Source organism: Kitasatospora sp. NPDC101235 (assembly GCF_044767505.1).
GTDB lineage: Bacteria > Actinomycetota > Actinomycetes > Streptomycetales > Streptomycetaceae > Kitasatospora.
This window is the reverse complement of the sequence record NZ_JBIWNZ010000003.1, coordinates 478,927-536,163: the sequence shown is the minus strand read 5'-3', so window position 1 is coordinate 536,163 and position 57,237 is coordinate 478,927. Positions and strand designations below refer to the sequence as shown.

Annotated in this window: 46 protein-coding genes and 1 tRNA gene; 32 read left to right on the top strand and 15 right to left on the bottom strand. The window is 74.5% G+C overall.

What is annotated here, in order from left to right; translation table 11 throughout:
- Positions 1-100: 100 nt before the first annotated feature.
- The 4 genes from nhaA to ACIRRH_RS08575 form a co-directional block, all read right to left on the bottom strand.
- On the bottom strand, positions 101-1,537 hold the full coding sequence (nhaA, locus tag ACIRRH_RS08590) for a Na+/H+ antiporter NhaA (protein WP_403063571.1): 1,437 nt from the start codon (positions 1,535-1,537) through the stop codon (positions 101-103).
- A gap of 356 nt (positions 1,538-1,893) precedes the next feature.
- Positions 1,894-3,852 carry an acetate--CoA ligase gene (acs, locus tag ACIRRH_RS08585; RefSeq protein ID WP_403063568.1) on the bottom strand — a complete coding sequence of 653 codons (1,959 nt, stop codon included), beginning with the start codon at positions 3,850-3,852 and terminating at the stop codon, positions 1,894-1,896.
- A gap of 242 nt (positions 3,853-4,094) precedes the next feature.
- The gene (locus ACIRRH_RS08580; protein WP_403063566.1) at positions 4,095-6,527 is read right to left on the bottom strand and encodes a SulP family inorganic anion transporter; all 2,433 of its coding nucleotides are present in this window, start codon (positions 6,525-6,527) and stop codon (positions 4,095-4,097) included.
- Between the two features lie 460 nt (positions 6,528-6,987).
- Positions 6,988-7,995 carry an ATP-binding protein gene (locus ACIRRH_RS08575; RefSeq protein WP_403063564.1) on the bottom strand — a complete coding sequence of 336 codons (1,008 nt, stop codon included), beginning with the start codon at positions 7,993-7,995 and terminating at the stop codon, positions 6,988-6,990.
- A 218-nt stretch (positions 7,996-8,213) separates the two neighbouring features.
- Between ACIRRH_RS08575 and ACIRRH_RS08570 the strand changes: the two genes are divergently transcribed.
- Positions 8,214-9,104, top strand: coding sequence for an oxidoreductase (locus ACIRRH_RS08570; RefSeq protein WP_403063561.1), 891 nt, complete (start codon positions 8,214-8,216; stop codon positions 9,102-9,104).
- A 359-nt stretch (positions 9,105-9,463) separates the two neighbouring features.
- Here ACIRRH_RS08570 and ACIRRH_RS08565 read toward each other — a convergent pair whose 3' ends face one another.
- A complete protein-coding gene (locus tag ACIRRH_RS08565; RefSeq protein ID WP_224283934.1) occupies positions 9,464-10,261 on the bottom strand; it encodes an HAD family phosphatase in 798 nt (265 codons plus the stop codon).
- 841 nt (positions 10,262-11,102) lie between these two features.
- On the opposite strand from ACIRRH_RS08565, the gene ssd reads away from it, so the two are divergent.
- The 7 genes from ssd to ACIRRH_RS08530 all read left to right on the top strand — a co-directional run bounded on the left by ssd (position 11,103) and on the right by ACIRRH_RS08530 (position 16,991).
- The gene (gene ssd, locus ACIRRH_RS08560) at positions 11,103-12,230 is read left to right on the top strand and encodes a septum site-determining protein Ssd (RefSeq protein ID WP_403063558.1); all 1,128 of its coding nucleotides are present in this window, start codon (positions 11,103-11,105) and stop codon (positions 12,228-12,230) included.
- A complete protein-coding gene (locus tag ACIRRH_RS08555; protein ID WP_403063555.1) occupies positions 12,230-13,567 on the top strand; it encodes a TadA family conjugal transfer-associated ATPase in 1,338 nt (445 codons plus the stop codon). Before ssd ends, ACIRRH_RS08555 begins: the two co-directional genes overlap by 1 nt.
- Before the next feature lie 148 nt (positions 13,568-13,715).
- Positions 13,716-14,747, top strand: a complete 1,032-nt coding sequence (locus ACIRRH_RS08550) for a type II secretion system F family protein (protein ID WP_403063552.1) — start codon at positions 13,716-13,718, stop codon at positions 14,745-14,747.
- A 182-nt stretch (positions 14,748-14,929) separates the two neighbouring features.
- Positions 14,930-15,526 (top strand): hypothetical protein, encoded by a 597-nt coding sequence (locus ACIRRH_RS08545; protein WP_403063549.1) that lies wholly within the window; start codon positions 14,930-14,932, stop codon positions 15,524-15,526.
- Between the two features lie 52 nt (positions 15,527-15,578).
- Positions 15,579-15,851, top strand: a complete 273-nt coding sequence (locus ACIRRH_RS08540) for a DUF4244 domain-containing protein (RefSeq protein ID WP_403063546.1) — start codon at positions 15,579-15,581, stop codon at positions 15,849-15,851.
- A gap of 277 nt (positions 15,852-16,128) precedes the next feature.
- Complete coding sequence (locus ACIRRH_RS08535) at positions 16,129-16,491, top strand: TadE family type IV pilus minor pilin (RefSeq protein WP_403063543.1); 363 nt, start codon at positions 16,129-16,131, stop codon at positions 16,489-16,491.
- Positions 16,479-16,991 (top strand): Rv3654c family TadE-like protein, encoded by a 513-nt coding sequence (locus ACIRRH_RS08530; RefSeq protein ID WP_403063540.1) that lies wholly within the window; start codon positions 16,479-16,481, stop codon positions 16,989-16,991. The genes ACIRRH_RS08535 and ACIRRH_RS08530 overlap by 13 nt, the downstream gene beginning before the upstream one ends.
- On the opposite strand, the gene ACIRRH_RS08525 is transcribed toward ACIRRH_RS08530, so the two are convergent.
- Positions 16,986-19,508 (bottom strand): DEAD/DEAH box helicase, encoded by a 2,523-nt coding sequence (locus ACIRRH_RS08525; RefSeq protein ID WP_403063537.1) that lies wholly within the window; start codon positions 19,506-19,508, stop codon positions 16,986-16,988. The genes ACIRRH_RS08530 and ACIRRH_RS08525 overlap by 6 nt on opposite strands.
- A gap of 223 nt (positions 19,509-19,731) precedes the next feature.
- Between ACIRRH_RS08525 and bldG the strand changes: the two genes are divergently transcribed.
- The 13 genes from bldG (at position 19,732) to ACIRRH_RS08460 (ending at position 37,211) form a co-directional block, all read left to right on the top strand.
- Entirely contained in the window at positions 19,732-20,073 is a 342-nt protein-coding gene (gene bldG / locus ACIRRH_RS08520) for an anti-sigma factor antagonist BldG (protein ID WP_049659132.1), read from the top strand.
- Positions 20,074-20,232: 159 nt separating this feature from the next.
- Complete coding sequence (locus ACIRRH_RS08515) at positions 20,233-20,652, top strand: ATP-binding protein (protein ID WP_403063534.1); 420 nt, start codon at positions 20,233-20,235, stop codon at positions 20,650-20,652.
- 69 nt (positions 20,653-20,721) lie between these two features.
- Positions 20,722-21,129 (top strand): cyclophilin-like family protein, encoded by a 408-nt coding sequence (locus tag ACIRRH_RS08510; protein WP_403063531.1) that lies wholly within the window; start codon positions 20,722-20,724, stop codon positions 21,127-21,129.
- Between the two features lie 147 nt (positions 21,130-21,276).
- The gene (locus ACIRRH_RS08505) at positions 21,277-22,086 is read left to right on the top strand and encodes a hypothetical protein (protein ID WP_403063528.1); all 810 of its coding nucleotides are present in this window, start codon (positions 21,277-21,279) and stop codon (positions 22,084-22,086) included.
- Between the two features lie 324 nt (positions 22,087-22,410).
- Positions 22,411-23,943 (top strand): methyltransferase, encoded by a 1,533-nt coding sequence (locus tag ACIRRH_RS08500; protein WP_403063525.1) that lies wholly within the window; start codon positions 22,411-22,413, stop codon positions 23,941-23,943.
- Positions 23,944-24,206: 263 nt separating this feature from the next.
- Positions 24,207-24,665: a DUF3592 domain-containing protein gene (locus tag ACIRRH_RS08495; protein WP_403063522.1), complete on the top strand. Its 459-nt coding sequence runs from the start codon at positions 24,207-24,209 to the stop codon at positions 24,663-24,665.
- A 421-nt stretch (positions 24,666-25,086) separates the two neighbouring features.
- Entirely contained in the window at positions 25,087-27,969 is a 2,883-nt protein-coding gene (topA, locus tag ACIRRH_RS08490; protein WP_403063519.1) for a type I DNA topoisomerase, read from the top strand.
- A 158-nt stretch (positions 27,970-28,127) separates the two neighbouring features.
- Entirely contained in the window at positions 28,128-31,604 is a 3,477-nt protein-coding gene (gene tmk, locus ACIRRH_RS08485; protein WP_403063516.1) for a dTMP kinase, read from the top strand.
- Positions 31,605-31,842: 238 nt separating this feature from the next.
- Entirely contained in the window at positions 31,843-33,054 is a 1,212-nt protein-coding gene (locus tag ACIRRH_RS08480) for a DNA polymerase III subunit delta' (protein ID WP_403063712.1), read from the top strand.
- A 255-nt stretch (positions 33,055-33,309) separates the two neighbouring features.
- Positions 33,310-34,497, top strand: coding sequence for a hypothetical protein (locus ACIRRH_RS08475; protein ID WP_403063513.1), 1,188 nt, complete (start codon positions 33,310-33,312; stop codon positions 34,495-34,497).
- Between the two features lie 155 nt (positions 34,498-34,652).
- The gene (locus ACIRRH_RS08470) at positions 34,653-36,296 is read left to right on the top strand and encodes an alpha/beta hydrolase (RefSeq protein WP_403063511.1); all 1,644 of its coding nucleotides are present in this window, start codon (positions 34,653-34,655) and stop codon (positions 36,294-36,296) included.
- 109 nt (positions 36,297-36,405) lie between these two features.
- On the top strand, positions 36,406-37,056 hold the full coding sequence (gene leuE / locus ACIRRH_RS08465) for a leucine efflux protein LeuE (protein ID WP_403063508.1): 651 nt from the start codon (positions 36,406-36,408) through the stop codon (positions 37,054-37,056).
- An 81-nt stretch (positions 37,057-37,137) separates the two neighbouring features.
- Positions 37,138-37,211: transfer RNA gene (locus ACIRRH_RS08460), tRNA-Thr, on the top strand.
- A 64-nt stretch (positions 37,212-37,275) separates the two neighbouring features.
- On the opposite strand, the gene ACIRRH_RS08455 is transcribed toward ACIRRH_RS08460, so the two are convergent.
- On the bottom strand, positions 37,276-37,920 hold the full coding sequence (locus ACIRRH_RS08455) for a LuxR C-terminal-related transcriptional regulator (protein WP_403063505.1): 645 nt from the start codon (positions 37,918-37,920) through the stop codon (positions 37,276-37,278).
- Positions 37,884-39,203: a histidine kinase gene (locus ACIRRH_RS08450; RefSeq protein WP_403063502.1), complete on the bottom strand. Its 1,320-nt coding sequence runs from the start codon at positions 39,201-39,203 to the stop codon at positions 37,884-37,886. Before ACIRRH_RS08450 ends, ACIRRH_RS08455 begins: the two co-directional genes overlap by 37 nt.
- Positions 39,204-39,442: 239 nt before the next feature.
- Between ACIRRH_RS08450 and ACIRRH_RS08445 the strand changes: the two genes are divergently transcribed.
- From ACIRRH_RS08445 to ACIRRH_RS08435, 3 genes are all read left to right on the top strand, one after another.
- Positions 39,443-39,826 carry a hypothetical protein gene (locus ACIRRH_RS08445; protein ID WP_403063499.1) on the top strand — a complete coding sequence of 128 codons (384 nt, stop codon included), beginning with the start codon at positions 39,443-39,445 and terminating at the stop codon, positions 39,824-39,826.
- A gap of 86 nt (positions 39,827-39,912) precedes the next feature.
- Positions 39,913-40,815: an ATP-binding cassette domain-containing protein gene (locus ACIRRH_RS08440; protein ID WP_403063496.1), complete on the top strand. Its 903-nt coding sequence runs from the start codon at positions 39,913-39,915 to the stop codon at positions 40,813-40,815.
- On the top strand, positions 40,812-42,428 hold the full coding sequence (locus ACIRRH_RS08435; RefSeq protein WP_403063493.1) for a hypothetical protein: 1,617 nt from the start codon (positions 40,812-40,814) through the stop codon (positions 42,426-42,428). The genes ACIRRH_RS08440 and ACIRRH_RS08435 overlap by 4 nt, the downstream gene beginning before the upstream one ends.
- A gap of 92 nt (positions 42,429-42,520) precedes the next feature.
- Here ACIRRH_RS08435 and ACIRRH_RS08430 read toward each other — a convergent pair whose 3' ends face one another.
- The 3 genes from ACIRRH_RS08430 to ACIRRH_RS08420 form a co-directional block, all read right to left on the bottom strand.
- Positions 42,521-43,093, bottom strand: a complete 573-nt coding sequence (locus tag ACIRRH_RS08430) for a TrmH family RNA methyltransferase (RefSeq protein WP_224278372.1) — start codon at positions 43,091-43,093, stop codon at positions 42,521-42,523.
- Positions 43,090-43,737: a class I SAM-dependent methyltransferase gene (locus tag ACIRRH_RS08425; protein WP_224278374.1), complete on the bottom strand. Its 648-nt coding sequence runs from the start codon at positions 43,735-43,737 to the stop codon at positions 43,090-43,092. Before ACIRRH_RS08425 ends, ACIRRH_RS08430 begins: the two co-directional genes overlap by 4 nt.
- Positions 43,738-43,925: 188 nt before the next feature.
- Complete coding sequence (locus tag ACIRRH_RS08420) at positions 43,926-44,411, bottom strand: carboxymuconolactone decarboxylase family protein (RefSeq protein WP_403063489.1); 486 nt, start codon at positions 44,409-44,411, stop codon at positions 43,926-43,928.
- A gap of 225 nt (positions 44,412-44,636) precedes the next feature.
- Between ACIRRH_RS08420 and ACIRRH_RS08415 the strand changes: the two genes are divergently transcribed.
- On the top strand, positions 44,637-44,843 hold the full coding sequence (locus ACIRRH_RS08415) for a hypothetical protein (protein WP_224278377.1): 207 nt from the start codon (positions 44,637-44,639) through the stop codon (positions 44,841-44,843).
- Positions 44,844-44,906: 63 nt separating this feature from the next.
- On the opposite strand, the gene ACIRRH_RS08410 is transcribed toward ACIRRH_RS08415, so the two are convergent.
- On the bottom strand, positions 44,907-47,519 hold the full coding sequence (locus tag ACIRRH_RS08410; RefSeq protein WP_403063486.1) for a lysylphosphatidylglycerol synthase domain-containing protein: 2,613 nt from the start codon (positions 47,517-47,519) through the stop codon (positions 44,907-44,909).
- Positions 47,520-47,723: 204 nt separating this feature from the next.
- On the opposite strand from ACIRRH_RS08410, the gene ACIRRH_RS08405 reads away from it, so the two are divergent.
- The 5 genes from ACIRRH_RS08405 (at position 47,724) to ACIRRH_RS08385 (ending at position 51,886) form a co-directional block, all read left to right on the top strand.
- Positions 47,724-47,990, top strand: coding sequence for a UBP-type zinc finger domain-containing protein (locus ACIRRH_RS08405; protein ID WP_403063483.1), 267 nt, complete (start codon positions 47,724-47,726; stop codon positions 47,988-47,990).
- 202 nt (positions 47,991-48,192) lie between these two features.
- On the top strand, positions 48,193-48,465 hold the full coding sequence (locus ACIRRH_RS08400; protein ID WP_403063480.1) for a hypothetical protein: 273 nt from the start codon (positions 48,193-48,195) through the stop codon (positions 48,463-48,465).
- Positions 48,466-48,683: 218 nt separating this feature from the next.
- The gene (locus tag ACIRRH_RS08395) at positions 48,684-49,952 is read left to right on the top strand and encodes a serine hydrolase domain-containing protein (protein WP_403063477.1); all 1,269 of its coding nucleotides are present in this window, start codon (positions 48,684-48,686) and stop codon (positions 49,950-49,952) included.
- Between the two features lie 108 nt (positions 49,953-50,060).
- Positions 50,061-51,068 (top strand): sigma-70 family RNA polymerase sigma factor, encoded by a 1,008-nt coding sequence (locus ACIRRH_RS08390; RefSeq protein WP_403063474.1) that lies wholly within the window; start codon positions 50,061-50,063, stop codon positions 51,066-51,068.
- Positions 51,069-51,394: 326 nt separating this feature from the next.
- Entirely contained in the window at positions 51,395-51,886 is a 492-nt protein-coding gene (locus tag ACIRRH_RS08385) for an NUDIX domain-containing protein (RefSeq protein ID WP_403063471.1), read from the top strand.
- 54 nt (positions 51,887-51,940) lie between these two features.
- On the opposite strand, the gene ACIRRH_RS08380 is transcribed toward ACIRRH_RS08385, so the two are convergent.
- From ACIRRH_RS08380 to ACIRRH_RS08370, 3 genes are all read right to left on the bottom strand, one after another.
- Positions 51,941-52,699, bottom strand: a complete 759-nt coding sequence (locus ACIRRH_RS08380) for a Clp protease N-terminal domain-containing protein (RefSeq protein WP_403063468.1) — start codon at positions 52,697-52,699, stop codon at positions 51,941-51,943.
- A gap of 76 nt (positions 52,700-52,775) precedes the next feature.
- Complete coding sequence (locus ACIRRH_RS08375) at positions 52,776-53,519, bottom strand: tyrosine-protein phosphatase (RefSeq protein WP_403063465.1); 744 nt, start codon at positions 53,517-53,519, stop codon at positions 52,776-52,778.
- Positions 53,520-53,665: 146 nt separating this feature from the next.
- Positions 53,666-54,442, bottom strand: coding sequence for a VC0807 family protein (locus ACIRRH_RS08370; protein ID WP_403063462.1), 777 nt, complete (start codon positions 54,440-54,442; stop codon positions 53,666-53,668).
- A gap of 432 nt (positions 54,443-54,874) precedes the next feature.
- Here ACIRRH_RS08370 and ACIRRH_RS08365 point away from each other — a divergent pair, with 432 nt between their 5' ends.
- Together ACIRRH_RS08365 and ACIRRH_RS08360 are read left to right on the top strand one after the other, a co-directional pair.
- Positions 54,875-55,750 carry an RNA polymerase sigma factor gene (locus ACIRRH_RS08365; protein WP_403063459.1) on the top strand — a complete coding sequence of 292 codons (876 nt, stop codon included), beginning with the start codon at positions 54,875-54,877 and terminating at the stop codon, positions 55,748-55,750.
- Complete coding sequence (locus ACIRRH_RS08360; RefSeq protein WP_403063456.1) at positions 55,747-56,877, top strand: hypothetical protein; 1,131 nt, start codon at positions 55,747-55,749, stop codon at positions 56,875-56,877. Before ACIRRH_RS08365 ends, ACIRRH_RS08360 begins: the two co-directional genes overlap by 4 nt.
- Positions 56,878-57,237 lie beyond the last annotated feature (360 nt).

Here is a 57,237-nt window from a genome sequence, read left to right as displayed (position 1 = left end):
GTGTCCCGGTGGCCGGAGCCCTCCGGGCGCCTCCGCCGGGGCCCGCCGGGCGTCACTGCCGGGGCCCTTCGGCGCCTCCCGGGGGGCGTTCCGGGGCGCCTCAGCCGGGTTGTCCCGACCGGCCCTGGTGACCGGAGCCGGAGCCGGGGTTGGGGTCGGGGTCGAGGTCGGGGTCGTGTTCCCCGCCGGCCGTCGGGCGGGCCGGCTCGCCGACCCTCGCCCGCCAGGCCGGATCGTCCTCCTGGTAGACGTCCGGGATGCCGTCCCCGTCCACGTCCCGGTCCTCTTCCTCGCACAGCTCGCGGTAGTGCCGGTTGCGCAGCTTCAGCAGGACCGTGGCGACCGCCGCGGCGAGCACCGAACCGACCAGTACGGCCGTCTTGGCCCGGGCGGCGAGCGCCGGGTCGTTCGGGAAGGCCAGTTCACTGATCAGCAGCGAGACGGTGAAACCTATGCCCGCGAGCACCGAGACCGCGACCATGTCGGCCCACTTGAGCCGCGGGTTCAGCTCGGCCCTGGTGAACCGGGCGGTCAGCCAGGCGCCGCCGAACACGCCCACCGACTTGCCGACCAGCAGGCCGATCACGATGCCGATCGGGGCGGCCTGGGTGAACACCTCGCGCAGCTTCGGACCGGAGATCGCCACCCCGGCCGAGAACAGCGCGAACAGCGGGACGGCCAGGCCGGCCGAGAACGGGCGGACCAGGTGCTCGATGTGCTCGCCGGGGGAGTGCTGCTCGTCGCCCTCCCGGTGGCAGCGCAGCATCAGGCCCATCGCGACGCCCGCCACCGTGGCGTGGATGCCGCTCTCGTGCATCAGCGCCCAGGTCACGACGGCCAGCGGGACGAAGAGGTACCAGCCGTGGATGCCGCGCCGGTGCAGGAACCAGAACAGCACCAGCCCGGCGAAGGCGAGGCCGAGCGCCCAGAACTTGATGCCGTGGCTGTAGAAGATCGCGATGATCAGGATCGCGATCAGGTCGTCGACCACCGCCAGGGTGAGCAGGAAGGCACGCAGCGGGGACGGCAGGTGGCTGCCGACCACGGCCAGCACACCGAGCGCGAAGGCGATGTCGGTGGCGGTCGGGATCGCCCAGCCACCGAGGTGCCCGCCGCTGCCCGAGTTCACCAGGGCGAAGAGGATCGCGGGCAGCGCCACCCCGCAGACGGCGGCGACCACGGGCAGCAACGCGGCACTGGGCGTGCGCAGCTCACCCGCGACGAACTCGCGCTTGAGCTCGATCCCGGCGACGAAGAAGAAGACCGTCAGCAGGCCGTCCTTGGCCCAGGTGGCCAGGGAGAGGTCGAGGTGGAGCGGGGTGGAGGGGCCGATGGTGTAGTCGAGCACGCTCTGGTAGGCGTGCGGCCAGACATTGGCCCAGATCAGCGCGATGACGGCGGCGCCCAGCAGCAGCATGCCGCCGACCGTCTCGGTACGCAGGGCGTCGGTGATGAAGGTGCGCTCGGGCAGTGACAGCCGGCCGAGGAGTTGCCGGCGGCGGGTCGTCGGCTCGTGGACGGGCGGCTGATCGGTCACGTGGGACCTCCTGGGGCTGGGAGCGGCAACGGATGCACGGGTGGTGCAGTTGCCGACCAGACTTCCCGGCGCGCCCTGTGACGCCCACGATTCCCGTCAAGGGCCTTGATGCGTCCTTAATAGTCTAGCGGGACGTTCGGGTGACATCCGGATTGTCTTATCCAAGGACTTAAGCCCTGCAGGCTGGTTCTGCACTCCGGAGGAGCAGAGCGAGGCACCCGAGCGGCGGCCCGGCACTCGAGCGGCGGCCCGGAACCCGGATGGTGCTGACGAGACGGCTGTGCCCCGGGCGGTGGTCGCCGCCCGGGGCACAGCCGTCGTCTCAGTGGGGCTCAGCCGTCACCGGCTCGGTGGTTTCAGCCGTTGCCGTTGTCCGAGGACGGCAGCTGGGCCTGGATCTGGCTCATCACCGTGCTGTCGGCCAGGGTGGTGGTGTCGCCGACCTCGCGGCCCTCGGCGATGTCGCGCAGCAGGCGGCGCATGATCTTGCCGGAGCGGGTCTTCGGCAGCTCGCCGACCACCTTGATCTGCTTCGGCTTGGCGATCGGGCCGAGCGTGCGGCCGACGTGCGCCCGCAGCTCCTCGACCAGCTCGGGGCTCTCGGTGACGCCGCCGCGCAGGATCACGAAGGCGACGATGGCCTGGCCGGTGGTGGCGTCGGTTGCGCCGACCACGGCGGACTCGGCCACGGACGGGTGGCTGACCAGGGCCGACTCGACCTCGGTGGTGGAGATGTTGTGGCCCGAGACGAGCATGACGTCGTCCACCCGGCCGAGCAGCCAGATGTCCCCGTCCTCGTCCTTCTTGGCGCCGTCACCGGCGAAGTAGCGGCCCTCGAAGCGCGACCAGTAGGTGTCGACGTAACGCTGGTCGTCGCCCCAGATGGTGCGGAGCATGGACGGCCACGGCTCGGTGAGCACCAGGTAGCCGCCGGAGCCGTTCGGCACCTCGACGGCGTTGTCGTCCACCACGGTGGCCGCGATGCCCGGCAGGGCGCGCTGGGCCGAGCCCGGCTTGGTCTCGGTGACGCCCGGCAGCGGGCTGATCATGATGGCGCCGGTCTCGGTCTGCCACCAGGTGTCCACGATCGGGGCCTTGCCGGCGCCGATGTGCTCGCGGTACCAGATCCAGGCCTCGGGGTTGATCGGCTCGCCGACGCTGCCCAGCACCCGCAGCGAGGACAGGTCGAACTTCGCGGGGATGTCGCCGCCCCACTTCATGAAGGTGCGGATCGCGGTCGGCGCGGTGTAGAGGATGGTCACGCCGTACTTCTGGACGATCTCCCAGAACCGGCCCTGGTGCGGGGTGTCCGGGGTGCCTTCGTAGATGACCTGGGTGGCGCCGTTGGAGAGCGGGCCGTAGACGATGTACGAGTGGCCGGTGACCCAGCCGATGTCGGCGGTGCACCAGTAGACGTCGGTCTCCGGCTTGAGGTCGAAGACCGCGTGGTGGGTGTAGCTGACCTGGGTGAGGTAGCCGCCCGAGGTGTGCAGGATGCCCTTGGGCTTACCGGTGGTGCCCGAGGTGTAGAGGATGAACAGCGGGTGCTCGGCGTCGTGCGCCTCGGGGGTGTGCTCGGTGGACTGGCGCGCGGTGATCTCGTGCCACCAGACGTCGCGGCCCTCGGTCCACGGGATGTCCTGCCCGGTGCGGCGGACCACCAGGACGTGCTCGACGCCGTCGACCTTGGTGAGCGCCTCGTCGATGGCCGGCTTGAGGGCGGAGGGCTTGCCGCGGCGGTAGCCGCCGTCGGCGGTGATGACGAGCTTGGCCTGGGCGTCCTGGATGCGGGAGGCGACGGCGTCGGAGGAGAAGCCGCCGAAGACCACCGAGTGGGTGGCGCCGATCCGGGCGCAGGCGAGCATCGCGACGACCGCCTCGGCGATCATCGGCAGGTAGACGGCGACCCGGTCGCCCTTGCGGACACCGAGCTCCAGCAGCGCGTTGGCGGCCTGCGAGACCTCGTCCTTGAGCTGGGCGTAGGTGATCGAGCGGCCGTCGCCGGGCTCGCCCTCGAAGTGGATGGCGACCCGGTCGCCCAGGCCGTTCTCCACGTGGCGGTCGACGCAGTTGTACGCGACATTGAGCTTGCCGTCGGCGAACCACTTGGCGAAGGGAGGGTTGGACCAGTCGAGGGTCTCGGTCGGCTCGACGGCCCAGGTGAGGCGACGGGCCTGCTCGGCCCAGAATCCCAGACGGTCCTCGGAGGCCTGCGCGTACGCGGCCGCGGTGACGTTGGCGGCTGCGGCGAGCTCTGCCGGCGGGGCGAAGCGCCGCTCCTCCTTGAGCAGGTTGGCCAGGCTCTCGTTGCTCAACGCGCACTCCTCATCGAGTCATGATCGGGGGCGATCCCGTGCGTGGGGATTGTCCCGTGTGTCCCAGCGCACAGCTCACCAGGCGAACGGGGCAGTTGACAAGAGGCTCCTGGGAATTGGTGTAGACCTTTGACCGGCAGTCGTCCTGCCTCGCGCATGGTTCGCCGCGGAGGACCGCAAGACCGTGCGAGGGTCGGTGGGCCCGCGCCCCGGCCCGCCCGGCGGGGACGCGGGCCCGGCTCTCAGGCGGCCAGCCCGGGGCCCTCCTCGCCGCCCTCGACCGGAACGCGATCATCCACATTCACCCGTTCGGCCGATGCTGTGTTCGGTCGGACATCGGGGCCGGTTCCGATGGGGTCCTCGGTGTGGCGTTCGATTCCGGTCGTGCGCTTCCCGGCGCGGGCCTCGACCGGGCTGAACGTCCCGGCGGCCCGGTCCAGGACGTAGGCCTGGGCCGTCGCGAAGTCGAAGTACATCCCGACCAGCCGCAGGGTGCCCTCCTCGACGCGGCGTTCCACCGCCGGGTTCGCCATCAACTGGTCCAGCTGCTGGACCACGTTGGTGATGCAGAGCTGCTCCACGACGTCCACCGCGGGCCGGGCGGCGAACTCCGCCGGGACCCGCCGGAGCCGGTCCAGCGAGCCGCGGCCGTTGCGCAGCCAGCGGGCCAGTGGGGTCGGCGGCCCGGGGTGCTCGTGCACGCCGTCCAGCAGGGCCTTCATCGCGCCGCAGCCGGAGTGGCCGCAGACCGTGATCGAGCGCACCTCCAGCACCTCGACCGCGTACTGCACCGCGGCGGCCACCGAGTCGTCCGCCGCTCCGGGTTCGTGCGGGGCCGGCACCAGGTTGCCCACGTTGCGCACGGTGAACAGGTCGCCTGGACCGCTGTTGGTGATCATGCTGGTGACCATCCGGGAGTCCGCGCAGGTCAGGAAGAGCTGGGAGGGCGTCTGTCCCTCCCGTGCCAGCCGGGCGAGCTCCGGCCGGATCAGCGGGGCGGTGTGCAGCTGGAACACCCGGACGCCGTCCAGCAGCCGGCCGTGCGGGTCCTCCTGCTGCTCGATGCAGTGGTGGCCGACCCAGGGCGTCCAGGCCCGGCAGCGGTGCGGGCCCGGTGAACTGCCCGCGCGCACGGTGCCGTCCGGGTCGAGCACCTCGTCGTCCTGTCGCCGCGTCACCATCGAGACCCGGCCGCCCGCGTTCTGGTGCCCTGCCCGCCAGGTGTGCAGCGTCTCGTACGCGGCGTGGTCCAGGAAGGAACCGTCGTGGATCATGGTGACCTCGGCCCCGGCCGGGATGCCGGCCAGCGCCCGGCTGAGCCGGGGCACGGTGGTGAAGGTGAGCGGGCCGTGCGTCTGGACGGTGACCGTGCCGTCGGGGCCGGTCCCGACGTCCACGTGGGCGCGGGTCAGCCGGTAGAGGGCGAGCAGTATGGCGGTGCCGGCGCCGATCGCGACGCCCCACAGCACGCCGCCGGCCACCACGCCGAGCACGGTGATCAGGTAGACGGGGAACTCGCGGTGCCGGTGCACCTTGCGGATGTGCGCGAAGCTCACCATCTGCAGTCCGACCACCAGCACCAGCGCGGCGAGCGCGGCCAGCGGGATCCGGCGCAGCCCGCCGGTCAGCGCCAGTGCGGCGGTCAGCACCCAGACGCCGTGCAGCACCGAGGCCCACCTGGTCCGGCCGCCGGCCCGAACGTTGGCGGTGCTGCGGACCGCGCCCCCGGCGACCGGCAGCCCGCCAACCAGTCCGCTCACCAGGTTGGCGAGGCCCTGGCCGCGCAGTTCGCGGTCGAGGTCGCCGGTGCGGCGGGACATCCGGTCGATCGCGACGGCGGACAGCAGCGACTCCACGCTGGCGACGGCGGTGACGGTGAGGACGGCGGCGAGCAGTCCGAGGACCGGGCCGTGCGGCAGCGCGGGCAGGAGCGTCTGCGGCCGCCAGACGGGCAGTTCGATGTGGGCGAGCCGCAGGTCCAGGGCGAACACGAGGGCGGTGGCCAGCGCGACACCGGCCAGAGGGCCGGGCACCTTGGCCAGCCGGGCGCCGAACTCGCCCGCGCGGCACGGCAGTCGGCCGAGCCGGGGCCAGCCGACCAGGACGGCCACGGTCACCGCGCCGGCCAGCAGCGCGGGTGGGTGCGCGCCGGCCAACTGCCCCGGCAGGGTGAGGACGTCGGCGATCGCGGAGCTCTGCGGCGAGCCGCCGAGGACGACGTGCAGCTGTGCGATGGCGATGGTGATTCCGACTCCGGCCAGCATGCCGTGCACGATCGCGGGCGAGACGGCGAGTGCGGTGCGGGCCACCCGGCGTGCGCCGAGCAGGAGTTGGATCAGGCCGGCGGCGACGGTGATGGCACAGGTGGCCTGCCAGCCGTACTGGGCGATCAGTCCGGCGGTGATCACCGTCAGCGCCGCCGAGGGGCCGCTGACCTGGAGCGGTGTGCCGCCGAACAGCCCGACCACAATCCCGCCCACGGCCGCGGCGGCCAGACCGGCGGTGAGTGGGGCGCCGGTGGCGAGAGCGATGCCGAGGGAGAACGGCACGGCGATCAGGGAGACCACGAGGGACGCGGAGAGGTCGTGCGCCCACCGGGTCCGGGGGCCCGGGCCCGGCGGCGCGTGGTCGGTGGTGTCGGAGGCGGTGGGGGCGCTGGAGATGTCGAGGGTCATGGTCTTCCCGTCTGTCCGGGGGAACGAACGCAGTCAGGTCCGGCGGTGAATCCGGGGTGGGGCTCCGGGGCGGATCGGCTGTCGTGGGTCGCGACGGTGTGGCGGGATGGCGTGGGCGCGGCGGGGGAGTGCGGGTGTCACCGGCCGGCGTTGACCATCAGGCCCGCCAGGGCTCCGGGCGAGGTGCGGGACGTCTCACCGGGGGCCGCCGAGCGAACCATCAAGACTCGGTAAACCGAGGGTAATGAAAGCTTTGCACAGCGTGGTTCCGGGAGGGAAGCGGAAAACTCCCTGATTCACCCCATTGGGTGGTGGTCGAACGGTCGGGAATCTGCTGGTCGCAGCGGCTGGGGCGGGGCCGGCGGCCGGGGTGGTCCGGCCGGGGGGTGGAACGCCGAACGGGCCGCGGCCTCCCCGGGGTGGGGGGAGGCCGCGGCCCGTTCGGCTGCGGTGGTGCGGGTCAGACGTGGGCGCCCGCCGGGGCCGTGCGCTCGCCGTCGTCCGCGAACCTGCCCAGGACGAAGTCCTCGTCCACCTGGGTCGCGAGGTCGATGCCGACCTTGGCGTTGGCCCAGCTCTCCGCGTTGCGGCGGTGGAAGAGCGCCGCCTGCTCGGTGTAGCGGCGCGCGTCCCGCCGCCCGTACGCCGCGTCGGCCTCGATCCGCAGCTCCTCCAGCACCGCCCGGTTGGCCGGCTCCAGGGACTTCAGCGGCGGTTCGGCGCCCTGCTCCAGGCGGCGCACCCAGTCCGACTGCCCGAAGGTGATGAGCAGGTCGTCGCCGACCTCGCGGCGCAGGAAGGCCAGGTCGTCCGGGCCCTGCACCTTGTTGCCGACCACCCGCAGCTGCACGCCGAAGTCGCGGGCGTAGTCCCGGTACTGGCGGTAGACGGAGACGCCCTTGCGGGTCGGCTCGGCGACCAGGAAGGTCAGGTCGAAGCGGGTGAACAGACCGGAGGCGAAGGAGTCCGAGCCGGCGGTCATGTCGGTCACCAGGTACTCGCCCGGCCCGTCCAGCAGATGGTTGAGCAGCAGCTCCACCGCGCCGACCTTGGAGTGGTAGCAGGCCACCCCGAGGTCCTCCTCGGCGAATGCGCCGGTCGCCAGCAGCCGGACCGAGCCCTCGTCCAGTGCGATCGGGCGGGCGCAGGAGGCGTAGACCGGGTTCTCCTCGACGATCCGCAGCAGTCGCGAACCGCGGCCGGGCGGCGTGGTTTTGATCATCTCGTCGGAGGAGCGGATCAGCGGGTTGCTGCCGCGCAGGTACTCCTTGATCTCCGGCAGGTGTCCGCCCAGCGAGGGCAGCTCGGCGGACTGAGCGTCCGTCAGCCCCAGGGCCGGGCCCAGGTGCTGGTTGATGTCGGCGTCCACGGCGATGACCGGTCGGCCCATGGCGGCCAGGTGGCGGATGAACAGTGCGGACAGCGTGGTCTTCCCACTGCCGCCCTTGCCGACGAAGGCGATCTTCATCTGGGGACTCCGGCTCTCGCTCAGGGCCCTCGCTGCGGGCCGCCTGTCCAGGGGTCGCGCACGACGCGTTCCCTAGTTGGAAATCGTTATCGTCTCCGATAGCGGCCATGCTAGCCGTGGTTTGGGTTTCGCCGGGAGAGGGAAGTGAGGATTGCCTCTAATGGGTGATGCGGGGTTGCTGTTCCGGGAGGGGTGCCTCGTTCATTACTCTCGGGTAGGTGAGCACTGGAACTGATCCCCTCGCCCCACTGGCCCAGCTTCCCGGGGTGCCCGACGCGGTGGCCGAGGTGCGCAAGGCCGTCGACCGGCTCTACGGCCACCGGGTGATGCGCCGCCGCGCGGCCGAGGTCACCTCCGAGTCCGCGCTGCGCGGCGCCCGCGCGTCGGCCGCCCTGGCAGGGGCCGACTGGCCACTGGAGGAGGTCCGCCGCCGCAGCGACTTCGGCGCGGATCCCGAGGCCCGCACGGTCGGCGCGGCCCTGCGGATCGCCGCCGAGGCCGGTCAGCTGCTCAGCATCTGGCGGCACTCGCCGCTCCAGGTGCTGGCTCGGCTGCACCTGCTCGCGGTCGGCGACGGCGATCCGGCCGCCGGTCGCCCGCGGCGGGCCGGGGAGGGCGCCGATGAGCTGTTCCCGCTGGAGCTGAAGCCGGTGGAGAGCGTCGAGGTCGACACCGTGGGCGGGCCGCTGCCCGTGCTGCCGCCCGCTCCGGGCGCGGAGGAGGTCGCGGCCCGGCTCGACCAGCTCTCCCGGCTGCTGGTGGCCCGCGCGGAGGGGCAGGGCGTGGGCACGCCGGCCCTCGTCGTGGCCTCGGTGGTGCACGGCGAACTGCTCGCGCTGCGGCCGTTCGGCGCCCACAACGGGGTGATCGCGCGGGCCGCCCAGCGGATCGTGCTGATCGCCGAGGGTCTCGACCCGAAGTCGATCTGCCCGGCCGAGGTCGGCCTGGCGGAGCTCGGCACGGCCGCCTACCGCCGGGCCCTGGCCGGCTACCTGGCGGGCACCCCCGAGGGGATGGCGGCCTGGATCGCGCACTGCGGCCGGGCGCTGCGGCTCGGCGTGCGGGAGAGCACGGCGGTCTGCGAGGCGATGCAGCGCGGGATGGTCTGAGCGGCCGGACCAGGGCGGCGCGCGGACACGAAGATGCGGCGGCACCTGATCCTGCTGGGTGCCGCCGCTGGTGCAGATACCGGGTGACCATGCATGCACCGGAAGTGCCGATCAGACGGGGATCCTGCCCGTTCGTCTGGTCCGGCGGCCCGACAGCGGGTCGGCTGCATGTGGGTGCCCGGTTATCTGTACGTGCGGTCCGTGGGCCTGAACTGCGTTGTCGGTTTGACCTCTTAGGTCCTGACCGGGTCTCGCGGGCCGTGCTTCATTTGTATCGCGTTTCGGGCGAAAGGGGAACCCGAAACGAGAAGTCCATCACGATTGCCCGTTTTGTCCAAGGATTGCCCGGCCAAGTGGCCTCAGGCGACGGGACGCCGCCGGTGGGCCAGGTACCAGATCACCCCGGCGGTCACCGCGGCCGTCCCGACCGCCACGGCGGTCAGCACCGAGCCGCTCGGAGCGGAGAACTCGGGCAGCCGGCGCCGCAGTTCCACCGGCTTGTCGAAGACCAGCACCGGCCACTCCCGGGCCTGCGCCTCCTTCCGCAGCGCGCGGTCGGGGTTGACGGCCGACGGGTGACCGACCGCCTCCAGCAGTGGCAGGTCGGTGGAGGAGTCGCTGTAGGCGTAGGACGCGGCCAGGTCGTAGCCCTCGGTCGCGGCCAACTCCCGGATGGCGGCGGCCTTGTTCTCGGCGTAGGCGTAGTACTCGATCTCGCCGGTGTAGCAGCCCTCCTCGACCTTGAGCCGGGTGGCGATCACGTGGTCCGCGCCGAGCAGCCGGCCGATCGGCTCGACCACCTCGGAGCCGGAGCTGCTGACGATCACCACGTCCCGGCCGGCCGCGTGGTGCTGCTCGATCAGCGAGGCCGCCTCGTCGTAGATGATCGGGTCGATCAGGTTGTGCAGGGTTTCCGCGACGATCTCGCGCACCTGCTGGACGTTCCAGCCCCGGGTGAGCGCGGAGAGGTACTCGCGCATCTTCTCCATCTGGTCGTGGTCCGCGCCGCCGACCAGGAAGACGAACTGGGCGTACGCACTGCGCAGTACGGCCCGACGGTTGATCAGGCCGCCCTGGTAGAACGGGCGGCTGAAGGCCAGCGCGCTCGACTTGGCGATGATGGTCTTGTCGAGGTCGAAGAAGGCCGCCGTGCGCAGCCCGCCGGGTCGGGGGCGAACGGGCGGGCGGAGCTCTTCGGGCCCGGTCGTGTCGCCCTGGGACTCGTCGGCGTGGTCGTCGGCGTTCTCGGTGGTGTCCACGGGAACCGAGGATAGAGGCAGCCGCAAAACACCCCGCCATTCGGCGTACTCGTGGGCGTGCGGGTTTGTGTTTCTGGCCGCTCGGGTACACCATGGAAGTCACGGATCGTTCGCGACCGTGCTAACCCGGTCCGGCTCCTCCCCCCCCGAGCCGGGCTGTGGATAGACGACCCCCGCTCTCCCCCCCGGCGGGGGTCGTCGCACGTCCGGGGCCATTTTCGGGGCTTGAACGCCCCTCGCGGCGCATTCGGCGCCGGCGCGCCGGCGGCTTACAGGGGGTGTCGGCAGCTCGGACCGCCGATCGGCCTTCGTCACTCTGCGTAGCCATTTGCTCATGTCTGTCGAGGATCGAACGGCTGGTTCCGACCGGTGCTGCGGGCCCGTCCGGAAGCGGTGTCCGGAGTGTGGCGGGCGGCGGTCGGCGGTCGGCGGTCGGGAGGACGACGGAACGGGATGCGGCGGGCCCCGGTTCATCTCGGTGACCCCTTTCGTCAATTCTTCGCCGATTAGCCCCCCGCCCGGGTGAACGTTTTCATCCACAGCCCACGAGTTATCCACAGGCAATCGGAACCCGGATGACGGAATCCGGATCTCCCCCCACCGTGATGACCGGCGGCGGTCGCCGGGCAGGGCCTCATCCCTTCCTCCCTCGGAGGCCTGTCGGGCGGCCGTCCGCCGGAACCGTCCGACGTGCGCGGTCGGCCACCCCCGGTGGCCGGCGGCGCGGAGGGGAGAAACCATGTCGACGCCGATCGCCGACCACATCACCGCCGAGGGCCCCGCGGTCGCCGGGCCGCTCGTCGTCACCGAGGACGAGGGCCTGGCCGAGCACCTGCTGCGGATCTGCGCAGCGGCGGGCACCGAGCCGAGGCTGGTCCGGGGCGGCGCGCCGCCGACGCGGGACCTCTGGGAGGGGGCCTCGCTGGTCCTGGTCGGGGACGACCAGGCCGCCTGCTGCTCCGGGCTGGGCCGGCGCGGAGGGGTGCTGCTGCTCGGGCTGGACCTGGACGACCCCGGGGTGTGGGTCAGAGCCGTCCAACTCGGGGCCGAACACGTGCTGTTCCTGCCCGACGCCGAGGCCTGGCTGCTCGACCGGATCGCCGACGCGGCCGAGGGCGTCGGCTGCCCGGCGGTCACCGTCGCGGTGCTCGGCGGGTCCGGCGGGGCCGGAGCCTCGACGCTGGCCTGTGCGCTGGCGGTCACGGCCGCGCGGGCGGGCCGGCGGACGATGCTCCTGGACGGCGATCCGCTGGGCGGGGGCATCGACATCCTGCTCGGCGGTGAGCGGGTCAGCGGGTTGCGCTGGCCCGATCTGGCCGGCTCCCGGGGGCGGGTCAGCGGGGCCGAGCTGGCCCGGGCGCTGCCGGCGCTCAAACGGCTCTCCGCGCTGTCCTGCCTGTCCTGGGACCGCGGCGACACCCTGACGGTGCCGCCGGAGGCCATGCGCAGCGTGCTGGCCGCCTCCAGGCGGCGCGGCGGGCTGGTGGTGGTCGACGTGCCCCGTCACCTCGACGCGGCTGCCGGGCAGGCGCTGGAGCAGTCCGACCTGGCGCTGCTGGTGGTGTCGGCCGAACTGCGCGCGGTGGCCGCCGCGGACCGGGTCGCGGCGGCGGCCAGGATGCGGCTCGGGGACGTCCGGGCCGTGGTGCGGCCGGTGCGGGCCGGCGGGCTCCCGGCCCGGCAGATCGTCCGCGGGCTGCGGTTGCCGCTGGCGGGGGAGCTGGAGCCGGAGCCGGGCCTGGCCCAGGACGTCGTGAAGGGCGTCCCGCCCGGGAGCCGGGAGAACGGCCCGCTCGCGCGCTTCTGCGCGAGCTTCCTGAACGAGGTGCTGCCGCCGGTACCGGCGGTCGGAGGGGGTGTGTACTGATGGTCCGTCTGCGCAGAACGGTCCTTCGGAGCGGCTCGCCGGGCCCGGGCGACGGTGCGCGGGAGCACCGGCCGCTGCGGAGCGTGCCGCCGCCCGGCGGGCCGCCGGAGCCCGGGCACGGGCCCTGCCCGTACGGCCGGACGGCCCGCGAGCAGCGGGCGGCGGCCCTGGTGGACGCGGTCCGGCTGCGGCTGGCCGAGTCGGGGGCAGCCCCGACGGCCGGCTCGGTCGCGGCCGCGCTGCGGGCCACCCGCCCGCCGCTCGGCGGGGACGAGGTCCTGGACACCGTGCGCTCACTGCGCGCCGAACTGGTGGGTGCGGGCCCGCTGGACCGGTTGCTGGCGGCGCCCGACGTCACGGACGTCCTGGTGAACGGTCCGGACGAGGTGTGGGTCGACCGTGGCGGCGGCCTGCAGCGAGCCACCGGAATCCGCTTCGCCGACGCCGAGGCGGTGCGGCGGCTGGCCCACCGGCTGGCCACCGCGGCAGGCCGGCGGTTGGACGACGCCCGCCCGTGGGTGGACGCCCGGCTGCCGGACGGCACCCGGCTGCACGCCGTGCTTCCGCCGATCGCGGCCGGCTGCACGCACATCTCGCTGCGGGTCTGCCGTCCCCGGCCGTTCACGCTCGACGAGTTGGTGGCGGGCGGGTCGCTGCCACCGGAGGGTGCGGAACTGCTCGCGGGCATCGTGCGGGCCCGGCTGTCGCTGCTCGTGTCCGGCGGGACGGGCTCGGGGAAGACCACGCTCCTGTCGGCCCTGCTCGGCCTGGTCGGGCCGGACGAGCGGATCGTGGTCGCCGAGGACTCCGCCGAGCTGCAACCGGACCACCCGCACGTGGTCCGGTTGCAGAGCCGGCCGCCCAACCAGGAGGGGCTGGGCGAGCTCACCCTGCGGGACCTCGTCCGCCAGGCACTGCGGATGCGCCCGGACCGGCTGGTGATCGGCGAGGTCCGCGGGGCCGAGGTGTCGGACCTGCTGGCCGCGCTGAACACCGGGCACGAGGGAGGCTGCGGCACGGTCCACGCCAACACGGCGGCGGACGTGCCGGTGCGGCTGGAGGCACTGGGCTCGCTCGCCGGTCTCGACCGGCCGGCGCTCCACAGCCAACTGCGGGCCGCGCTCGACGTGGTGGTGCACCTGGTCCGCGATCCGGCCTCGGGGCGGCGCAGGGTGGCGGAGATCCACACGCTGACCGCGGCCGGCGACGGGTCGGCCGTGACCACACCCGCGGTGGCCTTCCCGGCATCCGGCGGCTTGCGTCCCGGCACGGGCTGGGAGCGGCTGGTCGGACTGCTGGCGGCACGCGGGGTGTCGCTCGGATCGGGGCGGTCGTGATCGCGGTGACGGTGGCCGGGTCGGCGGGTGCGGACGTGCGGGTCGTGGAACTCGCCTTCGCCCTACTGCTGAGCGGGTGTGCCGCGGGCGCCGTCGTGCTGCTCGGCGGCGCGGTCCGGAAAGACCGACGACAACGGAGGTGAACGACATGGCGCAGAGTCAACTCGCGCTCTGCTGGACGGCGGTGCTGTGCCTGGTGGCCGTCGCCGCGTGGCGCGCGGTGCAGGAGCAGTTGCCGGGCGGGCGGCGCTCCAGGCTGGTGCTGGCGGGTAACGGGCCTCCCGTGCGGGTGGCGGGCCCGGAGATCGCGGTGTCGGCCCGGGGCCGGATGCCGGAGTTCCTGGCGCCCGAACTGCTGCTCCTGCCAATGGGATTGGCTGCCGGGAAGGCCGCGGAGTCGCCGGTGCCGGTGCTCGCGGCCGCCCTGGCCGTCCTGCCGCTGCGCAGGTGGCGGCTGCGGCGACGCCTGGCGGCGGAGGCCCGACACCGGGCCGCGGCCGTGGTGGACCTCTGCGCCGGCCTGGCGGGGGAGTTGCGCGGCGGGGCGACGCCGGAGCAGGCGCTGCACCTGGTCACCGCGCGGCTCGCTGCCGACCCGGAGGGGCTGCGCAGGCTCGGTGAGGAGCCGGCGGCCCGACTGGCGGCAGGCCGCTACGGCGGGGACGTGCCCGCGGCGCTGCACCTGCTGGCCGAACTGCCGGGCGGCAGTGGAGCCGCGGCCGTCGCGGCCTGCTGGCGGGTGGCCGCGGACAGCGGGTCGGGGCTGGCGGCCGCGCTGGACCGGGTCGCGGAGGCGCTGCGCGGCGAGCGGGCGCTCGCGGAGGAGATCGCCGGGGAACTGGCCGGGCCGCGTACGACGATCGCCGTCCTGGCCGCGCTGCCGGGCGTCGGGCTGCTCCTCGGTGCGGCGCTCGGGGCCCGCCCGTTGGAGGTCCTGCTGCACACGCCGGCCGGACTGGGCTGCCTCGTGGCGGGCGCGGTCCTGGAGGGGCTGGGCGTGCTCTGGACGGCGCGCATCGTCCGGGCGGCGGCCCACGGCGCCCTGGAGGTGCCTCCGGGACGGGGCGAGCGGCGTCGGGCCCCCGGCCGTGCGGTGCCCGATCTTCGGGTGGGCGAGCGGAACTGCGGGCTGTCACGGGTGCGGGCACGGGCGCTCGGGGTGGGAACGGGGGCGAGGTGATGCGGGGCATGGAGTGGGCGGCGGTCGCCCTCCCGGCGGTTGCGGCCGCGGTGGTGTGGACGTCGGTGCGTGGCCGGGCGAGGCGCCGACGGGCGTTCCCCCGGGCGGTGGCCCGGAGGAGGAAGGGGGCGGGGAAGCGAACAGGGCTGACGCCCTTGGGCGTTGGGCGTCGACGACGGGTGGTGACGGCGGCTGCCGCAGGGCTCGCGGCGGTGGTGCTGCTCGGCGGCGGGGCCGGACTGACCGTCGGGGCGCTGCTGGCGCTGGGCGTCCACCGGTGGTCGGCCCGGGCACGGTCGCCGGTCGATCGCCGGGCGGCCCGCGAGGAGCAGCTGCTGACCAGGCAACTCCCGCTGAGCGCCGAACTGTTGGCGGCATGCCTCGGCTCGGCAGCGCTGCCCTCGGAGGCCGTGTCGGCGGTGGGCCGGAGCGTGGGTGCGCCGCTGGGTCCGCGGCTGGTGGCGATCGGGGCCGAACTGGCCCTGGGCGCACCGCCGGAGCTGTGCTGGCGCCGACTGGGCGAGCACCACCCGTCGCTGGCGCCGCTGGCGCGCTGTCTGGAGCGCAGCAGCCTCGGTGGCGTCCCCGCCGCCGGCCCGCTGATCGGGCTGGCCCAGGGGCAGCGTACGGCGGCTGCCCGTGCGGCCCATGCCCGGGTCCGCCGGGCCGCGGTGCTGGCCACCGCGCCGCTGGGGCTCTGTTTCCTCCCGGCCTTCGCCCTGATCGGCGTGGTGCCGGTGGTCGTCGGCCTCACCAGCCGCTTCGCCCAGGCGATGTGAACAAGAGCCGTTTGCACGAACACCAACGGACATCGAGTGACAGGAGAGTTTCATGACCGCAGTGATCGCGATCGGGCCCGGTACCGGGCGTCCGCTCCGCTCGTCGGCCGGCGCGTGGCGGCGGAGGACCCGCCGGGCCGCCTGCCGGGTGCGCAGGGTGGCCCGGCTTCGGGGCCGTTCGGACGCCGGGATGACCACGGCCGAGTACGCCGTCGGGACGCTGGGCGCGTGCGCCCTCGCGGCCGGGCTGTACAAGGTGGTGACCAGCGAGGCCATCACCGGCGCGCTGACTGACATGCTGGTGCGGGCGCTCCATGCGGCCTAGGGTCTGCCGTCGACCTCCCGCCTGTGGGCCGCCTTCGGCCGGATGGTCCCAGGGCGCGAACGCACCGCGCGAGGTCGTCGCCGACCCCCGTCGGTCCCCGGCCCGCCGGCCGGGAGGTGACCTCACCTCCGCTGGGTGGGGCGCTCACCCCGGCGCCCCACCGCCTGCCCTCCGGGCGGGCGGTGGGGGCCTGGAGACAGGCCCTGGCCGGGCGGGGGAGCGCGGTGTCGCCCGGGCGTGGTCGCTGCTCCCGGGGCGGCGCGGCGACGCGGGCTTCGTGACGGCGGAGACGGCGGTGGTGCTGCCGGCGCTTCTCCTGCTCGCGGCGATGCTGATCTGGGGCGTGCTCGCTGCGGCCGCGCAGATCCGCTGCGTGGACGCCGCCCGGGTCGGCGCCAGGGCGGCCGCGCGCGGGGAGACGGACGCCGCCGGGATCGCCCGGGCGGCGGCCCCGCCGGGCGCACAGGTCCGGGTGGCCCTGGCGGCCGACACGGTGCGGGTCGACGTGGAGGCGCCGTGCGCGGGGCCGGGCAGACTCGGCGGGCTGCTCGCCGTCCGGCTCAGCGCGACGGCGGTGGCGGCGCGGGAGGACGTCCTGGTGGCGGTCACGGACGGAGGCGGTGGCCCATGGCCGTCCTGAGCGGGCTGCGGGCGACGGCGGAGCGGGCGGCGGGCGCCCGTGCGGCCCGAGCGGCCGCGGCGGGCGGACGAGGGCCGGACGCCGGTTCGGCGACGGTCTGGCTGCTCGCCCTGGCGATGCTGGGCACGGCGGTGTTCGCCGCGACGATCGCGGTCGGCTCGGTGGTCGCGGCCCGGCACCGGGCCGAGTCGGCCGCCGACCTCGCGGCCCTCGCCGCGGCGGACCGGCTGCTGCTGGACCCGGACGGCGGCTGCGCCCGGGCCGCCGGGATCGCCGCCGCACAGGGCGCCGGGCTGGTGTCCTGTGCGGTGGACCGGTCGGTGGACGCCGTCGAGGTGGTGGCCGAAGTGGGGGTCCGAGGGCTCCCGGCCCGACTGCCGGTCGGCCCGGCGCGGGCAAGGGCCCGAGCCGGGCCGGCTCGGGCCCCGGTCACCGGTCCCGAGGGTGTCCCGGACGGCGGGCCGGGCGGAGGCCCGAGCACTGCGGCGGTGGCCTCATGAACCGGCCGGCGCTCCACCATCCGGTCCCGAGGTAGCCTCCCGCCCGGCCGACGTCTCCGGCCCGGCCGACGTCTCCGGCCCGTCCTGCGTCGGTCCGTCCTGCGTCGGTCCGTCCTGCGTCCCCGGTCCGTCCTGCGTGTCCGGCCTGTCCGGTGTCTCCTGCTCGTCCGGTGCCTCCCGCCCGTTCTGCTCGTCCGCAACCCCGGGCGCCCCGGCCAGCAGGATGTCCAGGAGCCGGACGGCGGCGGCCTTGTCCAGCGGGTCGTTCCCGTTGCCGCACTTGGGCGACTGGACGCAGGAGGGGCAGCCGCGCTCGCACTCGCAGGAGGCGATCGCCGTCCGGGTGGCCGTCAGCCACTGGACCGCCCGCTGGAAGCCGCGTTCGGCGAAGCCGGCCCCGCCCGGGTGGCCGTCGTACACGAACACGGTCGGCAGGCCGGTGTCGGGGTGCAGCGGGACGGAGACGCCGCCGATGTCCCACCGGTCGCAGGTGGCGAACAGCGGCAGCAGCCCGATCGAGGCGTGCTCGGCTGCGTGGGCTGCGCCGGGCAGCTGGTCGAGCGGGATGTCCGCGTCGAGCAGCTGGTCCTCGGTGACGGTCCACCAGACCGCGCGGGTGCGCAGTGTGCGGGGCGGCAGGTCGAGTTTGGTCTCGCCCATGATCTCCCCGGTGGAGATCCGCTTGCGGAGGTAGCCGACCACCTGGTTGACCACCTCCACCGAGCCGAAGCTGAGCCGGCCCTCGCCCCAGTCCACGGTGGTGTCGGTGTCGAGGACGGAGATGGAGGTGATGTCGCGGGCGGCCGTGGTGTACGGCGGGTCGGCCGGTTCGACCAGGGCGACGGAGTTGTCCAGGTCGAACTCCCGGACGAGGTAGGTGCGGCCCTGGTGCAGGTGGACGGCCCCGGTGTGGACGGTGGTGTGCGCGGCCGCGGCGTCCACCGTGCCGAGCAGTCGGCCGGTGTCGGCCTCGACGATCTGCACCGGGCTGCCGCCGCTGCCGCGCAGGTCCACCGCGTCGGCCGCGCGCTCGCGACGGGTCCAGTACCAGGAGCCGTCGCTGCGCCGGCGCAGCAGGCCGCGCCGCTCCAGGACTGGCAGCAGCGGCGCGGTGGACGGCCCGAACAGCTCCAGGTCGGCATCGGTGAGCGGGAGTTCGGCGGCGGCCGCGCACAGGTGCGGGGCGAGCACGTGCGGGTTGTCGGGGTCGAGCACGGTGGCCTCGACGGGGGCCGCGAACAGCGCCTCCGGGTGGTGCACCAGGTAGGTGTCCAACGGGTTGTCCCGGGCGATCAGGACGGCCAGCGCGCCCTGCGCCTCCCGGCCCGCCCGGCCCGCCTGCTGCCAGAGCGAGGCCCGGGTGCCGGGATAGCCGGCCATCAGGACGGCGTCGAGGCCGGAGATGTCGACGCCGAGTTCGAGAGCGGAGGTGGAGGCGAGGCCGAGCAGTCGACCGGTGTGCAAGTCGCGCTCCAGGGCCCGGCGTTCGTCGGCGAGGTAGCCGCCGCGGTAGGCGGCCACCCGTCCGGCGAGCGGGCGGTCGAGCTGGTCCTGGGCCTGGAGCGCGACGAGCTCGGCGGCGCGCCGGGAACGGACGAAGACGACGGTGCGGGTCTCCCGCTCGACCAGGTCGGTGAGCAGGTGCGCGGCCTCGGCGGTCGCGGTGCGGCGCACGGGCGCGCCGTGCTCGCCGACGTTCTCGGTCAGCGGCGGCTCCCAGAGGCCGAAGACCATCGGCCCGCGCGGCGAGGCGTCCTCGGTGACGGCCACGGCCGGCAGGCCGGTCAGCCGCCGGGCGGTCGCGGCCGGGTCGGCGGTGGTGGCGGAGGCAAGCAGGAAGGTGGGTGACGAACCGTACCGGGCGCAGACGCGGCGCAGCCGCCGCAGCACCTGGGCGACGTGCGAGCCGAACACGCCCCGGTAGCTGTGGCACTCGTCGACGACCACGTAGCGCAGCGCCTTGAGGAAGGAGGACCAGCGGGCGTGGCCGGGCAGGATGCCCCGGTGCAGCATGTCCGGGTTGGTGAGCACGTAGGAGGCGTACTGGCGGACCCACTCGCGCTCCTCGGGCGGGGTGTCGCCGTCGTACAGGGCGGCGCGGACCCTCGGTGGGGCGAGTTCGGCGGCCCGGCGGCGCTGGTCGGCGGCGAGCGCCTTGGTCGGGGCCAGGTAGAGCGCGGTGGCGCCGCGGCCGTTGCGGGCCTCGGTGCCGTCCAGCAGGTCGCTGAGCACCGGGGCCAGATAGCCCAGCGACTTGCCCGAGGCGGTGCCTGTGGCGATCACCACAGTCTGGCCGCTTTTGGCCAGATTCATCGCTTCTGCCTGGTGCGCCCACGGCTGTTCCACCCCGACGGCGCGCGCGGCGGCCACGACCTCCGGACGGATCGAGTCGGGCCACGGTGAATAACGCGCGGCTCGGGCGGGAAGGTGCTCCGTATGGGTGAGCCGGTCGGACCGCCCTCGGCCGGTGGCCAGGGTCGTGAGCAGTGCCTCGGGCGGGCTGTGTCGGGGCGGCATGGGGACCCAGTGTGTCACCGGCGTGACGGAGAATCGTCGTAAGCCATCGTGCGGGCATGGTCGCAGGTGGTTGAATGTGGCCGTGACGGCCGAATGGCCGTGGGTCGCAGCGCTGAGGCTTGCCACGCGTTGGCTGGGCGCGCCCGGGGCTCGCGACCATGCGGTGGCGGCCGTCCGGCCGAGGATCGCACATGACGTAGCAAGGCAAGGTGCTGGAGGTTCCGTGGACCTGTCCCTGTCGACCCGTTCAGTCGGCGATCGTACGGTCGTCGAGGTTGGCGGCGAGATCGATGTGTACACCGCCCCGAAGCTGCGGGAGCAGCTGGTCGAGCTCGTCAACGACGGCAAGTACCACCTCGTCGTCGACATGGAGGGCGTTGACTTCCTCGACTCGACCGGCCTCGGTGTGCTGGTGGGCGGTCTGAAGCGGGTGCGCGCTCACGAGGGCTCGCTGCGCCTCGTCTGCAACCAGGAGCGCATCCTGAAGATCTTCCGCATCACCGGCCTGACCAAGGTCTTCCCGATTCACACCTCGGTGGACGACGCGGTCAACGCGACCGACTGACGCGGCCGGGCCGGCCCGCGCGGTCGGCCCCGCCCGTTCCTCGCGTCCGGGTGCCCGGGCCCGTGTGGCCCGGAGCGTCCTCGGGCGCCTCTGGGCCGGTTCCGCCGGCCCGCAGGGGCCGGACCTCCGGCCCCGGTCGGAGCACCCCGAGGGGGAGAGATGGCAACCGTCGAACTTCGATTCAGCGCGCTTCCCGAGCACGTGCGGACGGCCCGACTGGTCGCCGCGGCCGTCGCCAGACGGGCCGGGGTCGATGAGTCGGTGCTCGACGAGGTACGGCTCGCGGTCGGCGAGGCGTGCTCCCGCGCAGTCGGCCTGCACCAGCGCGGCGGCATCGGCGGCACGGTCCGGGTTGCGCTTACCGATCAGGAGAAGCGGTTCCTCATCGAGGTCGAGGACGAGGCCGGCCCCGCCGTCGTCCCGGCCTCCGGCGCCGCCGAGGGCGGCGAGCCGGACGAGGACACCCTGGGCCTCGCCGTGATCACCGGCCTGGTCGAGGACCTGGAGGTCACCAACGGCACGGACGGTGGCCTGATCCGGATGAGCTGGCCGGTCTCGATCGCCTCCGTCGCGGTCTGAGGCGTCTCTTCCGCGTTTGCGTACGCACCCGGAGGGCCGGCGTCCAGCCCCTGGTCGTGCGTTGACAGCATGTTGATCCCGGCGCTTCGCTGCTCCGGTGCGACCGGGTCCGATCACCGATCGGGCCTCGTTGCGGAAGAGGGCGTACAAGCGGACCGCGTCCTGTGGCCGACCGGGCAGACCACCGCCACATCAACGGCCACCCCCACATCGACGGCCACTCCCACCACCGAAGCGCTCCGGGCGGAGCCGCCGATCAGCTCGTCGGCCGGTACCCGGGGCGAGGAGGTCTGTTTCGGCACGCCCGCCGGCGTGCCGCGCGGGGACAGGGCCCGGCAGGTCGTGGAACCGGGCACGGTCGCCTTCCGGACCGACGGCGGCAGCCTCGTGCTGCCGTACGGTCCGATGCCGACCTCGTACGACGGCGAGTGCCGGCCGGCCAGTCCCTGCAACGCCCTGGGCGCGGTTGAACGGTGATGTGAACGGTGATGCCCGGGTGTTGCGGGCGGTCCGCGCCGGGAGGGGCGTCGAGGGGGCGGACGGCAGGGCGATCGGCAGGGCGGGCAGCGGGGCGGGGAACCGGGAACCAGGGGACGGACACCGGCCGTGTAGGTTCGACGACCGATGACGACCGAAACCGAAAGGCTCCTCCCGGTGAACAAGCGACTGCTGGCCGTACCCGCCCTCGGCGTGCTGCTCGCGTTCGGCGCCGTCGGCTGCGGCGGCGACGACAACAGCAAGCAGCTGGAGTCCTGGGCGTCGAACGTCTGTGGCGCGGCCAAGGACCCGATCGCCCAGGCGCAGACCGCGCTCGCCGACACCGGCCAGGTGAAGACCGGCGAGGCCCCGGCCGACCTCCAGAAGCGGCTCTCCACGGACATCGGGCGGCTGGCCAAGACCAACCAGGACATAGCGGCCGCCATCGACGCGGCCGGTGCGCCCAAGGTGAAGGACGGTGCGACCCTCCAGAAGGACACCGTCGACGAGCTGAAGAAGGCGGCCGACGGATACGTGGAGGTCCAGAAGAAGCTGGACGCGCTGCCCAACAACGACCAGGCCAAGTTCGCCGACGGGCTGCGCAGTGTGGCCGACCAGGTGCAGCAGCTGGCCTCGCTCTCCACCCAGGCACAGAGCAAGCTCCAGCGCGGTGACCTCGGCGCGGCGATGGCCAAGCAGGAGGGCTGCAAGCCGTCCCCGACCACCGCCCCGACCGGCGGTGCGACCGGTGGGGCGGGAGCCGGCGCGAGTGGCACTCCGGCCCCGGGCGGCGCGGGCACGACCCCGGCTCCCGGCGCCGCCGACACCCCGAGCGCCCCGGCCACGCCCCCGGTGCCCGGCGCGACCGACGGAGCGAGCCCGGCCGCCGCCGGCGCGACCACCGCTCCGGCCGCCCCGCCCACCACCCCGGCGAACCCCGCCCCCAGCGCGAGCTGAGCCCGGGCGGACCGAACGATCCGACGCGCCCGTCCCGGACACCGGCCCGGGCCGGTGGTGGGCGGCGCGTCGGCCCCAACGGACGGCGCGGTTCCGCGTGCCCTGCGGAGCCGCCGACCCCGAAGCCCGTACGCCGAGAGCCGTCTCCCGGAAGCCGTCGTACGCCGAGAGCCGGCGCGCCAGGGCCGCTGTCGAGCGACTCGGCGGCCCCGGCAGGGTGGCGCGCGGCGGCTTCCGGGGGCGTGCGGAGTGGTGCGGGCTTCCGTCCGATGGGCGCGGGGCGCAGCGGCGGCCGCGGGGTGGGCGGCGGGGGACAATGGCGGGGTGATCAGTAGCCCCGTTCTCGACCCGACCCGCCTCGCCAAGTTCCGCGAGGCGCTGCTCGACGCCTCGTTCACCGCCGACGGGTGCCTGGACCTGCTCGGGCCCACCGGCTATTCGGCGTTGGCCCGCAGCGAGGCGGTCCCGGCGCTGCGGGCGACCCGCGGTGGCAGCCCGCTGGAGACGCTGGTACGGCTGTTCCTGCTCCAGCAGCCGGTCCCGTACCGGGCGGCCGCCGCCGCGCTGCCGGTGGAGGACTGCCTGGCGGACGGCTGGCTGCGCTCCGACGGCGATCTGGTGCGCGCCACCGTCGACGTCCGGCCGTACGCCAACGAGGTGGCCGGGATGCCCAGTTCGGACGCCTGGGTGGTCTCCGACCTGGGCTGCGCCGTGGGCGGTGCGGGCGGTATCGGCTCCGGTGAGACCGCGCACGGGGTGGCTCGCAAGGACCTGGTGCTGGGGGTCGGCGGTGCCTCCACCACGCTGGCCAACATCACCGTGCGCCGCCCCGTCCGGGCCGCGCTGGACCTCGGTTCGGGCTCCGGCGTGCAGGCGCTGCACGCGGCCCGGCACGCCGGGACCGTCACCGCCACCGACCTCAACGCGCGCGCGCTGCGCTTCACCGAGCTGACCCTGGCGCTGTCGGGCTTCGACAACACCGAGGTGTCCGCCGGAAGCCTCTTCGAGCCGGTCGGGGAGCGGAAGTTCGACCTGATCGTCTCCAACCCGCCGTTCGTCATCTCGCCGGCCGGCCGGTTCACCTACCGCGACGGCGGCATGGCCGGCGACGACCTGTGCCGCAACCTGGTCCGCTCGGCCGCCGACCACCTGGAGCCCGGCGGCTACTGCCAGCTGCTCGCCAACTGGCAGCACGTCAAGGGCGAGGACTGGCACGAGCGGCTGGCCGGCTGGGTCGCGGGCACCGGCCTGGACGCCTGGATCGTCCAGCGCGAGGTCCAGGACGTGGCCCAGTACGCCGAGTTGTGGCTGCGTGACGGTGGTGACCACCGCGGCCCCGGCGGCGACTACCAGGCCCGGTACGGCGAGTGGCTGGATGCCTTCGAGGCGGGCCGGGTCGAGGGCATCGGCATGGGCTGGATCACCCTGCGGGCGAGCGGCGCCGAGCGCCCGACCGTCCGGGTGGAGGAGTGGCCGCACCCGGTGGAGCAGCCGCTCGGCCCGCACATCGAGGCCTGGTTCGACCGGCAGGACTTCCTCCGCTCGCACGACGACGCGGGCCTGCTCGCGGCCCGCTACGTGCTGGCCGACGAGGTGGTTCAGGAACAGGTCGGCGCGCCGGGCGCGGAGGACCCGGAGCACGTGATCCTGCGTCACAACCGCGGCATGCGGCGGGCCACCAAGGTGGACACCGTGGGTGCCGGTTTCGTCGGGGTCTGTGACGGGACGCTGTCGGCGGGCGAGATCGTGGACGCCATCGCGCAGCTGCTGGGCGAGGACCGGGTGGTCCTGCGGGACCGGGTGCCGGAGTCGCTGCGCCTGCTGACCGAGCAGGGGTTCATCGACCCGGTCCGTTGAGACCGCATCCCCCTGAGACCGCATCCCCCTGGGACCGCATCCCCGAGACCGGACCCGCTGAGGCCGGACCAGGACCCACCGAGGCCCGCACCCCGCTGAGGCCGGGCCCGCCGAGACCCCGGCCCGCCGGGATCGGGGCCCGGTTCACCCGCCCGTACCCCCTGGTTCGTCCGGCCGCCGTCGGACGGCTGTCTCCCGTTGGCCCTCCGCTGTGAAGCTCTGTCCACAGGCTGTGGACAGAGCTGGGGAGCCGGGGGCCAGGGGTGGACACGACGACGGCGATGGTGGGCGGGTCGGTGCTCGCCCTCTTCGGTGGCGTGCTGCTGCTCTGGTGCGCCGCCGAAGTGAGCCTGCGCCTGCGGGTGCGCCGCCGGGGGGTGCCGGCGGTGGCCACCGTGGTGGCCGAGGACGACGTGCACGGCCGGCTGGACAGCGCACCGCTGCTCTCCTTCTCGGTGCCGCCGTCGGTCGGCGGCCCCGGCGCGTGCGGGATCGCGGGGCTCGTGATCGCCCGCCCGCGTGGGCACACCCCGCTGCGCCGTCCGGACCGTTTCGCGCCCGGCGCCTCGGTGCGGATCTTTTACGACCCGCAGCGCCCGAGCCGGGTGGTGCTGGCGGCCGGGGAGACGGGCCGGTCCGCCGTCGTCGACCTGCTGTGGAGCGCCCTGGGCGTGGGCTGTCTGGCGGTCGGCACCGGGCTCGTGGCCGCGGCCGGCGGCTGAGCCCCGCAACCCCCGAGCGATCCGCGGAGCCACACGGGCACCCGCGGCCACCCATGAACGAGCGCCCCGCGGCCGCCCGCGAACCAGCGCCCCCACGGCGAAAGCGCCGCCCCGCGCCCGCCCGTCGATTTTGCGTTGACAGATCTTGAAATCCGTCATTCCATCCTCCGGAACCTGCCGAAGGCCCCCTCCGCGGGGCGCGAACCTCCGTCATCGGGTTACCGTTCGAGTGGCGTCGGTGAGCCCGGCAAGTGAAAACGCGGGATCCGTCCGTTTGACAAGGGTGGCCGGGGTACGGTCACACTCCGCTGGTGGGGGTGTCGTGCCGCGGCAGCCCCGGGACGGTGGAGGGGTCGGGCGGAGCGCAGCCCGTGCTGCCAGCGCCGACCAGCCACATAAGGACCGGGAGAGAAGAGCGAAGGTGTCCCCGAGCAGCGAGACCGCGCACGGACAGCGACTCGTCATTGTCGAGTCGCCGGCCAAGGCGAAGACGATCAAGGGCTACCTGGGCCCCGGCTACATCGTCGAGGCGAGCGTCGGGCACATCCGCGACCTGCCCAGCACCGCGGCCGAGGTGCCGGAGAAGTACACCGGCGAGGTGCGCCGCCTCGGGGTGGACGTCGACCACGACTTCGCGCCCATCTACGTGGTCAACGCGGACAAGAAGTCCCAGGTCAGCAAGTTGAAGTCGCTGCTCGCGGAGTCCGACGAGCTCTTCCTCGCCACCGATGAGGACCGCGAGGGCGAGGCCATCGCGTGGCACCTCCAGCAGGTGCTCAAGCCCAAGGTGCCGGTGCACCGCATGGTGTTCCACGAGATCACCAAGTCGGCGATCCAGGAGGCCGTGGCCAACCCGCGCGAGCTCAACCAGCGCCTGGTCGACGCCCAGGAGACCCGCCGCATCCTCGACCGGCTGTACGGCTTCGAGGTCTCGCCGGTGCTGTGGAAGAAGGTCATGCCGAAGCTGTCGGCGGGCCGCGTGCAGTCCGTCGCCACCCGCCTGGTGGTCGAGCGCGAGCGCGAGCGGATGGCCTTCCGCACCGCCTCGTACTGGGACCTGGTCGGTACCTTCGGCACCGGCCGCACCCCGGTCGACGCCGCCAACCCGGAGACCTTCGGCGCCCGGCTGGCCGCCGTCGACGGCAAGCGGATCGCCAGCGGCCGCGACTTCGGCCAGGACGGCCGGCTGAAGGCCGCCAGCGCGAACACCCTGCACCTGGACGAGCAGGCGGCCCGTCAGCTGGCCGCGGCCCTGGAGCAGACGGCGTTCGGCGTCCGCAGCGTCGAGTCCAAGCCCTACCGCCGCTCGCCGTACGCGCCGTTCCGCACCACCACGCTCCAGCAGGAGGCCAGCCGCAAGCTGGGCTTCGGCGCCAAGCGGACCATGCAGGTGGCCCAGAAGCTGTACGAGAACGGCTTCATCACCTATATGCGTACCGACTCCACCACGCTGTCGGACACCGCGATCGCCGCCGCCCGGGCCCAGGTCACCCAGCTGTACGGCGCCGACTACCTGCCGGACGCCCCGCGCACCTACGCCAGCAAGGTCAAGAACGCGCAGGAGGCGCACGAGGCCGTCCGCCCGTCCGGCGACCGCTTCCGCACGCCCGCCGAGACCGGCCTGACCGGCGACGACTTCAAGCTGTACGAGCTGATCTGGATGCGCACCGTCGCCTCCCAGATGAAGGACGCGGTCGGCCAGTCCGTCACCGTCCGGGTCGGCGGCACCTCCGCCGACGGCCGGGACGTCGAGTTCTCCGCCTCCGGCAAGATCATCACCTTCCACGGCTTCCTCAAGGCCTACGTCGAGGGCGCCGACGACCCGAACGCCGAGCTCGACGACCGCGAGCGCCGGCTGCCGCAGGTCGCCCAGGGCGACCCGCTGGCCGCCGAGCGGATCACCCCGGAGGGCCACGCCACCAAGCCGCCGGCCCGCTACACCGAGGCCTCGCTGGTCAAGGAGCTGGAGGACCGGGAGATCGGCCGTCCCTCCACCTACGCGTCGATCATCGACACGATCATCCAGCGCCGGTACGTCTTCAAGAAGGGGACGGCGCTCGTCCCGTCCTTCCTCTCCTTCGCCGTGGTCAACCTGCTGGAGAAGCACTTCGGCCGGCTGGTCGACTACGACTTCACCGCCAAGATGGAGGACGACCTCGACCGGATCGCCGCCGGTGAGGCGAAGTCCGTGCCGTGGCTGAAGCGCTTCTACTTCGGCGAGGGCGACGGCCACGCCGCGGGCGGCGCCGCCGAGGCCGGCAACGGCGACGGCGACCACCTGGGCGGCCTGAAGGAACTGGTCACCGACCTCGGCGCGATCGACGCCCGGGAGATCAGCTCGTTCAAGGTCAGCGACGACATCACCCTGCGGGTCGGCCGCTACGGCCCGTACGTCGAGCGCGCCTCGGCCGTCGAGGGCGAGCCCGGCCAGCGCGCCGACATCCCGGACGAGCTGCCGCCGGACGAGCTCACCGTCGAGCTGGCCGAGGAGCTGCTGGCCAAGCCCAGCGGTGACTTCGAACTCGGCCCGGACCCGGTCAGCGGCAACATGCTGGTCGCCAAGGACGGCCGCTACGGCCCGTACGTGACCGAGATCCTGCCCGAGGGCACGCCGAAGACCGGCAAGAACGCGGTCAAGCCGCGCACCGCCTCGCTGTTCAAGACCATGTCGCTGGACACCGTCACGCTGGAGGACGCGCTGCGGCTGCTCTCGTTGCCGCGGGTGGTCGGCACCGACGCCGAGGGCGCGGAGATCACCGCGCAGAACGGCCGCTACGGCCCGTACCTCAAGCGCGGCACCGACTCCCGCTCGCTGACCAGCGAGGACCAGCTCTTCACGATCACCCTTGACGAGGCGCTGGCGATCTACGCCCAGCCCAAGCAGCGCGGCCGGGCCGCCGCCGCCCCGCCGCTCAAGGAGCTGGGCAACGACCCGGTCAGCGAGCGCCCGGTGGTGGTCAAGGACGGCCGCTTCGGCCCGTACGTGACCGACGGCGAGACCAACGCCACGCTCCGCAAGGACGACGACGTCGAGACCATCACGCCGGAGCGCGCGTACGAGCTGCTCGCCGAGAAGCGGGCGCGCGGACCGGTGAAGAAGGCGGCGAAGAAGGCCCCGGCGAAGAAGGCCGCGGCCAAGAAGACGACCACGGCCAAGACCGCGGCGACCAAGACCGCGGCCGCGAAGAAGACCGCCGCCAAGAAGACCACCACCAAGACGGCGGCGGCGAAGAAGACGGCGGCCAAGAAGACCGCTGCGAGCGGGACGGCGGCCGGCAAGGCCGCGGCCACCGAAGAGGGCTGATCCCAGGTCACCGCAGACGGGCCCGTGCCCCCGATCCCGGGGGCGCGGGCCCGGGGTCTGTCGGGCTCTGTGCGGGGTACGTCACAACCCGGTGATGAGCGCGATCCGGAAGCCCGTTCGTCTCATTCCGGCCAGGCCCCGCCCGCTACGCTGACCGTATGACGAGCGAGGAGCAGCCCACCCCCAGCGCCGACCCGGCCGCCAGAGCCTGGGCGTCCGACCTGCCCGAGGTCGCGCCCGCCGGGACCCCGGCGGACCGGGCCCGGGCGCTGCTGCGGACACGTGCCTACCGGCGCCTGTGGACCACCCAGTTGATCGGCGGCACCGCCGACCGGCTCGGCCTGCTGGTGCTGCTCGCGCTCACCGTGATCGCCGCCGCCCAGGGGGGACAGTTCGGCAGCCTGCCACGAAGCCTTGCCTTCGCCCTCGCCGCGGTACTCGCCGTCCGGGTGCTGGCCACCGGGCTGGTCGGTGTCGCCCTGCTCGGCCCGGTGCACCGGCTGGTCGCGGGCCGGCTGGACCGGCGCTGGACGCTGTTCGGCGCCGACGTGCTGCGTGCCCTGCTGATCGGCCTCGCACCCTGGTGGAGCGTCTGGCTGGGCTCCGCCGCCAAGCCCTCCGGGGCCGCCGCCTACGTCCTGCTCGCCACCGTGTTCGTGACCGGTGCCGCCGAGCGGGTCTGGGGGATCACCAAGGCCGCCGCCGTCCCGGGCCTGCTGCCGCCGGCCAACCGGTACCTGCCCCTCGCCGAGCAGCGTCCGGCCGCTGCCAACCTGGAGAGCGTCCGGGCCGTCGACCGCTTCACCGGCTGGGTGACCGTGCCGCTCGGCGCCGTCGGCCTGGTGGCCTTCACCCTGCTCAACAACATCGGCGCGGCCCTCGGCTCCGACTGGCTCCGCGCCCACCAGCTGACCTTCGCGGCGCTCGGCGCGGCCGGGCTGTTCGCCGCCTCGGCGGTCCGCGGCTACCTCCAGCAGCTGCCCGGGGGCCCGGTGTCCGTCGCCCCCGTCTCCCCGCTCCGGGGCCTGCGAGCCCCGACCGACGCGTCCCCCGGCCCCGCGCTGAGCAAGGGCCGCACCGGCAGTGCCCCGTACTTCACCTTCGCCGTCGCGGCCGGCTACGCCGCGATGGCGGGCGTCGCCGCGCTCGCGCTGCTCACCGCCGCCGAACACCGCGCCGGGCCGATCGGCTACGGCCTGCTGGTGCTCGCCGCCACCGGGGCGCCCGCCCTGGGCGCCCGGCTCACCCGGGCCACGCTGCCCTCGCTGTCCCGCCGCCGACTGCTCGCGCTGGCGCTGCTCACCCAGGGCGTCGCGCTGATCCTGGCCGGGCTGGTGCTGGACTTCGTGCTGGTCCTGCTGCTCACCGTGCTGGCCGGCCTGGCCGCCGGGATCGTGGTCTCGGCCGGGCGCACCCTGCTCGCCCAGGAGGTCGAGGAGGCACGGCTGCCGAAGGTCACCGAGCACCTGTTCGCGGTGCTCCGGGCCGTGGTCGCCGCCGCGCTGGTCGCCGTCTCGCTGATCGCCGCCGCCTACGGGGACGTGGAGTACGGCACCGTCGAGCCCGGCTCCTTCACCTTCATCCACGGTGGCGCGGCCCTGGCCGTCGCCACCTCCGGGCTGCTCACGCTGGTGCTCGCCGCCGTCGTGCTGCTGCGCACCGACGACCGGCGCGGCACCGCGCCGTTCGTCCGGGACCTGGTGGACTCGGTGCGCGGTACGAGCGGCCCGGTGCCTCACCGGGGTGCGGGCACCGGCTTCTTCATCGCCCTGGAGGGCGGCGACGGCGCCGGCAAGTCCACCCAGGCCCAGGCGCTCGCCGAGTGGATCCGCGGCAAGGGGCACGAGGTCGTGCTCACCCGCGAGCCCGGCGGCAGCCCGGTCGGCCAGCGGCTGCGCGGCCTCGTCCTGGACGTCGGCAACACCGGCCTGTCCCACCGTGCCGAGGCGCTGATCTACGCCGCGGACCGCGCCGAGCACGTCGAGAACGTCATCCGGCCGGCCCTCGCCCGCGGCGCCGTGGTGATCACCGACCGGTACATGGACTCCTCCATCGCCTACCAGGGCGCCGGGCGCGACCTGGCCGCTACCGAGGTCGCCCGGATCTCCCGCTGGGCCACCGGCGGGCTGCTGCCCGACCTGACCGTCGTCCTGGACGTCGACCCGACCAGGGCCCGTGAGCGCTTCACCGAGGCGCTGGACCGGCTGGAGTCCGAGCCCACCGAGTTCCACCAGCGGGTCCGGGCCGGCTTCCTCGCACTCGCCGCCGCCGACCCGGCGCGCTACCTGGTCGTGGACGGCAGTCAGGCCCCCGGCTTCGTCACCACCGCCATCCGGCACCGGCTCGACCGCGAGCTGCCGCTCTCCGAGCAGGAGAAGGCCGCCCGGGCCGAACAGGAGCGGCTGGCCAAGGAGGAGGCCGAGCGCCGCGCTGCCGAGGAGGCCCGCAAGAAGGCCGAGGCGGAGGCCGCCGAGCGCAAGCGGCAGGAACTGCTGGCGCAGCTGCGGGCCGAGCAGGCGGAGAAGGAGCGGCTGGCCAAGGAGGAGGCCGAGCGGGCCGCCGCCGAGGCCCGGCGCAAGGCCGAGGAGGAGGCGCGCCGCCGGGCGGAGGAGGAGGCCAGGCGCCGCGCCGAGGAGGAGGCCGAGCTCCGAGCGGCCGAGGAGGCCCGGCTGGTCGCGGAGGCCGCCGAGCGCAAGCGGATCGCCGACGAGGCGGCTGCCCAGGCCGAGATCCAGCGGCAGCGCGAGCTCGCCCGCGAGGAGCAGCGCCGCCGGGCGGAGGAGGCGCTCCAGCGGGCCGAGGAGGCGCGGCTGGCGCAGGCCGCCGCGCTCGCGGCCGCGGCTGCGGCGGCGGAGTCGGCGGAGGACCGGGCCGAGGGCCGGCCGGGCCCGGGTTCCGCAGCGGCGGCCGGGGATGACGCGACCACGGAGCTGCGGCTGCTCCGGGACACGCCGAAGGATGCTCCGCAGGACGCGTCGCAGGCGTCGGCACAGCCGTCGTCGGGCGGACTCGGGGACGAGGCGACGCGCGAGCTGTCGCCGCGGGACCGGCAGGCGGCCGTCCGGGCGGCGGAGGCCGTCGAGGCGCGCAAGGCTGCCGAGGCGCGCCGGGCCGCCGGGGCGGTCGACGAGACCGCCAAGCTGCCGGTGGTGCCGGCCTCGGCGGTGGACGAGACGGCTGTGCTGCCGAAGGTCCCGGCGGAGGCCGACCGGACCGAGGTGCTGCCGCGGATCGAGCCGGGACGTGCCGAGGGCCGCGCTGAAGGCCGTCCTGAGGGCCGGCCGGTGCAGGAGCCGCGGCGCGCGGAGCCGGTGGACGGCACGCGCGAGCTGCCGGTGGTCGGCGCGGAGCCGGCCGCCGAGCCGCAGCCGCAGCCGCAGCCGGAGCCGGAGCCGGGCGCCGAGCGGCCGCGGCCGGAGTGGGCCGAGGAGACGCCGCTGGACGACCTGCCGAGCCTCACCGACACCCTGCTCGGCTCGCACGACGAGTGGGCGCACTGGGAGCGCGGCGGCCCGGGCCAGGGCGGTCCGTACGGTGGCCCGCAGGCCGGCCCGGAGCGGCCCGAGGGCCGCGGGGACGCCCGGGGCGAGGGCGACGGCAAGGGCAAGGGCCGCCGTTGGGGCCGTCGGGGCTGACCGGACACGCGTGGGCGGCGCCGTCGGGGCAGGTCCCCGGCGGCGCCGCCGCGTTCCGGCGGGCCACGGCCCGGCGGGCCACGGTCCGGCGCTCGTGGGGCAGGACCCCTGTCGCCGTGGGGTCGGCCTCCCCGTCCGCCGTGACCCGGACGGAGCAGTGGGTGTCGGAGCGGAGACGTATGCTCGACGGCGGGGAAGAGGCGCCACGAGCGCTGCCGTACGGAGCTTGGGAGCAGCAGTGGCCGTCTGGGACGACCTGGTGGGCCAGGAGCGGGTGGTCGAACAGCTGACCGCGGCCGCCCGGGCGGCCGGGGCGACGGTCGAGGCCGGTCGCGGGGCCGCCCCGGTCGAGGGCGCGAACGCCTCCCTGATGACGCACGCCTGGCTGTTCACCGGCCCGCCCGGCGCCGGGCAGGTCACCGCCGCGCGCGCCTTCGCCGCCGCCCTCCAGTGCACCAGCCCCGACCTCGCGCTCGGCGGCACGCCCGGCTGCGGGTTCTGCGACGGCTGCCACACCGTGCTGGCCGGCAGCCACGCCGACGTGAAGTACGTCCGGACGGACGGCCTCTCCATCGGCGTCGGCGACATGCGCGACCTGGTGCTGCGCGCCTCCAGCTACCCGACCGGCGGCCGCTGGTCCGTGATCCTGGTGGACGCCGCCCACCGGCTCACCGAGGCCGCCGCGAACGCGCTGCTCAAGGGCGTGGAGGAGCCCTCCCCGCGCACCGTCTGGCTGCTCTGCGCCCCCTCCGTCCAGGACGTGCTGCCGACCATCCGCTCGCGCTGCCGCCTGTTGGTGCTGCGCACCCCCGCAGCCGAGGCGGTCGCCGACACCCTGGTCCGCCGCGACGGTGTCGACCCGGAGACCGCCCGGCTCGCCGCGCTCGCCGGGCAGGGCGACATCGAGCGCTCGCGCCGCCTCGCCGTCGACGAGCAGGCCCGGACGCGCCGGGCCGAGGTACTGCGCATCCCGCTGGAGGTCGGCGACATCGGCGGCTGCCTGACCGCCGCCCAGCGCCTGGTCGACACCGCCAAGGCCGATGCCGAGGCGCTCGCCGAGACCCAGGACGCCAAGGAGACCGACGACCTCAAGGCCGCCTACGGCGCCGCCGAGGGCGGCAAGGCGCCGCGCGGCATGGCCGGTGCGGTCAAGGAGCTGGAGAAACGGCAGAAGAGCCGGGCCACCCGCACCCGCCGGGAGACCCTCGGCGTCGCCCTGCTCGACCTGCTCGGCTTCTACCGGGACGTGCTCGCCATCCAGCTCGGCTCCACCGGCGCGCTCGCCAACGAAGACCAGCGGCAGGCGCTGAACCGGGTGGCCCAGGCCGGTCCGGCGGAGGGCACGCTGCGCCGGATCGAGGCGGTGCTGGCCTGCCGCCAGGCGCTGGACCGCAACGTGGACCCGCTGCTCGCGGTCGAGGCGATGACGGTGGCGCTGCGCGCGGGCTGAGCGCCGGGGCGGGCCGTCGCCCCGAGAGCCGTTCCACCGGGCGGGCCACTACTCCGACGGGCGATGCCCGTAGGCCTCCCGCGGCGTGGGCCGTCCCACCTTCGAGTGAACGAGCGACACTCGCCGGGCACACCGTCGTGTGACCGTCCGCCCGTTGTGCACGCTGGGGGCCGACTGCGCCCGCTGCCGGGGCGGTCGCCCCCCGTACGCGCCGGTTCCGGTTCGGCGCGGCCCCCTCCAGAGGTGGTGCGTTCCGTGGTTCGTTCGCTCCTCGTCATCCCCCTGCTGGCCGCCGCCCTCGGCGGGATCTGGCTGGCCCGGGGCGCCCAACTCCGCTGGCGCGACCTGCGCGCCGCCGAGACCTACGAGCTGGCCGGTGAGCGCTGGCCGATGCTGGTGCGGGCGGCCGGGGCGATGGTCTGCGGGGTGTGCGTCACCGCTCTGACGGTGCTCACCTCGCTCGGCGCCTTCGGCGGCCTCCGGCCGGGCACCCACGAGCCGAACCGGGCGGAGCCGGTCGTGGGCGCGACGCGCGCGGGTTCGGATGCGGGGCCGGGTGCCGGGCCCGATGCGGGGGTGATCCGGCAGCAGCAGCAGGCGGCGCCGCCCGAGGCCGCCGCCCCGCCCGCTGCCCCGCCCGCTGCCCCGGCCGCCGCTGGAGCTGCCGAGGCTCCCGCCGTGGTCAGCCGCTTCGACAGCGTCGGCCACCCCGGTGGCGGCGAGCTGCTCCAGTCCGCCGTGCTCGGCCCCGACGGCCAACCCCGCAACGTGCGGGTCTGGCTCCCGCCGCAGTACGCCAAGGAGCCGAACGCCCGCTTCCCGGTCGTCGTGATGCACGCGGCCGCGCCCCAGAAGACCGCCGACGCCGAGGTCCCGGACGTCTTCGAGGGCATCGGTTCGGCCCTCCAGAGCGGCAAGGCCCACCCGTTCATCCTGGTCGCCCCCGAGGCGCCGAACGGCACCGCGCACCCCTGCGAGCTGGTCGCCGCGGCCCCGGCCGCCGTCGCCGACGACGCGACGCTGCGCACCACCATCGTGACCACCTTCCGGGCCCTGCCGCCCGGCCCGGCCTCCTGGGGCGTCCTCGGTGTCGAGGGCGGTGCGCCCTGCGCGGCCGCCGCCGTACTGTCCCGGCCCGACCTGTACGCCGCGGCCGCGGCGGTCTCCGGCCGCTACGACGCCACCGCGCTCACCCGGGCCGGCGCCGAGGCCCCGGCCGGCAGTGCGGCCAAGCTGCTGCTGGCCGCCGCCAAGGCCGACTCCGCCGGGCTGGACGCGGCCCGCCGGCTCCAGTCCGCGCTGAAGGCGGGCCCCGGAGCGGCGGCCAAGGCCGACGTACGGATCTCGGACAACGTGCAGGACTTCACCCCCGAGCGGGAGCGGCTGCGGCTGGTCCGGCAGGCGGCGCAGTTCCTGGCCGAGGCGCTGGCCAAGGCGTCCTGAGGGCAGGTCCGGCGGCACTACGCTGCCCGGTACCCCGGGACGGGTGCCGGGCAGCGGCGTTTCCTCCGGGGTGCTCCACGCGTTGATCCGCTGGTTGTTCCACGGGTTGTTCCACGGGTTGTTCCACGTGCTGGTCGATTGCGGAGAGGTGGCGGATGAGGACTTCCGGGCGGGCACGGGCACGGGAACTGGCTGCGGCGCTGGTCGTCGTCGGGCTGCTGGCGGGCGGGTGCAGTTCCGGTCCGTCCGGGGCGCCGACGGCGTCCTCCTCGGACTCGGCGGCCGCGGCGGCCGGAGCCACTCCGCTGGAGCCGCTGCCCGCCGCCGTCCCGGCCGCGCTGGCGCCGTACTACGCGCAACGCCTGGCCTGGCAGCCGTGCGACAGCGGATTCGAGTGCACAACGTTCCGGGTTCCGCTGGACTACGACCACCCGGGGGACGGGGACCTCACCCTGGCGGCCGCCCGCGCGGCGGCGGAACCGCCGGGCTCCGGATCCGGCTCCTCTGCCTCTCCATCAGGCGCCGTCCCTCCTTCCGGCTCCCAGGGCCCGCGGCTCGGATCCCTGCTGCTCAACCCGGGCGGGCCCGGGGGCTCGGCGATCGAGTACCTGGAGGCCGCCGCCCGGACGTACGACCGCGGGGTGCGGGCCCGGTACGACCTGGTCGGCCTCGACCCGCGCGGGGTGGGCCGCAGCAACCCCGTCAGCTGCCTGAGCGGTGACCGGATGGACGCCTACACCGCCGTCGGCCTGCCCCCCGGCGACCAGCACGGGATCGACGTGCTGATCGCGGCCGACAAGGAGTTCGCCGAGGGCTGCCGGAAGCAGGCCGGGGCGGCGCTCGGCCACCTCAGCACCGTCGAGGGCGCCCGCGACATGGACGTGCTGCGCGCCCTGCTCGGCGACGAGAAGCTGAACTACGTCGGCAAGTCCTACGGCACCTTCCTCGGTGCCACCTACGCCGGGCTGTTCCCGAGCCGGGTCGGGCGGCTGGTGCTCGACGGCGCGATGGACCCGGCGCTCGACTCCGTCACCGGCAACCGCGTACAGGCGGGCGGCTTCGAGACCGCCTGGGCGGCCTTCGCCAAGGACTGCGCCCAGCGCGAGGACTGCCCGCTCGGCCGCACCGAGCAGCAGGTCGGCGAGCAGCTCACCGCCCTGCTCGCGGGCGTCCGCACCGGCTCGCTGCCCACCACCGCCGACGACGGCCGCCGGCTCACCGGGCCCCAGGCGACCACCGGTGTCATCCGGGCCATGTACGCCGACGTCCTCTGGCCCAGGCTGCGCACCGCGCTCACCGACGCCAAGGCCGGGGACGGAACCGGCCTGCTGAAGCTCTCGGACGACTACTACGGGCGCAAGGCGGACGGCTCGTACCCCAACCTGATGTTCGCCAACACCGCGGTGAACTGCCTCGACCTGCCCGCGCCGTTCGGTGGACCGGAGGACGTCCGACGAGCGGTGCCGGAGTTCGAGCGGGTCTCGCCGCACTTCGGGCGCGACATGGCCTGGATGGCCCTGGCCTGCACCTACTGGCCGGTCCGGGCCACCGGCACGGCGCACACCATCCGGGCCGCCGGCGCCGCCCCGATCGTCGTCATCGGCACCACCCGCGACCCGGCCACCCCGTACGCCTGGGCCCAGTCACTGGCCGGCCAGCTGGAGTCCGGCCGCCTGCTCACCTTCGACGGCGACGGCCACACCGCGTACGGCCGGCACAGCACCTGTGTGGACGGAGCGGTGAACCGCTTCCTGCTGACCGGGGAGGCCCCGGAGCAGGGCAAGCGCTGCGACCGGTAGGGGCCGGCCCGGCGGCGGGAGACCGACAGGTCGTTCTCACTTCAACCGATTACCGGTACGACGTTACGATGAGCCTCCCCCACCCCCCTCCCCTGCACCGGAGCTCATCGTGCTCGGAGTCAACGACCTGGCGACGTACGTCCTCGGCGCCCTCGTCATCATCCTGCTGCCCGGCCCCAACTCCCTGTACGTGCTGTCCGTCGCGGCCCGCAAGGGCATCCGCACCGGCTACCGGGCCGCGGCCGGCGTCTTCGTCGGCGACCTCACCCTGATCAGCCTCACCTCGCTGGGCGCGGCCTCCCTGCTCAAGGCCAACCCGGCCGTCTTCGCGGTGGTCAAGTTCGGCGGCGCCGCCTACCTGCTCTGGATCGGCTACGGCATGCTCCGCGCCGCCCGCCAGCTCTGGCGCGAACGCCGGGCCGCGGCCGACCCCACCGCCGAACCGGCCCCCGAAGCCACCGAGCAGCCCTTCCGCCGCGCCCTGGTGATCAGCCTCCTCAACCCGAAGGCCATCCTCTTCCTGCTCTCCTTCTTCACCCAGTTCGTCGACCCCGCCTACGGCCGGCCCGCCCTCTCCTTCGCCCTCCTCGGCGGCATCCTCCAGACCTTCAGCTTCCTCTACCTCTCCCTCCTGATCTTCGCGGGCACCACCCTCGCCACCGCCTTCCGCCGCCGCAAGCGACTCTCCGCCACCCTCACCAGCGGCGTCGCCGTCCTCTTCGCCGGCTTCGCCGCCAAACTCGCCGTCTCCTCCGCCTGACCGCGGCCCCGGTATCCCGTTACGGATCACCCGCGAACCTGTGTAGACTGGCCCGCGTTGCCACCACACGTCGGCAACGGTGCCGCCTTAGCTCAGTTGGCCAGAGCAACGCACTCGTAATGCGTAGGTCGCGGGTTCGAATCCCGCAGGCGGCTCAGTGAAGGCCCAGGTCGGATTGATTCCGGCCTGGGCCTTTTGCGTGCCCGGGGTGGGGCGGGGTCACTGGTCGAGGTAGGTGAGGACGGCCAGGACGCGGCGGTTGGCGGTGTCGGTGGGGAGGAGGTCGAGCTTGGTGAAGATGTTGCCGATGTGCTTGGCGACGGCCTTCTCGGTGATGAAGAGGGCTTGGGCGATGCCGGCGTTGGAGCGGCCCTGGGCGAGGGATTCGAGGACTTCGCGTTCGCGGGTGGAGAGGGTGGCGAGGGCGGTGTCGCGGTTCTTGCGGACCAGGAGCTGGGCGACGACCTCGGGGTCCATGGCCGTGCCGCCGGCGGCGACGCGGTGGATGGCGTCGAGGAACTGGGCGCCGTTGGTGATGCGGTCCTTGAGCAGGTAGCCGACACCGCGGCCGCCGGTGGCGAGGAGTTCGCGGGCGTAGAGGGGTTCGACGTACTGGGAGAGGAGCAGGACGGGGAAGTCGGGCGTGGTGCGGCGGGCGGTGATGGCGGCGCGCAGGCCCTCGTCGGTGAAGGTCGGGGGCAGCCGGACGTCGACGACCGAGACATCCGGCCGCTGCTCGGTGAGGGCCCGGAGGAGGTCGGGGCCGTTGTCCACGGCGGCCGCCACCTGGTGGCCGTATGCCTGGAGGAGGCGGATCAGGCCGTCCCTCAGGAGGAAGTGGTCCTCGGCGAGGACAATGCGCACGGAAGCTCCATGATGACCGTGGTCGGACCGTCGGGGGGACTGCTGACGGAGACGACCCCGTCGAAGGTGGCGAGCCGCCGTTCGACGCCCCGCAGCCCGGTGCCCCGGCCGGCGTCCGCGCCGCCCCGTCCGTTGTCCGAGACGGTGATGCGCAGCACGCCGCGATCGTAGCGGAGTTCGATTCCGGCGCGGCCGGCGTCGGAGTGCTTGACGACGTTGGTGAGGAGCTCCGAGACCGCGAAGTAGGCGGCCGACTCGACGGGCATCTCGGGGCGGCCGGGAAGGTCCACCGAGACGTCGGTGGGGACGGGGCAGACCATCGCCAACGCCCGTACCGCGTCGGTGAGTCCGCGGTCGGCGAGGACCGGCGGGTGGATGCCGCGGACCAGGTCGCGGAGCTCCTCCAGGGCCTTGGCGGAGGACTGGCGGGCCTCGACCAGCAGGGCGCGGACGGCCTGCGGGTCGGTCTCCAGGAGGTGTTCGGCGGCGTCCAGGGTCATGCCCATCGCGACCAGCCGGGCCTGGGCGCCGTCGTGCAGGTCGCGCTCGATCCGGCGGATCTCGGCCATCCGGGTGTCGACGGCGGTGCTGCGGGTGGCGGTCAGGTGGGCGATCCGGCCGGCCAGCAGCTCCTGTTCGCCCGGGGCGAGCATCGAGCGGGTGTGGCGGGCGTGCCGGTGGACCGTTCGGGGTGCGAGCCAGAGGGCGAGCGGGAGTTGGAGCAGGCCGAGGAGGCCGGCGAGGGCGGCGGTGGCGGTGCCCTCGATCGGGATGAACTGGTACCAGAGGCCGTCCCACTCGGCGGACAGCGGGACGCCGAAGAAGGCGAGGAAGACGCCCCAGAGGCCGCTGAGCAGGACGGCGATCGGCAGGAAGGCGAGCAGGCCGCCGACGACCGGCTCGGTGAGGACCCAGCCGAACTCCCGCCGGGTCTGCGGGTCGCCCGTGATCCAGCGGTAGCGGGCGATGGCGCCGGAGGCGCCGGCGGGCACCGGCGGCAGCGGGCCGGGCGGTCCGGGGAACCGGATGCCGGACCACTCCTCGGCCAGGGTGCGTTGGCGGTCCGTCAGGTCGCGCACCCGGGCCATGGCCCGGGGGACCAGGCCGAGGCCCGGCCCGACGAGCGGGATCGCGCCGGTGACGCCCAGGGAGCGGACGAGGGCGAGGGCGGAGAGCCGGCTGAGGGTCAGGGACCGTCGGAGGGCGGTGAGTCCGGCGGGTACGGAGAACCCGGTGACCTCGGCCGGTGCGGGGCCCTCCCCGAGTTGCAGTGTGTTGTCCATGGACGCGGTTCCCTCCCAGTGGTGCCGTTGCGCGGCCCGGTCGTACCGGCCGTGAGGCCATTCTGGCGATGGCGGGGAGGCGTTGTCGGTGGAGGAAACTCCCCCTTTGGTCAAACGGGATATCTGCCGAACGGCAGATGGCAGACGCCCGCGGATCGGCCAGGCTGGCGAGCGTGCTCAAGTGCCCCGGGACGCGCGCCCCGAGCGGCGCACCCGATCGCAGACGTAAGGAGGACACGGTGGACCGACGCCCGAAACCCGCACCCGCCCTGATCGCCCTCGCGGTGGCCGCCCTCGTTCCGCTCGCCGGTTGCGCCAACGCCACGGACGCCCCGCCCGAGGACAAGACCTTCGAGTTCGCGGGCAGGAGCCTGAACGTCAGGTCGCACGGGGCCCCCGCCGACCTCGTCGCGGCCGATCGCACGGACGTCAAGGTCACCCGCTGGTTCGACACGAGCGGCAAGATCGGCAGCGTCAAGGAGTCCTGGGAGCTGAAGGACGGCGTCCTCGAACTCCGGGCGGGGTGCTCCGGGCTCGCCAACTGCGACACGAAGTACCGGGTCGAGGTCCCCAAGGGCGTCGCGGTCCTGCGGGACGGGCGCGAGACGGACCTCAAGGGCTGAAACCCAAGGGCTGAAACCCAAGGGCTGAAACCCAAGGGCTGAAACCGACGGGCCCTTCTGCGGGGAAGGCCGGGAAGACGGAGACCATGCTCGAACTGATCGACATCACCAAGGTCTACAAGGGCGGCAAGCGGGCCGTCGACGGCATCACGATGCACCTCGGCCCCGGGATGCTGGGCCTGCTGGGGCCGAACGGTGCCGGGAAGTCCTCGCTCATGCGCATCGTGGCGACGGTCACCCGGCCCACGGACGGCCGGGTCCGCTACCTGGGCGCCGACGCGGTGGCCGAGCCGGACCGGCTGCGCAGGGAACTCGGCTATCTGCCACAGGACTTCGGGGTCTATCCGAACCTGACCTCGCGGGAGTTCCTGTCCTACCTGGCGGCGGCCAAGGGGATCGGCGCCCGCTCCGCCCGGGCCCGGATCGACGAGCTGATCCAGCTGGTCAACCTGACCGAGGCGGTCAAGCGCCCGCTCGGCACGTACTCGGGGGGCATGCTCCGCCGGGTCGGCATCGCGCAGGCACTGCTGGCCGACCCCAAGGTGATCGTGGTCGACGAACCGACCGCCGGTCTGGACCCGGAGGAGCGGGTGCGCTTTCGCAACCTGCTCAGCGAGCTCGCGGCGGACCGGGTCGTGATGCTCTCGACCCACATCGTCTCCGACGTCGAGTCGGTGGCCTCCGACATCGCCGTGGTCGCGCACGGCCGGCTGCTGCGCCGGGGCACGCCCGACGAACTGCTCAGGGAGATCGACGGGCAGGTCTGGGAGGCCGTGGTCGCCCCGGCGGACCTCCTGGCCGTCCAGGCCCGCCACGTGGTCGGCCGGATGGTGCGGACCGGGAACGGCGTACGGCTGCGGCTGCTCGCCGCCGAGCCGCCACAGCCCGACGCGGTCCGGGTGCCGCCCGACCTGGAGGACGCCTACCTGGGCATCATCCACCGGTCGGGGGAGCGAAGCGGTACCGGGCAGCGGGCGGTGCGGCGATGAGCGCGGCGGTGCCCGGGTCGGTGCTCGCAGGGCTGGCGGTCGGCGACTTCCGGGACCGGGTGCGCCGGCCGGTGTACGCGGTGACACTGCTCGCCGCGGTCGGGCTCGGCTACCTGGCCGTGCCGAACGCGGACGGCCACTGGACGATCATGGACGTGGGTGGCAGCCGGGGCGTCTACAACAGCGCGTACGTCGGCGCGGTCACGGCCCTGGCCGGTGCGCTCTGGCTCACCTTCGGCGGCTTCTACGTGGTGCGCAGCGGCATCGCGCGGGACGAGACGACCGGTGTCGGCCAGGTCCTCGCCGCCACCCCGCTGCGCACCTCCCACTACCTCCTGGCCAAGTTCCTGAGCAACCTGCTGGTGCTCGCCTCCATGGTCGGCGTGCTGGCCGTCACCGCGCTGCTGATGCAGCTCGCCCGCGGCGAGGACCGCGCGGTCGACCCGGTCGCCCTGGCGGAGCCCTTCCTGCTGCTGTCGCTGCCCGTGATGGCGGTCACCGCGGCGGCGGCGCTCCTGTTCGAGACGGTGCCGCTGCTGCGGGGCGGCTTCGGGAACGTCGTCTGGTTCGTGCTGGCCGTGGTGCTCGCGATCGGCGGGCAGTCGGCCTCCGCGCCGCTGGACGGTCTCGGGGTGCACGAGGTCGCACGGTCGATGGGCGCGGCGCTGGAGGCCCAGCAGAAGACGACCGACCCGGGCGGGTTCAGCCTCGGCCTGACCAAGGTCGACAAGCCGCTGGGCACCTTCCACTGGGACGGCTTCGACCCCTCCTCCGGGTTCCTCCTCGGCCGGCTGGCACTGTTCCTTGCGGCGTTCGCCGTGGCGTTGCTGCCGGCCCTGTGGTTCGGCAGGTTCGATCCCGCGCGCGGCTCCGGTGGCGCGGCGCCGGTGCCGGCTGCCGCCGGGGCGGCGGGTGAGCCGTCCGTGCTCGACGGGGCGGAGTTCGAGGGTGCGCGCCGGGCGACCGCGCCGGGCGTCCTGCCGCGGACCGAACCGCGGCGGGCCGGGGCGTTCGGCCGGCTGCTGGCGGGCGAGGCCCGCATCCTGGTGCAGGGCGTCTCCCGCTGGTGGTGGCTGGTCGCCGCCGGGCTGACGGTGGCCGGGTTCGCGCTGCCGATGGAGGCCGTCACCGGCCTGCTCCTGCCGCTGACGTGGCTGTGGCCGGTCCTGATCTGGTCCCGGCTCGGCAGCCAGCAGGTCGAGAACGGCCTGGAGGTGCTGCTCGGCGCCTACCCGTCGGCCCGGCGCCGGCTGCTGGCCGAATGGGCGTCCGGGCTGGTGCTCACCGCGGTGACGGGCGCCGCCCCGCTGATACGCATGCTGGTGGCGGGCGACGCCGCGGGGGCGGCCAGTTGGCTCGGGGGCGCACTGTTCGTCCCCTCGCTGGCCATGGCGCTCGGTGTGGTGAGCCGGAGCCATCGGCTCTTCCAGGCGGTCTACCTGCCGCTCTGGTGGATCCTCGTCAACAACGTCGCCGCCGTCGACTTCATGGGGGCCGTCCGCGTGAACGGCAGCCCGGCCGGTCCCGGCCCGCTGCTGGTCGGGGCGCTGTCCGCGGCGATGCTCGCGGTGGTGTTCCTGGTCGGCGCCGCCCGACGGAACGTCAAGGGCTGATCGGAGCCGGGAGCCCGGGCCGTCGGCGGACGGCCCGGGCTCCCCTCACGCCGCGGGGCGCTACTCGTCTATGCGCCTACTCGGCTACTCGCCTACTCGTCGTCGCCGAGGTCGGCCGCGAGGTCGCCGTCCGGGGTGCCGCTGATCGCGTAGCCCTGCCGGCGTGCCTCGTAGCAGGCCACCGTCGCGGCCGCCGAGACGTTCAGCGAGCCGACCCGGCCCAGCTGCGGCACGAACACCACCTGGTCGCACAGCGCCAGCGCCTCGGGCGTGATCCCGCGGTCCTCGTGCCCGAGCACGAAGGCCACCGCCGGGGTCAGCTCGGCGGCGAACATCGGCACGGCCTCGTCCGCCAGTTCCAGGCCGACGACCTTGAAACCGTCCGCCTTGGCCGCCGCGACCGCCTCGGCGACGGTCGGGAAGTGCTCGACCTTCAGGTACTTGTCGGTGCCCATCGCGGCCTTCTGGGCTCCGGCCGAGCGCACCGACGGGGTGTCCCCGGTCAGGTACAGCTTCTCGGCGCCCATCGCCGCGCCGGTGCGGACCACCGAGCCGACGTTGAACGGCGACTGGAGGTTCTCCAGGATCATCGCGAGCCGGAACTCGTTGCTGCGCCGCCACGAGCGGTGCAGACGCTTCAGTTCGGTCCCGCGCAGCTGCTTCACGTCGTCGTACCTCGTCCACTCTCTTCGGAGCCCTCGCCCACCTCGGGGCGGGGCCGCGCTTCCAGAATCCGCACCCCGTTGACCGACGTGACCCTGGTGGTCGGGTAGCCCTGCTCGTTCAGCCACTTCTGGAGCGAGTCCGAGCCCAGGTGCTTCTGCACCACCAGGAACGCCGAGCCGTCCGGGGTCAGCCGGCCGAGCCAGTGCGTGAGCAGGCGGCGCAGCGCGGCCTTGCCGATCCGGATCGGCGGGTTGGAGTAGATGGTGGCGAAGCGGACGTCCTCGGGGACGTCGTCGGGCAGGGCGGCCTGGACGTTGCCGAGCCCCAGTGCCTCGGCGTTCAGCCGGACCAGTTCCAGGGCTCGCTCGTTGACGTCCACCGCCCAGACCGGGAGGCGCTTGCGGCGGCTCGCCCAGGTCAGCGCGATCGGACCGTAGCCGCAGCCGATGTCCAGGATCGGGCCGCGCACCCGCGGCTGCGGGGCGTGCTCCAGCAGGATCCGGGTGCACGGGTCGAGCCGGTTGCGGGAGAACACCCCGGTGTCGGTGGTCAGTTCCAGGGTGAGGTCCGGCAGGGAGACCGTGATCGGCCGGCGGTCGCTGGCGACCTCGGGTGCACCGGTGAAGTAGTGCGAGCCGGACATGATTTCCCCGTCGTTCGTATGGGCCTCGGGGCCACCGGGTGGGTGTGGGTTAGCCCTTTGTACGGCACCGATCGTACCCCTGGTGGCCCGGACGGCGTTCCGGCCGCCGCCCCGTGACGGCGCTCCCACCGCCGCCCTGCCGCCGCCCTGCCGCCGCTCCCGTGTGGCGGTGCGGTCAGGCGGTGCGGTCAGGCGGTGCCGGGGGTCTTGCGGGTGGCCACGTTGATGCGGTTCCAGGCGTTGATGGTGAAGCAGACCGAGATCAGCTGCGCCAGCTCGGCCTCGGCGAAGTGCGCGGCGGCCCGGGCGTACACCGCGTCCGAGACGCCGCCGCCGATCCGGGTGATCTCCTCGGCGAGCGCCAGGGCGGCCCGCTCGCGCTCGGTGTACACCCCGGCCGGGGCCTCCGGCCAGACCGGCAGCAGGTAGATCCGCTCGTCGGTCTCGCCGGCCTTGCGGGCGTCCTTGGCGTGCATGTCCAGGCAGTACGCGCAGCCGTTCAGCTGGGAGGTGCGCATCTGGACGAGCTCGACCAGGGCCGGGTCCAGGCCCTCGCGGGCGGCGGCGTCCAGGGCGATCATCGCGCGGAACACCTTGGGGGCGGTGCGGGCGTAGTCGAGGCGGGCGGGGGTCTCGGTGGCTTCGGTGGTCCTGGTGATCTCGTTCGTCGTCATGGCTATGACCCTAGGCGCGGAATGCACCCGGCCCCTGGGTCATTCAGGGTGCTGTTTCGCGGGTCAATCTTCGTGGGCCGATCGAGCCGGCCGGCCAGGCGTTGACCCCGCCCCGGCAACACGCCGGGGCGGGATCGGCACCTCGCGTCCGGGTGCCGGGCGGCGGATACTGCCAGTACCGCCAGCCGGGCCCGTGAAGGCCTCCGAACAGTGAGGACGGATGCCATGCCGCAGGAACAGCACGAGGAATACCTGATCGAGGAGACCGCCGAGACCGTCGAGCCCGACGAGAAGGCACCCGAGGGCGACACGTACGACGAGGTGGCCGAACGCCGGTCCCTCGGTGCGGACCCGGCGACCAACGTCGCGGACGTCGTGGAACAGACCCGGGCGGTCCGGCACGGCGACGTGGAGGAGGAGTACCGGGAGTAGCCGACGGGCGCCGGGCCGGGCCTCGGGCCCCGGTGACCGGGCCCGGCCGCAGGGCCGGCCCGGCTAGAGGGCCCGGCGGCGTTGCAGCCAGACGAAGGCCGCCCAGCCCGGGAGCACCGGCAGGATCAGCGTCAGCAGGCGGTACAGCGCCACCGCGGCCAGCGCGCCGCCCGGTTCCATCGACGCGGTCTGCTGGAACAGGGTGAGCAGCATCCCGTCCACCGCGCCGGCCCCACCCGGAGTCGGTGCCGCGCTGCCCACCGCGTTGCCCACCAGGAACACCACCGCGACCGCGGCGAAGGACGGCTCCCGGCCGATCGCCCGGGCACAGCAGTACAGGCAGGCGATCAGGCAGATCGACACCAGCAGCTGCCCGGTCACCCCCACCGCCAGCCGGGTCGGGCTGCGCAGCAGGTCCAGCAGCCGCGGCAGGACCTCGGCCGTCAGCGGCCGCAGCCGCGTCGCCAGCCACCGCCGGGCCACCGGGATCGCGGACACCGCCGCCAGCAGTGCCGCCGCCCCGGCCAGCCCGCCGACCACCGCGGGCGGCACGTCCAGCTCGGAGCCGCCCGGCTCGAAGCCCAGCAGGTAGACGAAGGCCCCCAGCTGCAGCAGGTGCAGCACCAGGCCGATCAGCGTCCCCACGCCGACGCTGGACAGCGCCTGGGCGGTGGGGATGCCCGCCTGTTGCAGCAGGCGGGTGTTCAGCGCGACACCGCCGACGCCGCCGGGCGACACCAGCTTCACGAACGATCCGGCCACCTGCGCCAGCACCGCGTTGCGGAAGTTCAGCCGCTCCGGCACGAAACCGACGAAGCCCATCGCCGCCGCGACGTGGCTCGTCGCCGCCGCGGCCAGCGCCAGCAGCAGCCACCAGGGATCGGCGTCCGCGAGGGTGGAGACCGGGTTGTCCTCGGACGCGAACAGCTGCGGGATCAGCAGCCAGCCGGCCACCACCCCGCCCACGACGACCAGCAGGGTCCGCGGCCGCACCCGTTCCAGCCGCACCGGCCGGCCCACCACCTGCGGGCGGGTGCGCAGCACCTCCGCGCGGATCTCGTCGAGCAGACCGCTGGGGGCGGGGGCGCCGTGGTGGGGGTCCGGCCCGCCGGCCCGGGTGGCGGTGCGCTTCGCGTGCTGCTTGAGGGCGCGCCGGGTGGTGTGGGTGAGGGCGATGGGCTGGAGCAGTGGGAGGGCGGCGCCGACCGGGTCGGGCCCGAGGACGGCGATGGCGGTGCGGACGGAGCGGGCGGCGCCGGCGCGCAGGGCGAGGGTGGTGAGGAGCTGGGCGAGGTCGCAGTGCAGGACGAGTTCGGTGGCGGCGATGTCGCCGTCGGCGAAGTCGACCAGGTGCACCGCGCCCGAGTCGTCGACCAGCAGGGAGGAGGGGACGAGGGCGCGGTGGGCGATCTCGCGGCGCTGGAGCAGGGCGAGCTGTCGCCAGGCGTCGGTGAGTAGCTCGTCGGTGATCTCCTCGTCGGCGAGTTCGTCCAGGGTGCGTCCGGCCAGCCGCTCGTACGCGATGAGGGCGGTGTCCGGGCCGAGGCCGGCGGTGGCGGCGATGCGGCGGGTGCGGACGCCGGCCGCGAGGGCCGCGTACGTGACGAGTGCCTCGTGCTCCAGCCCGGTGCGCGGGGAGCGCAGGACGCGCGGGTCGGGGGCGGTGTGCAGGCGCAGCCGGCGCCAGGCGCGCTGGACGGCGGCGGCGGTGACGGCCTGCCAGTCGAGGAGCTGGACGTCGAGGTCGGGGCGGTGGTCGGCCTGCCGGACCCGGTAGCGGTCGGGGCCGGCCTGCTGGGCCTCGACCGGCCGCAGGCCGCTGTCGCGCAGGGCGCGCAGGACCTCGCCGGGCCGGGGGCAGGGGTCGGGGGTGCCGACCGCGTACAGGGTGCCGTGGGCGCCGGTCCAGCCGATCAGCAGCCCGAGCAGGAGCGCGGTGGGGGTGGCGTACCCGCCGGTCAGTCCGGCGAGGCCGGAGAGGGCGAGGACGGTCCAGGGCAGGCGGCGTTCCCGGCTGCCGGAGGCGGTCATGAAGGCGAGGACCGGCGCGAGGTAGCCGTAGACGGGCTCGGTGTGCCCGAGCCCGCCGGGCAGGGGCTGGGTGAGCGCGGTGAGCAGCGAGACCGGGGCGAGGCTGTCGGCCCACAGGTCCAGGCCGAGCGTGGCGCCGTACGCGAGGACGGCGGCGAGCAGCCCGTCGGAGACCTGCTGGAGGGCGCGCCGCCGGTCGGGGCCCAGCAGCCGACGGACGGCGAGGCCGACCGGGAGCAGCAGGACGGCGGCGGTGGTGAGCCCGCCGGCCAGGCCGGCCAGCGGACGCGGTACCAGCGCGGCCGCCTCGGCGACGTCGGCGGCGATGCCGCCGGTGGTGGCACGGGCGTAGTCGGCGAGCAGCAGGGTGAGGGCGATGGCGACCAGGCCGCCGAGCAGCCGGATCAGGGCGACGGGCTGCCGGACCCGGTCGGTGGCGGGCAGTGGGCGGGCCCGGAACCGGCCGGTGCCGGCTTGCTGGGGTATCCGGGCGGTGACCGTCCCGGCGCTGCCGTCGGCCGGTCTCCTGGTGTCGCTGGTGTTGCCGCTGCCTTGCGTCCCCGCGCCGCGTTCCCGCCGCGCGGGCGAACCGCCGGGGTCGCCCCCGCCGGTTTCGCCGTTCGTTCTCCCCGTCACGATCGCCACGGGTGGCATGCTCCCATGCCGCCCGTGGACCAGGAGCGGGGAATCCGCCGTGCCGGTACGACGTGGTCCTGCGCCTGCCGGGCCGGCAGGGCGATCAGGCGGCGCAGGCTGACGTGGCGGGGCCGGCTGCCGGTCGTCCACACCGCTCCGGAGGGCGAAGGCCCTGAGCAGGCGCTCCGCGCCGGGGCGGCATAGCCTTCAGTCATGAGCGCCTGCGAAGACCTCGCTCTGGCCCCTAGGAACATCGAGCCCCGGCCGCCCGTCGACGGCTGCGCCGACTGCCTGGCGCAGGGCCGCAGGGACTGGGTGCACCTGCGGATCTGTCTGGACTGCGGTCACGTCGGCTGCTGTGACTTCTCGCCGCAGCGGCACGCCACCGCGCACTTCCACAACACCTCCCACCCGGTGATCCGCTCCTACGAGCCGGGGGAGGACTGGCGCTGGTGCTTCGTCCACGAGGTCATGGGCTGAGGCGGGCTCCCGCGTACGGTTCCCGCGCACCGCACTTGCGTACGGCTCCCGCGTACCGCACTTGCGTACGGCTCCCGCAGTGGCCGGGTGGCTTCTCCGCGGTGGCGCGGGCCCGCAGCCCGGATAAAATCCGGACATAACGCCCATGCGGCCCCGCCGCCCGGCATCCGTCCGGCCGGCGGCCGACGAAGGGAGGCCGACGATGATCAAGCGAACGCCAGGCAGCACCGCCAAGTTCCGCCAGGGCACGCAGGAGCTGCTGGAGCGCCGGGGCATGGTGAGCCCGCCCATCCGGCTCGCGCCGGAGCCGAGCGCCGGTGCGATGTCCCACGCCGCCGGCGGGCACGGCGCCGGCGAGGCGTTCCGGCACGGCGGAAGGGACGCGCCGGGCATGGCGATGCACGCGACCCCGGCGATGCACGCCGAGCTCAAGGGGCACCGGCACCGCGGCGCGGAGAAGCACTCCGCCCACTGAGCCGCACCCCACCGCAGGGGCGGGCGACCGGACCACGGCCGCGCCGCCCCTGACGCGCGGTCAGGGGCGTTCTCGGGGAGGGTTCGGGGGCGCTCCCGGATGCCGCGGCCCGGCGCCGCCCCGAAGACTCTCTTCCATCAGAGCCACCGCCGACCGGGCGGGCCGCCGCCAGGGTGGTCCTCCACCCGCCGGGCGAGCCGCCATTGGGGAGAATCCGCATGAACACCCGTACCCGTACCCGTACCCGTACCGGTCGTTGGTCCACCCTCGCAGCAGCCGGCGCACTGCTCGCCGCCGCCACGGTCGGCGTCGCGACCCCGGCCCTGGCCGCGGGAGCCTCCCCGGCCGTCACCACCGTCACCGCCTCCGGTCCGTCCCGTGCGCCCGCGACGGCCCAACCCGGCCCACTGGACCGGGAATCGATCGCCGCGACCCTCGGCTCCCTGCCCGCCGGCATCACCGGTGCGCTGGTCCGGGTCGACGGCCCGGGTGCGCGGTGGCGCGGCACCTCGGGGGAGGAGGTGCCGGCGAACGCCCGGTTCCGGATCGGCAGTGTCACCAAGGTGTTCACCGCGACGGTGCTGCTCCAGCTCGCCGCCGAGGGCAGGGTCGACCTGGACGGCACCGTCCAGCACTACCTGCCCGGACTGCTGCCGGCCGACTACCCGGCGGTCACCGTACGGCAGTTGCTCAACCACACCAGCGGCCTGCCCGGAGGCGGCGGGATGACCTCGGGGGACGGCAGCACGGCGTGGTTCGCCGCGCACAGGGCGACCTACTTCAGCCCCCAGCAGGTGGTGGCGGACATGCTCACCCAGCCGATGAACTTCGCGCCCGGCACCGCGCAGCAGTACAACGGCAACAACTACTTCGTCGCCGCGCTGGTGATCGAGAAGGTCACCGGCGACGACTACGCGGACCAGGTGCGGCGGCGCATCACCGGCCCGCTCGGCCTGCACGCCACCTACGTCCCGGCCGCCGACGACCTGACCGTCCACGGCCCGCACGCCACCGGCTACGTGGACGTCCGGAACGCCGACGGCAGCACCGCCCGGGTGGACGTCACCGAGCAGAGCCCGTACCCGTGGGCCGAGGGCGGCATGATCTCCTCCGCCGCCGACCTGGAGCGCTTCTTCGACGCGCTCTACCGCGGCCGGCTGCTGCCGCCCGCCCAGCAGGCCGAGGTGTTCGCCGTCCCGGACGTGCCGAACGACCACAACAAGAACTGCGAGATCGGCCCGACCGCCGGGCACGCCTGCTACAGCACCGCCGGCCTGCTGCGCACCGTCCTGCCGAACGGCACCGAGGTCTGGGGCAAGAACGGCTCCCGGCCCGGCTACACCACCGGCGTCTTCGCCACCCGCGACTTCTCCCGCAGCGTGGTCGTCGGGCTCAACCCGACCGGCATCACCGGCGAGGAGTTCCCCACCCTGTGGAAGCTGGTGACCGCAGGCTTCGGCTCCGGCCAGGTGTACGGACAGCACTGAGCCGGCCGGCACCGATCCGGCCGCTCCCGAAGGGCGATTGTCAGTCGCGTGCGCTACGTTCGTCCGGTTCACCAGGGCACACGGCAGGACGACGGGGGCGGGCGCACCATGGCCGACGTGATCACGCAGGAGCCGGTCGAGCTCCGGCTGGAGCGGTACCGCACCGAGCTGACCGGCTACTGCTACCGCATGCTCGGCTCGGTCTTCGAGGCCGAGGACGCGGTGCAGGAGACCATGGTCCGCGCCTGGCGCGGGCACAAGGGCTTCGAGGGGCGGGCCGCGCTGCGCTCCTGGCTGTACCGCATAGCCACCAACGTCTGCCTGGACGCGCTGAACGGCCGCAACGGCCGGGCCCGGCCGATGGACCTGGCCGGCCCGGTCACGGTGGCCACCGCGCACGGCACCCAGTTGCCCGAGATGACGTGGATCGGTCCGGTGCCGGACGGCCGGGTGCTGCCCGAGACGGGGGACCCGGCCGAGGTGGCCGCCCAGCGCGAGTCGGTGAAGCTGGCGTTCGTCGCCGTGCTCCAGCGCCTCGCGCCCCGGCAGCGGGCGGTGCTGATCCTGCGCGAGGTGCTCGGCTGGAAGGCCGCCGAGGTGGCCGAACTGCTCGGCGTCACGGTGGCCTCGGTCAACAGCGCGCTCCAGCGGGCGCGGGCGGTGCTCGCCACGGACGCCTCGGCCGCCCGGCCGGCCCCCGAGCTGGACGAGGACCACCGCGCGCTGCTGGACCGCTACGTCCGCGCCTTCGAGGCGTACGACATGGATGCGCTCGCCGCGCTGTTGCACGAGGACGTCACGCTCAACATGCCGCCGTTCGCGATGTGGCTGCGCGGGCAGGGCGAGATCCGCGACTGGATGCTGGGCCCGGGGCACGGCTGCCGCGGTTCCCGGCTGCTCCCGGTGACGGCCAACGGCGGCCGGGCCTTCGGCCAGTACCGGCCGAGCCCGGCGGGCGGGCACGAGCCGTGGTCACTGGTCGTGCTGGAGGTGTCGGAGGGCCGGATCACCGGGTTCACCCACTTCCTGGACACCGACGTGCTCTTCCCGCTCTTCGGCCTCCCGCCCCGGCTGGAGGCCGAGCCCACCGGGGAGGCGGCGCCCGTCGCCGAGTAGCTCAGCGAGGTCCGGGTCCAGGTCCAGCGGATCGGCGGCGCCCGGCAGCAGTGCCGCGAGGCCGCTGAACGCCAGCAGTTCGCGCAGCGGGCCGCCGGCGTTCAGCAGCACCACGGCGACGCCGTGCCGGGCGGCGGCCAGCCGCAGCCGGGCCAGGGCGTCGACGACGGCCAGGTCGGGGGCGGTCAACGCGCCCAGGTCACAGGTGAGTACGGCTTCGCGCGGCGTGGTCTCCATGCCGGATAGGACTGCCGGGGCGGCCGCAGCTCATCGGTCGGGTGGCAGAGTGGAGGCGACCGCACCCACCCCGCCCCAGGAGGAGCCCCGTGACGGCTGAGCCCTTGAAATCCCGCGAGGAATGGCTGGCGTCCCTGCCCCGGATCTACGCGGCGGCGGGCTGCCTGCTGCGGGACGAGTCCGGACGGATCCTGATCGTGAAGGCCGGGTACCGCGAGCACTGGCAGTTCCCGGGCGGCACGATCGACCTCGGCGAGGGCCCGGTCGAGTGCGCCGTGCGGGAGTTGGAGGAGGAGACCGGCATCGTCCGGGAGGCGGGCGAGCTGCTGGCCATCTCCTGGACCCACGCCTCTGCCGAACTCGACCACCCCGCCCAGCACTTCATGTTCGACTTCGGGACCGTCCCGGACGGCACCCCCGTGACCGTCCCGGCCGGCGAGCTGGACACCCACCGCTGGGCGCCGGTCGAGGACGCCTTGGGGCTCCTCGGCCCGGCCCGTTCGGCCCGGCTGCGGGCGGCGCTGGAGGCGGCCGAGGACGGCCGGGTCCGGATCGTCACCACCCACGTCTCCGGGTTCTGAGCGGAAGTGCCCTGCCCCGGAGGGGAGTTCCGTCCGGGGCAGGGCGCCGTGGCCTCACTGCTGCGGCCCGGACTCCTCGTTCCGAGCGGCGATGATGGCGGCGATCGCCTCCGAGACGAAGGTCTCCGTCTCGGACTTGTCCACCTTCAGCCCGGCCAGCACGCCCTGGCCGTTCTCCAGCTCAAGCAGCGCGAGCAGGATGTGCTCGGTGCCGACGTAGTTGTGTCCGAGCTTGAGCGCCTCCCGGAAGGTCAGTTCCAGCGCCTTCTTGCTCTCGGCGTCGAACGGGATCAGTGCGGGCAGCGTGTCGACGGCGGCCGGCAGGGCGGCGGTGACCGCCTCCCGGGCGGCCTGCGGGGTGACGCCCTGGGCGGCGAGCGCCTTCGCGCCGATGCCCTCGGGCTCGGCGACCAGGCCGAGCAGCAGGTGCGCCGTGGTGATCTCGGCGTTGCCCGCCTTGCGGGCCTCCTCCTGCGAGGCCACCACGACGCTGCGGGCCCGGGGCGTGAACCGGCTGAAGCCCTGGCTAGGGTCGAGGTCGTTCGGGGTGCCCGGGCCCTTGGGGACGAAGCGCTTCTGGGCGGCCTGCTTGCTGACGCCCATGCTGCGGCCGATGTCGGTCCAGGAGGCGCCGGAGCGGCGGGCCTGGTCGACGAAGTGGCCGATGAGGTGGTCGGCGAGCTCGCCGAGGTGGTCGGCGGCGATGACCGCGTCGGAGAGCTGGTCGAGCGCGTCGGTGTGGACCTTCTTGATCGCGGCGATCAGGTCGTCGAGGCGCAGCGGAGTGGTGTTGGGAACAACGGGATTCTCCATGCGTCAACCGTAGGTTGTCGACCCGTAGGTCGTCAACCATCGGTTGACGATGGTTGTGGCGGCGTCGGGGCCCGCGCTACGCGGCGGGCAGTAGCCGTTCCCGGACGGCGGCGATCCGCTCGGGTGCGACGCCCGCCGCGAGCAGGTAGCCGGCCGGGTCGAACCCGTCGAGCGTGGCCGCCAGGGCGGCCTCGGCGGTGGTCCCGGCCTCGGCGAGCACCGTGTCGATCCGGCGGTACGGGTCCGGCAGGCCCAGCATCCCGTACAGGGGACGGATGTTGGGGCCGCTCAGCAGGTAGTCCTCGGTGATCGCGCCCCGGTCGACCCCGGCCAGGGCGAGCAGCAGCACGGCGGCCAGGCCGGTGCGGTCGCGGCCGGCGCCGCAGTGCACGACCACGCCGCCGGGACGGGCGCCGGCGATCGCGGAGATCAGTGTGGCGGCGGCGTGCGGGCAGTGGTCCAGGTACGGGCGAAGCGCGAGCGGGGTGCCGTCCAGCCGTCCGTGGGCCTCCCACCAGGCGGGGCCGGCGAGCTCGTCCAGCGGGACGCGGATCAGCTCGACGCCCTCGGGGAGCGGGAGGAGAGGCCTGTACTCCTCGGCGTTGCGCAGGTCGACCACGGTGCGGACGCCGTGGTCGAGGAGGGCGTCCCAACCCTCGGCGGTGAGGCGGTCCAGGTTGTCCGCCCGGACTATCGCGCGGTGGGCGGTGAGCCGGCCGGAGACGGTGGGCAGTCCGCCCAGGTCGCGGACGTTCAGGCAGCCGTCCCAGACGAGCGTGCGGTCCACGGTACTGCTCGGCGCGTGCGTCGTCCGGTACATGGGGCTCCCCGTTTTCTCGTCGGGGGTCCCGTTACCCCCTCGTTATATGACGACTCCCGGGAGATCCGGATGGTTCCTCGCTGTTCGAGTCCTCGGAACCGGTTGTTCAGGGAGGAGGGAAGGGGAGGGAGGGAGGAATCGCGTGGTCAGACGGTGGTCGGGGCCTCGGTCTCGGTGCGGACCAGCCGCTCCATCGGCTCGACCGCGATCTGGCCGAGCATCGAACCGGCCACGATCGCGCCGATCAGGAGGACGGTGGACAGCCAGGCCATGGTCGACACCGGCAGGGTGAAGGCGCCGACCACCCGGGCCGCGCACTCGGTCAGCAGCGCGGTGCCCCAGATGCCCGAGAACAGGCGCTCGTGGCGGCGGAAGGCCCGCGACCCGGCCGCCCGGCCCTCGACCAGCCGCTGCCAGGCGGCGGAGCGCTCCTGCCGGCCCTTGGTGAGGAAGGGCATCAGCATCGGGGTCATCACCGGTCGGCCGATCAGCGCGGAGACCAGGATCGCCAGTGCCACGGTGCCGCTCAGCCCGCCGTCCTTGGCGATCATCAGCCGGGCGTCGCCGGTGACGAAGGTCAGCGCCAGGCCCGCCAGGTTCACGGTCAGCATCAGGGCGGCCCACAGGTTGAGCCTGCGCTCGCCCAGCAGGCCCAGGACGGTCCGGGCGGCCGGGAAGGCACTGCTCCAGGCCAGCGCGGCGAACTCGCTCAGACCGAGGGCCGAGTGCAGCAGGTAGTAGCCGGCCAGCGGGGCGGCCACGTCGAGGGCGAGCGGGCGGAGCCCGGAGACCAGCGGGTTGGGCGCCTTGGCGCGGGCGGCGCCCGCGGCGGCGTCCCGGGCGGGAGCGGCGGTGGTGCCGGTGACGGCGCTGGTGAGGGCGACGGTGCCGGTGACGGCGCTGACGCTGACGGTCTGGCTCACGGTGGGTTCCTCCCCCGACTGGTGGCCGCGGGCCGCTGCCCGCGTCGTGCCTCCAGTTTTTCCGTCCGGCCCTCCGTCGGAGCAGTGCCGTCCGTTGCGTCATCCGCGTGACAGTTGTCATGGTGCGCGTCGTGACACCGCCCGGGGCCTGCTGCTTTTCACTCCTCGGCAGGGAAGTTCCCACTCCTCGACGGGGAAGGTCCACAGCTCGCGGCCCAGGGTGTCCAGGCAGCGGGGTCACGGTGGCGGGCCGGGCGCGTCGGCGGACCCGGCGTCCGGGCGTCTCGGCGGTCCGGGCTGCTTCGCCTACCGACGACGCAGGCCGGACGGGCCTTCGTGGGCCGTGGGCGAACGGCAGGAGTCCTCGGGGCCTCGGCCCCGGCCGGACCGGTCGTTCGGCCAGAGCCGAAGCGTTCGCCCGAATGGCGCATCATGTGGCGAGTGCAGAGTGCAGAGCGCCCCGGAGCGGGCACCGACGGCCCCGTCGGCCGGTCCGGACCAGTACCACCCACCGGCCCGCCACCGGGCCCGGCCCCGGCGCCTCCCGACCTGACCGAGGCGGTCCGGGCCGCGCAGGGCGGGGACGAGGAGGCGTTCCGGCTGCTCTTCCGGACCGTCCAGCCGGGCCTGCTGCGCTACCTGCGGGTCCTGGTCGGCGGCCGGCCGGAGGACGCGCAGGACGCCGAGGACATCGCCTCCGAGGCCTGGCTGCAGATCGCGCGTGACCTGCGCGGCTTCTCCGGCGACGGGGACGGCTTCCGCGGCTGGGCCGCCACCGTCGCCCGCCACCGCGCCCTCGACCACCTGCGCGCCCGGCGCCGCCGTCCGGTCGCCGACCTACCGTTCGAGCAGCTGGTCGAGCTGGCGGCAGGGGACGACACCGCGCGCGCCGCGCTGGCCACGGTCGGCACCGCCGACGCCCTGGCCCTGATCTCCCGGCTGCCGCGCGACCAGGCCGAGGCGGTGCTGCTGCGGGTGGTCATGGAGCTGGACGCGGAGAGCGCAGCCCGGGTGCTCGGCAAGCGGGCCGGCAGCGTCCGGATGGCCGCCCACCGGGGGCTGCGGCGGCTGGCCAAGCTGGTCGAGCCGCTCGCGTCCGGGGGTGGCATCCCGGCCGCGCGGGGCGGCGGCGCGACGGCCGGCGCGGGGGCCGGACAGGGTCCTGAAGCCCCGGGGGGCGCCCCCGGAACGGCCCCCGGAGTGAGCGCGGGCGAGGCCGCCGGGCGGCCTGCGGGGAAACCCGCGAAAAAAAGTTCTCCGCAGGGTGTGACAGAACGCCGGGCCGCGACGCTGAAGGACATGAGATGAGCACCAACCGATCCCGTCGGATCGACCGTGACACCGCTGAGCAACTGCTCGGTGGTGCTGTGGGCGGCCCGTCGGCCGGGCAGGACGCCTCGCTCACCGGACCGGACGGCGGTCCCGGGCAGCTCGCCCGGGTGCTCGCCGCGGCCGCCGCCCCCGCGACGGCCGGCGAACTGGCCGGGGAGGAGGCCGCCCTGGCCGCGTTCCGGGAGGCCGGTCTCACGCCCGACCCGACAGTGACCCCCGCCCGGAGACGATCGATGGCAACCGCCGCGCTGGCCAGGGCCTTCAGCACGAAGGCCACTGCCGTCGTGCTCGGCGCCACCGCGCTGTGCGGTGTCGCCGTCGCCGCCGGCACCGGCAGCCTGCCGTCCGCGCTGGGCGGCGGCCCGTCCGCGCCGGAGCACGGGCTCGCGGGCGAGGGCGCGGCCACCGGCTCCGCGCCGGGCTCGTCGGCCGCCGGCTCGGCCGCCGGCGTGGCCCCGTCCGATGCCGTGGCGTCCGGCTCCGGCCGTCCGTCCGGAACCGCCTCCGCCGGACCGCAGACGGCCGTCCCGTCCGGCCCCGCGACGCCCGGCACCCCCTCCGCCGAGGGACGCGGCAGCCACCCGGCCGTCCCGCCCGCCCTGGTCGGCCTCTGCACCGGCTTCACCGACGGTACGGCCAAGGGCGAGCGCCCGAGCCGGCTGGCCGGCGATCCGCTGTACGGCCCGCTGGTCGCGGCGGCCGGCGGCGCGGACCGGGTGGCGGACTACTGCAACGCCGCGATCGGTGACGAGGACGGCGACCACCAGGGCGGCACCGCCCCGACGCGCGAGCCCGGCCGCACCGGCACCGGCTCCGGCTCCGGCGCGACCGCCGGAGCCGGCAAGGGGAACACCGGTGGCGGCCGGACCGGCGGCAGTGGCAACGGGAGCGGCAACGCCAACAGCGGCGGCACCGCCAACAGCGGCGGCACCGCCGGCAGCGGTGGAAGCGGCCAGGACAGCGGCGACAACGGCCAGGACACCGGCGGCAGGCCGGGCAAGTCCGGCGTGACCGTCCCGCTCGTCCCGCCCGCCCCCGACCCGCAGGACGTCCGCCCGAGCAAGACCGACCGGACCGAGAACGAGCAGTCGGCCGGGAGGTAGCCCCCAGAACTCCGGGTGGGCGGCGAGCGACTCCCCCCGGGCTCGCCGCCCACCCGGAACAGCACCACCGCAGGACCCCGCAGGACCGGCCGGACCGACAGGACCGGCAGGACCGACGGGAAGCAGTACCACCCGAAGACCCCGGGTGGCCGGTCGGCTCCCCGTGCCCACCGACCACCCGGCCGGCCCCGGCCGGACCGGTAGGCGCACCCCGGACGCGCCGCCGGCCCGGCCGGCCCGGAAACGTGCGGGCCCCCCCCCCCCCCGGGGGGGGGGCCCCCCCCCCCGGCCGGGGGGCGGGGGGCCCCCGGCCCGGGCCCCCCCCCCCCCACCACCACCCCCGCCGGCCGGGGTGGCGGG

Coding starts and splice junctions, on each gene's coding strand:
- ACIRRH_RS08420 (WP_403063489.1), bottom strand. CDS start 44,411: ATGACGACGAACGAGATCACCAGGACCACCGAAGCCACCGAGACCCCC.
- ACIRRH_RS08365 (WP_403063459.1), top strand. CDS start 54,875: ATGTGGCGAGTGCAGAGTGCAGAGCGCCCCGGAGCGGGCACCGACGGC.
- ACIRRH_RS08550 (WP_403063552.1), top strand. CDS start 13,716: ATGGCGCAGAGTCAACTCGCGCTCTGCTGGACGGCGGTGCTGTGCCTG.
- ACIRRH_RS08390 (WP_403063474.1), top strand. CDS start 50,061: ATGGCCGACGTGATCACGCAGGAGCCGGTCGAGCTCCGGCTGGAGCGG.
- ACIRRH_RS08360 (WP_403063456.1), top strand. CDS start 55,747: ATGAGCACCAACCGATCCCGTCGGATCGACCGTGACACCGCTGAGCAA.
- ACIRRH_RS08380 (WP_403063468.1), bottom strand. CDS start 52,699: ATGGAGAATCCCGTTGTTCCCAACACCACTCCGCTGCGCCTCGACGAC.
- ACIRRH_RS08395 (WP_403063477.1), top strand. CDS start 48,684: ATGAACACCCGTACCCGTACCCGTACCCGTACCGGTCGTTGGTCCACC.
- ACIRRH_RS08525 (WP_403063537.1), bottom strand. CDS start 19,508: ATGCCGCCCCGACACAGCCCGCCCGAGGCACTGCTCACGACCCTGGCC.
- ACIRRH_RS08470 (WP_403063511.1), top strand. CDS start 34,653: ATGAGGACTTCCGGGCGGGCACGGGCACGGGAACTGGCTGCGGCGCTG.
- ACIRRH_RS08400 (WP_403063480.1), top strand. CDS start 48,193: ATGATCAAGCGAACGCCAGGCAGCACCGCCAAGTTCCGCCAGGGCACG.
- ACIRRH_RS08440 (WP_403063496.1), top strand. CDS start 39,913: ATGCTCGAACTGATCGACATCACCAAGGTCTACAAGGGCGGCAAGCGG.
- ACIRRH_RS08425 (WP_224278374.1), bottom strand. CDS start 43,737: ATGTCCGGCTCGCACTACTTCACCGGTGCACCCGAGGTCGCCAGCGAC.
- ACIRRH_RS08540 (WP_403063546.1), top strand. CDS start 15,579: ATGACCGCAGTGATCGCGATCGGGCCCGGTACCGGGCGTCCGCTCCGC.
- ACIRRH_RS08505 (WP_403063528.1), top strand. CDS start 21,277: ATGACGACCGAAACCGAAAGGCTCCTCCCGGTGAACAAGCGACTGCTG.
- ACIRRH_RS08515 (WP_403063534.1), top strand. CDS start 20,233: ATGGCAACCGTCGAACTTCGATTCAGCGCGCTTCCCGAGCACGTGCGG.
- ACIRRH_RS08510 (WP_403063531.1), top strand. CDS start 20,722: ATGTTGATCCCGGCGCTTCGCTGCTCCGGTGCGACCGGGTCCGATCAC.
- ACIRRH_RS08580 (WP_403063566.1), bottom strand. CDS start 6,527: ATGACCCTCGACATCTCCAGCGCCCCCACCGCCTCCGACACCACCGAC.
- ACIRRH_RS08405 (WP_403063483.1), top strand. CDS start 47,724: ATGAGCGCCTGCGAAGACCTCGCTCTGGCCCCTAGGAACATCGAGCCC.
- tmk (WP_403063516.1), top strand. CDS start 28,128: ATGACGAGCGAGGAGCAGCCCACCCCCAGCGCCGACCCGGCCGCCAGA.
- ACIRRH_RS08375 (WP_403063465.1), bottom strand. CDS start 53,519: ATGTACCGGACGACGCACGCGCCGAGCAGTACCGTGGACCGCACGCTC.
- ACIRRH_RS08435 (WP_403063493.1), top strand. CDS start 40,812: ATGAGCGCGGCGGTGCCCGGGTCGGTGCTCGCAGGGCTGGCGGTCGGC.
- ACIRRH_RS08530 (WP_403063540.1), top strand. CDS start 16,479: ATGGCCGTCCTGAGCGGGCTGCGGGCGACGGCGGAGCGGGCGGCGGGC.
- ACIRRH_RS08415 (WP_224278377.1), top strand. CDS start 44,637: ATGCCGCAGGAACAGCACGAGGAATACCTGATCGAGGAGACCGCCGAG.
- ACIRRH_RS08555 (WP_403063555.1), top strand. CDS start 12,230: ATGGTCCGTCTGCGCAGAACGGTCCTTCGGAGCGGCTCGCCGGGCCCG.
- ssd (WP_403063558.1), top strand. CDS start 11,103: ATGTCGACGCCGATCGCCGACCACATCACCGCCGAGGGCCCCGCGGTC.
- ACIRRH_RS08450 (WP_403063502.1), bottom strand. CDS start 39,203: ATGGACAACACACTGCAACTCGGGGAGGGCCCCGCACCGGCCGAGGTC.
- ACIRRH_RS08575 (WP_403063564.1), bottom strand. CDS start 7,995: ATGAAGATCGCCTTCGTCGGCAAGGGCGGCAGTGGGAAGACCACGCTG.